67 protein-coding genes and 1 pseudogene (1 of these 68 cut by a window edge) are annotated in these 57,424 nt (G+C 40.1%); 17 read left to right on the forward strand and 51 right to left on the reverse strand.

The features are described 5' to 3' along the window. Nucleotides 1-29 precede the first annotated feature (29 nt). Together KIT27_04405 and uvrA are read right to left on the reverse strand one after the other, a co-directional pair. The gene (locus KIT27_04405) at nt 30-974 is read right to left on the reverse strand and encodes a hydrolase (GenBank protein MCW5588887.1); all 945 of its coding nucleotides are present in this window, start codon (nt 972-974) and stop codon (nt 30-32) included. A gap of 120 nt (nt 975-1,094) precedes the next feature. Beyond that, nucleotides 1,095-3,950, reverse strand: coding sequence for an excinuclease ABC subunit UvrA (gene uvrA / locus KIT27_04410; GenBank protein ID MCW5588888.1), 2,856 nt, complete (start codon nt 3,948-3,950; stop codon nt 1,095-1,097). 216 nt (nt 3,951-4,166) lie between these two features. Between uvrA and KIT27_04415 the strand changes: the two genes are divergently transcribed. The 6 genes and pseudogenes from KIT27_04415 (at nt 4,167) to KIT27_04440 (ending at nt 10,280) form a co-directional block, all read left to right on the forward strand. Beyond that, on the forward strand, nt 4,167-6,455 hold the full coding sequence (locus KIT27_04415) for a hypothetical protein (protein MCW5588889.1): 2,289 nt from the start codon (nt 4,167-4,169) through the stop codon (nt 6,453-6,455). Nucleotides 6,456-6,652: 197 nt separating this feature from the next. Further along, nucleotides 6,653-6,880 carry a ParD-like family protein gene (locus KIT27_04420; protein MCW5588890.1) on the forward strand — a complete coding sequence of 76 codons (228 nt, stop codon included), beginning with the start codon at nt 6,653-6,655 and terminating at the stop codon, nt 6,878-6,880. Further along, a pseudogene (locus tag KIT27_04425) lies at nt 6,873-7,296 on the forward strand (type II toxin-antitoxin system RelE/ParE family toxin). Before KIT27_04420 ends, KIT27_04425 begins: the two are co-directional and overlap by 8 nt. A 122-nt stretch (nt 7,297-7,418) precedes the next feature. Beyond that, nucleotides 7,419-8,786, forward strand: a complete 1,368-nt coding sequence (locus KIT27_04430) for an MFS transporter (GenBank protein ID MCW5588891.1) — start codon at nt 7,419-7,421, stop codon at nt 8,784-8,786. Nucleotides 8,787-8,816: 30 nt separating this feature from the next. Continuing rightward, on the forward strand, nt 8,817-9,278 hold the full coding sequence (gene ssb, locus KIT27_04435; GenBank protein ID MCW5588892.1) for a single-stranded DNA-binding protein: 462 nt from the start codon (nt 8,817-8,819) through the stop codon (nt 9,276-9,278). Between the two features lie 360 nt (nt 9,279-9,638). Next, the gene (locus KIT27_04440) at nt 9,639-10,280 is read left to right on the forward strand and encodes a hypothetical protein (GenBank protein MCW5588893.1); all 642 of its coding nucleotides are present in this window, start codon (nt 9,639-9,641) and stop codon (nt 10,278-10,280) included. A 273-nt stretch (nt 10,281-10,553) separates the two neighbouring features. On the opposite strand, the gene KIT27_04445 is transcribed toward KIT27_04440, so the two are convergent. From KIT27_04445 to KIT27_04455, 3 genes are all read right to left on the reverse strand, one after another. Beyond that, nucleotides 10,554-11,057, reverse strand: a complete 504-nt coding sequence (locus KIT27_04445; GenBank protein MCW5588894.1) for a GNAT family N-acetyltransferase — start codon at nt 11,055-11,057, stop codon at nt 10,554-10,556. Further along, the gene (locus tag KIT27_04450) at nt 11,057-11,335 is read right to left on the reverse strand and encodes a DUF1778 domain-containing protein (GenBank protein ID MCW5588895.1); all 279 of its coding nucleotides are present in this window, start codon (nt 11,333-11,335) and stop codon (nt 11,057-11,059) included. Before KIT27_04450 ends, KIT27_04445 begins: the two co-directional genes overlap by 1 nt. A gap of 358 nt (nt 11,336-11,693) precedes the next feature. After that, entirely contained in the window at nt 11,694-12,893 is a 1,200-nt protein-coding gene (locus KIT27_04455) for a hypothetical protein (protein MCW5588896.1), read from the reverse strand. A 295-nt stretch (nt 12,894-13,188) separates the two neighbouring features. Here KIT27_04455 and KIT27_04460 point away from each other — a divergent pair, with 295 nt between their 5' ends. The 4 genes from KIT27_04460 to KIT27_04475 all read left to right on the forward strand — a co-directional run bounded on the left by KIT27_04460 (nt 13,189) and on the right by KIT27_04475 (nt 21,912). Next, on the forward strand, nt 13,189-14,124 hold the full coding sequence (locus tag KIT27_04460; GenBank protein MCW5588897.1) for a LysR family transcriptional regulator: 936 nt from the start codon (nt 13,189-13,191) through the stop codon (nt 14,122-14,124). Between the two features lie 352 nt (nt 14,125-14,476). Continuing rightward, nucleotides 14,477-15,619 (forward strand): hypothetical protein, encoded by a 1,143-nt coding sequence (locus KIT27_04465; GenBank protein ID MCW5588898.1) that lies wholly within the window; start codon nt 14,477-14,479, stop codon nt 15,617-15,619. A 493-nt stretch (nt 15,620-16,112) separates the two neighbouring features. Continuing rightward, nucleotides 16,113-20,495 (forward strand): hypothetical protein, encoded by a 4,383-nt coding sequence (locus KIT27_04470; protein ID MCW5588899.1) that lies wholly within the window; start codon nt 16,113-16,115, stop codon nt 20,493-20,495. Nucleotides 20,496-20,766: 271 nt separating this feature from the next. Further along, nucleotides 20,767-21,912, forward strand: coding sequence for a hypothetical protein (locus tag KIT27_04475; GenBank protein MCW5588900.1), 1,146 nt, complete (start codon nt 20,767-20,769; stop codon nt 21,910-21,912). A 65-nt stretch (nt 21,913-21,977) separates the two neighbouring features. Here KIT27_04475 and KIT27_04480 read toward each other — a convergent pair whose 3' ends face one another. The 39 genes from KIT27_04480 to KIT27_04670 form a co-directional block, all read right to left on the reverse strand. Beyond that, nucleotides 21,978-22,664, reverse strand: coding sequence for a hypothetical protein (locus tag KIT27_04480; GenBank protein ID MCW5588901.1), 687 nt, complete (start codon nt 22,662-22,664; stop codon nt 21,978-21,980). 162 nt (nt 22,665-22,826) lie between these two features. Next, nucleotides 22,827-23,474 carry an outer membrane beta-barrel protein gene (locus KIT27_04485; GenBank protein MCW5588902.1) on the reverse strand — a complete coding sequence of 216 codons (648 nt, stop codon included), beginning with the start codon at nt 23,472-23,474 and terminating at the stop codon, nt 22,827-22,829. 180 nt (nt 23,475-23,654) lie between these two features. Next, a complete protein-coding gene (locus tag KIT27_04490; GenBank protein ID MCW5588903.1) occupies nt 23,655-24,374 on the reverse strand; it encodes a hypothetical protein in 720 nt (239 codons plus the stop codon). Between the two features lie 104 nt (nt 24,375-24,478). After that, nucleotides 24,479-24,697, reverse strand: coding sequence for a hypothetical protein (locus KIT27_04495; GenBank protein MCW5588904.1), 219 nt, complete (start codon nt 24,695-24,697; stop codon nt 24,479-24,481). A 193-nt stretch (nt 24,698-24,890) separates the two neighbouring features. After that, a complete protein-coding gene (gene rplQ / locus KIT27_04500) occupies nt 24,891-25,262 on the reverse strand; it encodes a 50S ribosomal protein L17 (protein MCW5588905.1) in 372 nt (123 codons plus the stop codon). Nucleotides 25,263-25,274: 12 nt separating this feature from the next. Next, nucleotides 25,275-26,276, reverse strand: coding sequence for a DNA-directed RNA polymerase subunit alpha (rpoA, locus tag KIT27_04505; GenBank protein ID MCW5588906.1), 1,002 nt, complete (start codon nt 26,274-26,276; stop codon nt 25,275-25,277). Nucleotides 26,277-26,295: 19 nt separating this feature from the next. Continuing rightward, nucleotides 26,296-26,916 (reverse strand): 30S ribosomal protein S4, encoded by a 621-nt coding sequence (gene rpsD / locus KIT27_04510; protein ID MCW5588907.1) that lies wholly within the window; start codon nt 26,914-26,916, stop codon nt 26,296-26,298. Nucleotides 26,917-26,930: 14 nt separating this feature from the next. Further along, nucleotides 26,931-27,332: a 30S ribosomal protein S11 gene (rpsK, locus tag KIT27_04515; GenBank protein MCW5588908.1), complete on the reverse strand. Its 402-nt coding sequence runs from the start codon at nt 27,330-27,332 to the stop codon at nt 26,931-26,933. A gap of 16 nt (nt 27,333-27,348) precedes the next feature. Next, nucleotides 27,349-27,705, reverse strand: a complete 357-nt coding sequence (rpsM, locus tag KIT27_04520; GenBank protein MCW5588909.1) for a 30S ribosomal protein S13 — start codon at nt 27,703-27,705, stop codon at nt 27,349-27,351. Nucleotides 27,706-27,880: 175 nt separating this feature from the next. Next, complete coding sequence (gene rpmJ / locus KIT27_04525; GenBank protein ID MCW5588910.1) at nt 27,881-27,994, reverse strand: 50S ribosomal protein L36; 114 nt, start codon at nt 27,992-27,994, stop codon at nt 27,881-27,883. 14 nt (nt 27,995-28,008) lie between these two features. Then, entirely contained in the window at nt 28,009-29,343 is a 1,335-nt protein-coding gene (secY, locus tag KIT27_04530) for a preprotein translocase subunit SecY (GenBank protein ID MCW5588911.1), read from the reverse strand. A 6-nt stretch (nt 29,344-29,349) separates the two neighbouring features. Further along, the gene (gene rplO / locus KIT27_04535) at nt 29,350-29,784 is read right to left on the reverse strand and encodes a 50S ribosomal protein L15 (GenBank protein ID MCW5588912.1); all 435 of its coding nucleotides are present in this window, start codon (nt 29,782-29,784) and stop codon (nt 29,350-29,352) included. Continuing rightward, nucleotides 29,784-29,978, reverse strand: coding sequence for a 50S ribosomal protein L30 (gene rpmD / locus KIT27_04540; GenBank protein ID MCW5588913.1), 195 nt, complete (start codon nt 29,976-29,978; stop codon nt 29,784-29,786). The genes rplO and rpmD overlap by 1 nt, the downstream gene beginning before the upstream one ends. After that, entirely contained in the window at nt 29,968-30,492 is a 525-nt protein-coding gene (gene rpsE / locus KIT27_04545; GenBank protein ID MCW5588914.1) for a 30S ribosomal protein S5, read from the reverse strand. Before rpsE ends, rpmD begins: the two co-directional genes overlap by 11 nt. Before the next feature lie 12 nt (nt 30,493-30,504). Continuing rightward, nucleotides 30,505-30,858: a 50S ribosomal protein L18 gene (gene rplR / locus KIT27_04550; protein ID MCW5588915.1), complete on the reverse strand. Its 354-nt coding sequence runs from the start codon at nt 30,856-30,858 to the stop codon at nt 30,505-30,507. A 15-nt stretch (nt 30,859-30,873) separates the two neighbouring features. Further along, complete coding sequence (rplF, locus tag KIT27_04555) at nt 30,874-31,410, reverse strand: 50S ribosomal protein L6 (GenBank protein MCW5588916.1); 537 nt, start codon at nt 31,408-31,410, stop codon at nt 30,874-30,876. An 11-nt stretch (nt 31,411-31,421) separates the two neighbouring features. Next, a complete protein-coding gene (gene rpsH, locus KIT27_04560) occupies nt 31,422-31,817 on the reverse strand; it encodes a 30S ribosomal protein S8 (protein ID MCW5588917.1) in 396 nt (131 codons plus the stop codon). Nucleotides 31,818-31,834: 17 nt separating this feature from the next. Then, nucleotides 31,835-32,164, reverse strand: a complete 330-nt coding sequence (gene rpsN / locus KIT27_04565; GenBank protein MCW5588918.1) for a 30S ribosomal protein S14 — start codon at nt 32,162-32,164, stop codon at nt 31,835-31,837. Nucleotides 32,165-32,176: 12 nt separating this feature from the next. Then, on the reverse strand, nt 32,177-32,731 hold the full coding sequence (gene rplE, locus KIT27_04570) for a 50S ribosomal protein L5 (protein ID MCW5588919.1): 555 nt from the start codon (nt 32,729-32,731) through the stop codon (nt 32,177-32,179). An 11-nt stretch (nt 32,732-32,742) separates the two neighbouring features. Next, on the reverse strand, nt 32,743-33,069 hold the full coding sequence (gene rplX / locus KIT27_04575; protein MCW5588920.1) for a 50S ribosomal protein L24: 327 nt from the start codon (nt 33,067-33,069) through the stop codon (nt 32,743-32,745). A gap of 17 nt (nt 33,070-33,086) precedes the next feature. Continuing rightward, a complete protein-coding gene (gene rplN, locus KIT27_04580; protein MCW5588921.1) occupies nt 33,087-33,455 on the reverse strand; it encodes a 50S ribosomal protein L14 in 369 nt (122 codons plus the stop codon). Between the two features lie 102 nt (nt 33,456-33,557). Then, nucleotides 33,558-33,815 carry a 30S ribosomal protein S17 gene (gene rpsQ / locus KIT27_04585; GenBank protein MCW5588922.1) on the reverse strand — a complete coding sequence of 86 codons (258 nt, stop codon included), beginning with the start codon at nt 33,813-33,815 and terminating at the stop codon, nt 33,558-33,560. A 2-nt stretch (nt 33,816-33,817) separates the two neighbouring features. Then, on the reverse strand, nt 33,818-34,015 hold the full coding sequence (gene rpmC, locus KIT27_04590; GenBank protein ID MCW5588923.1) for a 50S ribosomal protein L29: 198 nt from the start codon (nt 34,013-34,015) through the stop codon (nt 33,818-33,820). Nucleotides 34,016-34,017: 2 nt separating this feature from the next. Beyond that, nucleotides 34,018-34,431 carry a 50S ribosomal protein L16 gene (rplP, locus tag KIT27_04595; protein ID MCW5588924.1) on the reverse strand — a complete coding sequence of 138 codons (414 nt, stop codon included), beginning with the start codon at nt 34,429-34,431 and terminating at the stop codon, nt 34,018-34,020. A gap of 27 nt (nt 34,432-34,458) precedes the next feature. Further along, nucleotides 34,459-35,121: a 30S ribosomal protein S3 gene (gene rpsC, locus KIT27_04600; protein ID MCW5588925.1), complete on the reverse strand. Its 663-nt coding sequence runs from the start codon at nt 35,119-35,121 to the stop codon at nt 34,459-34,461. A 3-nt stretch (nt 35,122-35,124) separates the two neighbouring features. Next, a complete protein-coding gene (gene rplV, locus KIT27_04605) occupies nt 35,125-35,469 on the reverse strand; it encodes a 50S ribosomal protein L22 (GenBank protein MCW5588926.1) in 345 nt (114 codons plus the stop codon). A 20-nt stretch (nt 35,470-35,489) separates the two neighbouring features. Continuing rightward, complete coding sequence (gene rpsS, locus KIT27_04610) at nt 35,490-35,762, reverse strand: 30S ribosomal protein S19 (protein MCW5588927.1); 273 nt, start codon at nt 35,760-35,762, stop codon at nt 35,490-35,492. An 18-nt stretch (nt 35,763-35,780) separates the two neighbouring features. Beyond that, complete coding sequence (rplB, locus tag KIT27_04615) at nt 35,781-36,611, reverse strand: 50S ribosomal protein L2 (GenBank protein ID MCW5588928.1); 831 nt, start codon at nt 36,609-36,611, stop codon at nt 35,781-35,783. 18 nt (nt 36,612-36,629) lie between these two features. Then, nucleotides 36,630-36,926 carry a 50S ribosomal protein L23 gene (rplW, locus tag KIT27_04620; GenBank protein ID MCW5588929.1) on the reverse strand — a complete coding sequence of 99 codons (297 nt, stop codon included), beginning with the start codon at nt 36,924-36,926 and terminating at the stop codon, nt 36,630-36,632. Continuing rightward, nucleotides 36,923-37,546 carry a 50S ribosomal protein L4 gene (rplD, locus tag KIT27_04625; protein ID MCW5588930.1) on the reverse strand — a complete coding sequence of 208 codons (624 nt, stop codon included), beginning with the start codon at nt 37,544-37,546 and terminating at the stop codon, nt 36,923-36,925. The genes rplW and rplD overlap by 4 nt, the downstream gene beginning before the upstream one ends. Before the next feature lie 3 nt (nt 37,547-37,549). Continuing rightward, on the reverse strand, nt 37,550-38,206 hold the full coding sequence (gene rplC / locus KIT27_04630; protein ID MCW5588931.1) for a 50S ribosomal protein L3: 657 nt from the start codon (nt 38,204-38,206) through the stop codon (nt 37,550-37,552). Between the two features lie 50 nt (nt 38,207-38,256). Then, nucleotides 38,257-38,583, reverse strand: coding sequence for a 30S ribosomal protein S10 (gene rpsJ / locus KIT27_04635; protein MCW5588932.1), 327 nt, complete (start codon nt 38,581-38,583; stop codon nt 38,257-38,259). 62 nt (nt 38,584-38,645) lie between these two features. Beyond that, on the reverse strand, nt 38,646-39,824 hold the full coding sequence (gene tuf / locus KIT27_04640) for an elongation factor Tu (protein MCW5588933.1): 1,179 nt from the start codon (nt 39,822-39,824) through the stop codon (nt 38,646-38,648). 34 nt (nt 39,825-39,858) lie between these two features. Continuing rightward, entirely contained in the window at nt 39,859-41,958 is a 2,100-nt protein-coding gene (fusA, locus tag KIT27_04645; protein ID MCW5588934.1) for an elongation factor G, read from the reverse strand. Between the two features lie 13 nt (nt 41,959-41,971). Beyond that, nucleotides 41,972-42,508, reverse strand: coding sequence for a 30S ribosomal protein S7 (gene rpsG, locus KIT27_04650; protein ID MCW5588935.1), 537 nt, complete (start codon nt 42,506-42,508; stop codon nt 41,972-41,974). 11 nt (nt 42,509-42,519) lie between these two features. Next, nucleotides 42,520-42,894 carry a 30S ribosomal protein S12 gene (gene rpsL / locus KIT27_04655; GenBank protein ID MCW5588936.1) on the reverse strand — a complete coding sequence of 125 codons (375 nt, stop codon included), beginning with the start codon at nt 42,892-42,894 and terminating at the stop codon, nt 42,520-42,522. Nucleotides 42,895-43,112: 218 nt separating this feature from the next. Beyond that, the gene (locus KIT27_04660; GenBank protein MCW5588937.1) at nt 43,113-43,685 is read right to left on the reverse strand and encodes a UbiX family flavin prenyltransferase; all 573 of its coding nucleotides are present in this window, start codon (nt 43,683-43,685) and stop codon (nt 43,113-43,115) included. 222 nt (nt 43,686-43,907) lie between these two features. After that, entirely contained in the window at nt 43,908-44,339 is a 432-nt protein-coding gene (locus KIT27_04665; protein MCW5588938.1) for a hypothetical protein, read from the reverse strand. A gap of 124 nt (nt 44,340-44,463) precedes the next feature. Continuing rightward, nucleotides 44,464-44,871 (reverse strand): hypothetical protein, encoded by a 408-nt coding sequence (locus tag KIT27_04670; GenBank protein ID MCW5588939.1) that lies wholly within the window; start codon nt 44,869-44,871, stop codon nt 44,464-44,466. A gap of 128 nt (nt 44,872-44,999) precedes the next feature. On the opposite strand from KIT27_04670, the gene KIT27_04675 reads away from it, so the two are divergent. Continuing rightward, nucleotides 45,000-45,665: a hypothetical protein gene (locus KIT27_04675; protein ID MCW5588940.1), complete on the forward strand. Its 666-nt coding sequence runs from the start codon at nt 45,000-45,002 to the stop codon at nt 45,663-45,665. Between the two features lie 115 nt (nt 45,666-45,780). Here KIT27_04675 and KIT27_04680 read toward each other — a convergent pair whose 3' ends face one another. After that, complete coding sequence (locus KIT27_04680; GenBank protein ID MCW5588941.1) at nt 45,781-46,824, reverse strand: virulence RhuM family protein; 1,044 nt, start codon at nt 46,822-46,824, stop codon at nt 45,781-45,783. Nucleotides 46,825-47,053: 229 nt separating this feature from the next. Here KIT27_04680 and KIT27_04685 point away from each other — a divergent pair, with 229 nt between their 5' ends. Beyond that, nucleotides 47,054-47,680 (forward strand): hypothetical protein, encoded by a 627-nt coding sequence (locus KIT27_04685; GenBank protein ID MCW5588942.1) that lies wholly within the window; start codon nt 47,054-47,056, stop codon nt 47,678-47,680. Nucleotides 47,681-47,804: 124 nt separating this feature from the next. On the opposite strand, the gene KIT27_04690 is transcribed toward KIT27_04685, so the two are convergent. Then, nucleotides 47,805-48,647, reverse strand: a complete 843-nt coding sequence (locus KIT27_04690; GenBank protein ID MCW5588943.1) for a hypothetical protein — start codon at nt 48,645-48,647, stop codon at nt 47,805-47,807. Nucleotides 48,648-48,880: 233 nt separating this feature from the next. Continuing rightward, nucleotides 48,881-50,386: a histidine ammonia-lyase gene (gene hutH / locus KIT27_04695; GenBank protein MCW5588944.1), complete on the reverse strand. Its 1,506-nt coding sequence runs from the start codon at nt 50,384-50,386 to the stop codon at nt 48,881-48,883. Between the two features lie 202 nt (nt 50,387-50,588). Between hutH and KIT27_04700 the strand changes: the two genes are divergently transcribed. Next, nucleotides 50,589-50,840 carry a hypothetical protein gene (locus KIT27_04700; protein MCW5588945.1) on the forward strand — a complete coding sequence of 84 codons (252 nt, stop codon included), beginning with the start codon at nt 50,589-50,591 and terminating at the stop codon, nt 50,838-50,840. Between the two features lie 2 nt (nt 50,841-50,842). Beyond that, nucleotides 50,843-51,706: a DMT family transporter gene (locus tag KIT27_04705; GenBank protein ID MCW5588946.1), complete on the forward strand. Its 864-nt coding sequence runs from the start codon at nt 50,843-50,845 to the stop codon at nt 51,704-51,706. A gap of 4 nt (nt 51,707-51,710) precedes the next feature. On the opposite strand, the gene KIT27_04710 is transcribed toward KIT27_04705, so the two are convergent. Further along, entirely contained in the window at nt 51,711-52,724 is a 1,014-nt protein-coding gene (locus KIT27_04710; GenBank protein ID MCW5588947.1) for a hypothetical protein, read from the reverse strand. Between the two features lie 59 nt (nt 52,725-52,783). Further along, on the reverse strand, nt 52,784-54,316 hold the full coding sequence (locus tag KIT27_04715) for a cryptochrome/photolyase family protein (protein ID MCW5588948.1): 1,533 nt from the start codon (nt 54,314-54,316) through the stop codon (nt 52,784-52,786). Nucleotides 54,317-54,424: 108 nt separating this feature from the next. On the opposite strand from KIT27_04715, the gene KIT27_04720 reads away from it, so the two are divergent. From KIT27_04720 to KIT27_04730, 3 genes are all read left to right on the forward strand, one after another. Next, complete coding sequence (locus KIT27_04720) at nt 54,425-55,840, forward strand: M20 family metallopeptidase (GenBank protein MCW5588949.1); 1,416 nt, start codon at nt 54,425-54,427, stop codon at nt 55,838-55,840. A 458-nt stretch (nt 55,841-56,298) separates the two neighbouring features. Beyond that, nucleotides 56,299-56,613: a hypothetical protein gene (locus tag KIT27_04725; protein MCW5588950.1), complete on the forward strand. Its 315-nt coding sequence runs from the start codon at nt 56,299-56,301 to the stop codon at nt 56,611-56,613. Further along, nucleotides 56,603-56,779, forward strand: a complete 177-nt coding sequence (locus tag KIT27_04730; GenBank protein MCW5588951.1) for a hypothetical protein — start codon at nt 56,603-56,605, stop codon at nt 56,777-56,779. The genes KIT27_04725 and KIT27_04730 overlap by 11 nt, the downstream gene beginning before the upstream one ends. Before the next feature lie 164 nt (nt 56,780-56,943). On the opposite strand, the gene KIT27_04735 is transcribed toward KIT27_04730, so the two are convergent. After that, nucleotides 56,944-57,267 carry a hypothetical protein gene (locus KIT27_04735; protein ID MCW5588952.1) on the reverse strand — a complete coding sequence of 108 codons (324 nt, stop codon included), beginning with the start codon at nt 57,265-57,267 and terminating at the stop codon, nt 56,944-56,946. A gap of 62 nt (nt 57,268-57,329) precedes the next feature. Then, nucleotides 57,330-57,424 carry the 3' portion of a uroporphyrinogen decarboxylase gene (gene hemE / locus KIT27_04740; protein ID MCW5588953.1) on the reverse strand. Its footprint extends 946 nt past the window's final position, so 95 of the gene's 1,041 nt are visible here — the last part of the coding sequence; its start codon lies off the right edge, out of view — the gene reads right to left on this strand; its stop codon occupies nt 57,330-57,332.

Consider the following 57,424-nt stretch of genomic DNA (forward strand, 5'->3'; position numbering starts at 1 on the left):
GGCTCCTTTCCAGGCTACGGCTAAAATTTTTATAAAAATTGTTTGCAGTAATTCAAAATTTTTTGTCCCATCCAAAAACGGGAGTCTTTGGCGCAAAAACCGACGTGACCGCCGTCTTTGGTTAATATTAATTGTATGTGTTTTGGTAAGGTCTGTGGATTGGGTAATGCGGCTAGTGGAATTAACGGATCGTTTTGGGCATGAATTAATAGGGTGGGAATTTTAATCGCGTCTAAATAAAAAATTGAGCTGGATTGTTGATAGTAATCATGAACATCAGTAAATCCGTGTAAGGGTGCTGTCACCCAATCGTCGTATTGCCAAAAATTACTGGCTTTTTGAATGATTTCTAAGTCAATCGGGCTGTCAATAATACTGAATTTTTTGTATAAATTATTTTTTAATTCGCGCAATAAATGCCATTGATAAAATCGACTGCTGCCTTGATTCACATAATCAGCGGTTAACGCTAAATTATACGGCACGGAAATGGCGATGGCGGCTTGCAAAAAATTAGGTTGAATTTCGCCTAACCATTTTAATAATAAATTTCCACCTAAAGAAAAGCCTACGGCAAATTTTAATTGACTAGGAAAACGTTGTTGAATGTGATCGACCACGTATTGTAAATCGGGTGTATCACCGGCATGATAACAACGAGCTAACCGATTCGGTTGTCCGCTACAACCGCGAAAATGCATGACCACTCCACAGAGATTATTTGCGACTATTAATTCACATAAGCGGGTAATATAAGAGGATTGCGAAGAACCACATAATCCATGCAACATTAAAATTATCGGTTGTGAAGGATTTCCCACCCAATCTAAATCTAAAAAATCACCATCGGGTAATTCGAGGCGTTCGCGCTCGGCAGTGAGAGTAAATTTGTGTGCGGTTAATGCAGGCCATAAGGTTTGCAAATGTTTGCCACGTAACCACCAGGGTGTTTGAAATGGGATTATTGTTTCCATACCATGTAACCTTTTATTAAGTTTGCCGTAGCCTGGAACGGAGCTTAGCTGCGATCCAGGATCGAAGTTTTAAAAAACTCTGGTTCCTGGATCTTCGCTGCGCTCCGTTCCAGGCTACATTCAATCCAGGCTTGCTAATTCTGGTGATTTTTTGGGGGTTAATATTTTTTTTAAAAAATGAGCGGTATAGGAAGTTTTATGCCGCGCCACCTGTTCTGGTGTTCCCGTCACCATAATTTCTCCGCCTTTATTGCCGCCTTCTGGGCCTAAATCGATAATCCAATCGGCGGTTTTAATCACATCTAAATTATGTTCAATCACCACCACAGTATTGCCATTATCACGTAAATCATGCAACACTTTTAATAATTGTTCGACATCGTAAAAATGCAAACCGGTTGTGGGTTCGTCTAAAATATATAACGTATTTCCGGTATCGCGTCGCGATAATTCTTTGGCTAATTTTACCCGTTGCGCTTCACCCCCTGATAATGTGGTTGCTGATTGTCCTAAACGAATATAAGCCAGTCCCACATCGATTAATGTTTGGCATTTGCGTGCAATAGCAGGGATGGCATCAAAAAATTGCCGCGCTTCTTCTACGGTGAGTTGTAACACGTCGTGAATATTTTTTCCTTTATAGCGAATTTCTAAGGTTTCACGATTATAGCGTTTACCCTGACAAATATCGCAAGGCACATACATATCCGCCATAAAATGCATTTCAACTCGCAATACGCCATCGCCTTGACACGCTTCGCAACGCCCGCCTTTAACATTAAAACTAAATCGTCCGAGTTTATATCCGCGCGAGCGCGCTTCTTGTGTGCCGGCAAATAATTCACGAATTGGGGTAAACATTCCTGTATAGGTGGCCGCATTGGAGCGGGGTGTGCGACCAATGGGGCTTTGATCGATATCGACTACTTTATCTAAATGTTTCAATCCATTAATAGCATCGTAAGGGCCAATCTCTAACGTGCTGGCGCCATTTAATTCGGTGGCGACTAACGGATATAACGTATCGTTAATTAAACTCGATTTTCCTGAACCAGAAACGCCGGTAACACACACAAATAATCCGAGTGGAATGGTTAAATTAACCGATTTTAAATTATTGCAGCGTGCGCCGGTTAATTCTAATAATTTATTTTTATTGAACGGTGTGCGTTGTTTAGGAATTTGAATTTGGCGTTGCTGCGATAAATATTGTCCGGTTAATGATTTTTTATTTTTCATGATCATCGCAGGCGTGCCTTCGGCAACAATTTCTCCTCCGTGCACACCGGCACCTGGGCCAATATCAATCACATAATCTGCGGTTAAAATGGCATCTTCATCGTGCTCTACCACTAACACGGTATTACCAATATCACGCAAATGCGTTAATGTTTTTAATAAACGTTCATTATCGCGTTGATGCAATCCAATCGAAGGTTCATCGAGAATATACATCACGCCCACTAATCCTGAACCAATTTGGCTGGCTAAACGGATGCGTTGTGCTTCGCCCCCCGATAAAGTATCGGCGCTGCGATCGAGGGTTAAATAATCTAAACCGACATTGACTAAAAATTTTAAACGTTCATTGATTTCTTTAATAATGCGTTGAGCAATCTTACCGCGGTGGCCACTTAACGTTAAATTGAAAAAATAATCGTGGCATTGCCCCACGGGCAGCGCGCAAATCGCCGGTAAATTATAGCCTTCAATTAAAACATGACGCGCCGATTCGCGTAAGCGTGTGCCTTGGCAATCTTGACAAGCATGCGTCGTTAAATATTTTGCTAATTCTTCACGCACCATGTTAGATTCCGTTTCGCGATAACGGCGTTGCATATTGGGAATAACGCCTTCAAAGGTGTGTTTACGACGATAACTATCGCCACGATCATTTTCATATTTAAAATTAATAATTTCTTCGCCGCTACCGTATAAAATAATGTCTTGAATTTTTTTCGGTAATTTTATGTAGGGTTTTTCTAAATCGAATTTATAATGCGTTGCTAGGGATTGCAGCATTTGAAAATAATAGGGATTACGTTTATCCCAACCGCGCACAGCACCTTCTGCTAAACTGGCATTAGGTTCGCGCGCAATGCGTTTGGGATCGAATTCTTGTTGCACGCCTAAGCCATCGCAGGTGGCGCAAGCACCGACCGGATTATTAAACGAAAATAATCGTGGCTCTAATTCCGCTAACGAATAACCGCAATGGGGACAAGCAAATTTACTGGAAAAAATAATATCGGCTTGCTCATTTTCCATAAATCCTACTTTAGCGAGACCATCTGCTAAATTTAAAGCGGTTTCTAAGGATTCTGCCAAACGTAATTGTAAATCGTCGCGTACTTTGACGCGATCGACAATCACGTCAATATCGTGTTTGCGGCGTAAATCTAAATTTGGCACCTGATCTAATTCATAGAGTGTGCCATCAATGCGAGCGCGCACAAATCCTTGGCTGCGTAATTCATTCATGAGCTGAATATGTTCGCCTTTACGTCCTTGCACCACCGGTGCCAAAATCATAATTTTAGTGTCAAGTGGCAACGATAAAATGTGATCGACCATTTGACTGATGGTTTGCGCATTGAGAGCAATGCCATGTTGAGGGCAATGCGGTTGCCCGACGCGTGCGAATAATAAGCGTAAATAATCGTGAATTTCGGTGATGGTTCCAACGGTCGAACGAGGATTATGCGATGTCGATTTTTGTTCGATGGAAATGGCAGGTGACAAGCCTTCAATATAATCCACATCCGGTTTTTCCATCATCGATAAAAACTGCCGCGCATAGGCGGATAAGGATTCGACATAGCGGCGTTGCCCTTCAGCATAGAGCGTATCAAAAGCTAACGAGGATTTTCCCGAACCCGATAAGCCGGTGATAACAATGAGTTTATCGCGAGGAATGGTCAACTCAATATTTTTTAAATTGTGGGTGCGCGCGCCTTTAATGTGGATGTGATCCATGGCAATACTCAATTGGCTGTTAGGATGGGCGTATTATAACGAATTGGATATGTAAGGCATATAGCAGCAAGCGAAGATGTCGAAGAGTTATTGTGAAAAGGATAAACCACTCACCCTGGCGGGAATCGATGACTCTGTAATAAATCCTTAATATTTTTTCTTTATAATTGCTGGCTTATTTGAAAATAATAATAATATGAAGAGAGTTTTCGTAGCATGTTCTCAAGAATAAACACTGCCCTATCTACTGTTCGCAGTCAAATAAATAATTTTGTATCGTTTTTTTCTCCCTCTTCGGTGGAATCATCTGAATTTGACCCCATTGAAGTTTGGCAGCGATTTCAACGTGAAATTGAAGCACGTCTAAAAAATCAATTGCATTATTCTGACGATCAAATTGAATTTGCTTTAGACGTTTTCAGACATCATATTTTGACCTGGTATGAGAATGAAGGTAACTATAATCCACAACGCAAGCCACCTCGGGCTGTATTGAATAAAGCGCTTAGGGAATGTAACGTTTATTTTCGTAATATCAGTCCAGTGATGGCGGAATTTCATCAGGGTAAAATTGGGTTATATGAAATTAATATTTTTTTACAAAAAGGTTTAAAAACTCGTCACAAAAATATTTATCAAAAATACTATGAATTATTAGTATCCAAGATAGACGATATCCTGTTAACCACAGCGTTTGCTGCTGATATGGAAAAAATTAATAATCTTGCTGGCTTTAATCAGCTCGTTGAGTTTTATCAACAAACATTGAATTTATCCCCTAGCCAATTAAATACGTTATTAATGCCTTATCAACAACAGTATAAAAATTATTTTAGTGATATCAGTCCCATCCCAGAAGAGTATCAGCAAGGTAAAATGGGTTTATACAAAATTTATCTTTTAGGTTCACAAACCAAACACGTAGATATTTATCAAAACTATTACCAATTTATCTTAAATACAATCACTAATAGCCAATTAAAAAAGGCCTTTGCTGCTGATGTGAAAAAAAGCAATACGATTAGCGAGCTTGATCAGTTAGTGGAGTTTTATCGTCGGACGTTTAAATTATCCACTAGTCAATTAAATAAGTTATTACTTCCTTATCAAGATCATTCAAAATATGGTGAACGCGTTCAGGAAATGTTAGACGCGACGACTGAGGTTCACCCACAAAAAAATTCTGGAATTTCTTGGGGGAAATTGTTAGCCGGCGCTGCTGCTCTGCTATTACAATTTCGCGGTATTGCGGGGAGTAAAATTAGTTTGCGCGGGGAACACTCTGATAAGGATAATTATCAATTACAAAGCGATTGCTCACCCGACAAAATTCACATGGAATGCTATCTTAACAATTATTATATCGCAGGTGATAGACTTTTTCCCTTTTTTGGAGATAGTAGCATAGAATCCTATTTTAGCACTCAGCCTTATTTAATCTGCCGCATGACATTATCTCCTCCGCTGACCATTCCAAATGATAGCCGTTTTTTTAGTGATTTTTTTACTCCGCGTCGATTACCTGGCGACTTATCGTTTCTCGAAAAGCCACCCCTAGTACCATTTCCTGATGAAGTATCGGGTCTTGATATAACTCTTTTTGGTCCCTTACGGCGAGCTGGCACATTTGAGTTTAACTTGAATGGAAAAGCCATTTGTAAAACGGATGGTACAACAGTTGAAAATAATAATACCCAAATTATCAACATTGTGGGTGGTGAATTAATCGCTAATCAACATTATTTAGGCAATCAGCCGAATCAAGTATTCTCTCATATTAGGATTATTCCCGACAATTTTGCCGCTTTTGGGAGTGTTAGTGTTGATAATAACACGACACAGCGCCTGAGTGTTACAGCAGCCAGGGACTTAACCACAACCCCCGAATGCCCACAAAGTGTTAGTGTAAAAAACATTCAAGCCGCTTTGATGCTCAATGACCGCCAACTCACCGAAATTAATACGGACGTTACCATTAAGCAACCCTCTCTAACCTTAGCCCCAATTCAGGAGCAACAGTTTAATCCTAACACGGGTGTATTACAGTTTACGTTACCGATTACCACCAATAGTGCTAATATCAACGTTACCGTAGATAATCACACTATTTTTCGGGGTAATCCACGAGATTTTGATGGACGCTTTGCTTTATCTCGTGCGTCGAACGATACGACCTATCGCAATATTACGATAACACCTAATTGTGGGTCTGCGAAAAGTGTTCAAGTATTTGTGCCTGCTAAACCCAATGCGACGAACTCAACGTCTCCAACCAACACCACCTCTGATAATCCACCTGAAGCCGTGAATTCATCATCGAGTGATCCGAGATTAGTGATTGGACTGAGTGCTGGAGGTGGTGCTGCGGTGGTGGTGCTGGCTCTTGTGGCTTGTTGCCTGAAACGTAAAGGCAGTACCAACACAGCAACTGGCCAGGATCAGAATATGGAAGTTGAAATGGATAGTACGAATCATACACCTCGACCCACCACCTCAACGGGTTAAAATAAATTCTGTTAATGTTGCTCCGCCGGTAATGCGGCGATTCTTGCATTAACTATTTCTTGAACTGCTTCACGAAACTCATTGGCAACAACGTCACCGCTCGCTGATGAAATATCTGGGCTAGATTCAAGTTGCAATATTGAAACCCTTTCACCATACTACAAATGTCGCAACGAGAAACTTTTGTAGGTGATGAAATGGGTATTCCAATACGAATTAGTAAAACCATTTATGACGACGCTAAAAAGATAGCACATGCGGAATGCCGTTCTATTCCCAATCAAATCGAGTTTTGGGCGAAAATAGGAAAATGCGCACTGGATAATCCAGACTTACCAACGGAATTTATAAAAGATCTTTTAATCTCAAAAAACACTGATCGTTCACTCGCTGAACCTTTTGATTTTGAGGAAAAAAGTGACTAACATAACGATAAAACAAATGCCCGCCTTTAAAAAAAGCTTATAAAAAGCTCCATCCACAGGAAAAAATAAGCGTTAATGAAGCCATCCATGAGATTATCAAGAACCCAAACGTAGGCGAAGAAAAAAAAGGTGATTTAGCTGGTGTGTATGTTTATAAGTTTAAAATCCATCACCAAGAAACTCTACTGGCTTGTGAGTGGGATCCTAAGGAACGGTTACTATTGGCATTAGGCGTTCACGAAAACTTTTATCGTGATCTAAGAGCCTGTTCAAAGTCTCCAAGCTTGAGTCAGAAAGTGTCGATTTTTGAGCACCGGAGCGCAGTTTACACGTCAGTAAATGAGCACCGGAGCACAGAAAATCGGCAGTTTATGACCAAGATTGGAGACTTTGAACAGGCTCTAAAGAAGCGGTAACAACCTCATTCGCTATAACGACCTCATTCCTAGGAGTTATACCCATTCTAATCAGTTTCATGCCTTGGCAGCATCTGTTAGAATGGCGACCTCTGTTGAATTCACCAGGAAAATAAATATCAATGAATCCGCAAGAACGTAAAGCCACGTTCAGTTTAGCCAGTATTTTCGCGCTGCGCATGTTAGGATTATTCCTCATTTTGCCCGTGTTTTCCATCTATGTAAAAACGCATTTGCCTGGCACTACTTTGTTTTTAGTCGGCATTGCCTTAGGTGTTTATGGGTTAACGCAAGCGTTATTGCAAATTCCCTTCGGCGCGTTATCCGATCGCTTCGGGCGTAAACCCATTATTGCATTCGGTTTAGTGTTGTTCGCCAGCGGTAGTATCGTTGCGGCATTAGCGCATTCCATTCACGGGATCATCATTGGCCGCGCCTTGCAAGGTGCCGGCGCGATTGGTTCTACGACTTTAGCGTTGGTGGCCGATTTAACCAGCGAAGAAAATCGCACTAAAGCCATGGCAACGGTGGGCATGACCATTGGTTTAGCATTTTCCCTCGCCTTTATTGCGGGTCCTATTTTAAACGCATGGATTGGCGTGCCAGGTATTTTTTGGTTAACCGCTATTTTTTCTCTATTGGGCATTTTAGTCTTATTTTTACAAGTCCCAAATCCAAAAAAATCAGTCTTTCATCGCGATACTGAGGCGATGCCCTCGCAAATCTTAACTACTTTAAAAAATCCTGAATTATTACGTTTAAATTTAGGCATTTTTTCGTTACATGCCAGTTTAACGGCACTGTTTTTAGTTGTCCCCGTTACCCTGCAACACATTGCTAATATTCATGCCCATGATCAATGGATTATTTATTTACCCGTATTAATCCTCGCGTTTTTTACCATGCTACCGTTTATCATTATCGCGGAAAAAAAACGAAAAATTAAACCCATTTTTACCAGTGCCATTTTAGTCTTATTGTTTGCGCAAGCAGGATTATTGAGCTTGCAAACTTCTGCGCTTGGCACTGCACTGTGTTTATTTGTTTATTTCACTGGGTTTACATTGCTCGAAGCGCTATTACCCTCTTTAATTTCTAAAATTGCTCCCAGCACTCATAAAGGTACGGCAATGGGAATTTATTCCAGTTCACAATTTTTGGGTATTTTTATCGGTGGCGTTTGTGGAGGCTTTTTATATAGTCATTTTCAACAAAACGGCGTGTTTGCGTTTGGTAGTTTATTGTGTTTGCTGTGGTGGTTGTTTGCCATCAGCATGCAAAAACCGCCTCACTATGGCACCCATTTAATTAATGTCGGCCCCATAAATCCCGCACAAGCACAGGAATTAACGCGTGCTTTTTTAGCGTTGCCGGGTGTTGCAGAAGCCGTGGTTTTGGTTGAAGATGGCATTGCTTATTTGAAAGTCGATAATCAAATTGTCGATAAAAATGCATTGCATCGGTTTGCAGTCAATGAACACAACGTTTAGTATTATTGGATCTTAATAGGAGACACTCACATGGCTAGAGGTATTAATAAAGTTATTTTAATTGGTAATTTAGGCAACGATCCCGAAGTGCGTTACATGCCCAACGGCAGCCCTGTTGCCACCGTGAGCATTGCAACGTCCGATGCCTGGAAAGATAAAAATGGCGAATTGCAAGAACGCACCGAATGGCATCGCGTGGTTTTTTTCAATCGTCTTGCAGAAATTGTGAAAGAATATTTGCATAAAGGTTCTAAACTGTATATCGAAGGCAGTCTGCGCACACGCAAATGGCAAGATAAAAATGGCGTCGATCGCTATACCACAGAAATTATTGGTAGCGAAATGCAAATGTTGGATTCGCGCGGAGCAGGTAGTAATAAGCAACAACAAAATAATTTCAGTGCTCCACCTACGCAAGAGGATTATTCGCAAATGCCAGAAGCCTCTTCCAGCGCCCCAGTCACCGGCTTTGATGACGATATTCCGTTTTAAAAACTCCTGAACACTTCAGTAACGTAAACAGCACATCAAAGAGCACAAGTAGGTTGGGTTGAGCAATCGCGAAACCCAACTTGCTGAATAGGTTAATTGGTGGATTTTGCTTCTCTTAATCCAATCAACTGCTTACTACTATACCGCTCGCCAATGAAGATGCGGGGAGTCGGAGATTAAGTCGCAGGCGTTAGGTAATAAGTGCGTTCGCTAAGCTTTCGCAAAAAAAAGAGGAAAAATAGGTGCTTATTAGGATAACTCACTTCGACAATCAGTGAAAATTTCTAACCCTAGATTTTGGCTTCAGCCGCATCTTAAAGTGCGTTGGGTATATACCCAACGCACTTCAAGATGCGCCCCTTGATCATACCAATAATGGGTATTATAATACCAATTATGGGAACAATAGACTCTAACCTTTCAAATGTCCTATTCTCTAAAGTACGGCAACGCGTATTGGCCTTACTTTATGGTCAGCCTGATCGTAGTTTTCATACCAATGAAATTATCCGGTTAACCTTCTCAGGAACTGGGGCCGTTCAGAGAGAGCTTGAGAAATTAGCTGCTGCTGGAATAATAACGACGCACGCTATTGGTAATCAAAAGCATTATACAGCTAATTGTTCGTCACCCTTGTTTGCAGAATTACGTGGTATTGTATTAAAAACATTTGGATTAGCTGATGTGTTACGACAAGCCCTGATCCCTATTGCTTCACAGATACAAATCGCTTTTATCTATGGTTCTATTGCCAAACAACAAGACACTGCTACCAGTGATGTGGATTTGATGTTGATAGGTAATAACCTAACTTACGCCGATTTATTTAAACTACTTGAAGAAATACAAATAAAATTAGGTCGCTCCATACACCCAACTTTTTATTCAGAAACCGAATGGACACGAAAATATCGAGCAAATAATAATTTTTTAATACAAATCACAAAGCAACCAAAAATTTTTCTAATAGGAAATGAGGATGAGCTTGCCAGACTTAGATAACTTAGTAAAAGCTGGGCAACTAAAAATAGAGCCCATGAATCAGTTAGAATTTTCCGGTTTATTACGTTCAGGAGAAGCACGATTACACGATGCTACCAACTATAATTTGCTTAGAAAGACTCTAATTTATTGTTTTTTATATAGAATAAAATAAATTTTTTATGAGGTGGGGTAGCTCAATGTGGGTTTTCGTGCTCTGATCCTGGATCCGTAGCGCAGCGAAGTTCCAGGCTAAGGCTGCGCTGTCGTAGTATGATGAAAAATTAAATGAGTTTAACTTAAAATAGATCGTATTGTTGCCAACGTTATCATGAGTGTCATGGGTTGGATGGGAGATTCTACAAACCCGCGAGAAAGATAAAATTGCCGAGCAGGAGCGGATAATGCATGAACTAAAATAGCAAAAACACCGGTATTACTGGCGACGGTTACTGTACGAATTAACGCATCGCGTAATAATGCGCTACCTAATCCCATATTATGAAATTGTTGATCAATCGCTAATCTTCCTAATAATAAGATAGGCAATGGATCAGGCATATTGCGTTGTAGAGCTTTCGGTGCAACTTCTCTGCATAAAGCACCCGTTGATAAACTATAATAACCAACGACCTTTTTTCCCTGACATAATACAAAGCAGCGTGATGCACCAGTCATGTGATTCTTTAACGCACGCTTTTTCAACCATTCGTCGAGTGATGGTTCGCCACACCTAAATTCGTCTACGATATGTTCAAAAGTAATTGGGATGGGCGCTAATAAATCAAGCTCGCACATTATTTCTTTTTATCCCAAGGCGCCTGAGTGTTGAGTAAGCGTTTTAATTTATCGGTAGCAGGAAGAGGTTGATCAAGCAATGCCTGCAGTTTTGCGAATTGTTCTGCATTTACCATAAAAAAAGCTTGGTCGAGTAAAACATCTTCGGCGCGCTGACAGGCAGCATCTAACATAAACTCAGAACGACTACGTCCTTCTCGTTCTGCGGCTTGATCAATTAAATCACGTTGATACACTTTGGCTCGAATGTTAATAGGAACAGAATTTTTATTTAACATAATGAGTGCCCTCAATGACTTGTACTCGTGTAGATTGGGTTGAACAATTAGAAAACCAACCTTGTTCTCTGAAAACTAATGTATACAATAATTATACACGTATGTATATCAATGTTCAACACGGTTTTGCAGAAATTAAAAAAAACCTGGGTTGCCAAAGACAACCCAGTAATTCACTTACGGGTAACATAAACAGTCGCACAACGCCGAAGTCTTTCCCAAGGATAATGCTGTTCCCTAGCATGACACTAAGGTTACTCCCCCTACAGAATTTTCCGTAGTGTTGCGTCACCAAAATCCCTAGTAACGTTATGCTCAATTAAATTATCGGATGCGTTTTCAAAAACTTTAGGGGTAATTAAATGGGTTTCGGGCCTGTGTATATGACACTATTACTGTCAGAAGACGGCGAGTTTATCAGCAGCATACCGCAGGCTACAAGGCACGCTAATACCAATATCCCTTTGATCGCACGCTGAATTGTTGGAGAATTAGCCCCAGCCTCAAGCGCTGTCGTTAAACATCTCCCCGCTGTTTGCGCACAGCTTTCCGTCTGTGTTTTTTTATTTTGATTTTTACGCTTTTTCCGAGTACTTGAACTCTGTGGTGGTTGTAATGAGTTAGAGTTTGAATCTGCTGTTGGCGATGACTTTGATGGAGTCCCATACTGTACTAAATTAATTACTTGGTTAAAAGCTGTGGCGTGAACAAAACTTGGCGTTCCCACTTTATTTGCTGCATTTTTTGAGAAAAAACCTTGTGAAGTGTTTGTTGTACGCCGAGTAGAAACACTACCGCTAGAATTGTTGTGGTCATAAGCTGACGTACTACTGGATGCTAACCTGCATGGTGCTTGATTGCTTGCCTGCGCCATCTCTGATCTATTTACCGTACTAGCCCTAATTCCCACATGACCTGCATAAGTATTAGGATCGGGTTGATAAGTTTCCTTCTTAAGCAAAGCTTCGCGCTTTTCTTGTAGTTTTTTCAAATACTGTTGTGCTTCATCACTCAATTCGTCTAACGTAATCGTTCGGCCGATCAAATGTATAAGCGGTTGACCATCATCTTCTTCATTTCTCACTTGCATACTAGCAAAGGGATGGAAATATTGCTTAAGCGTTACATACTCAATCAAATTGTTTGCATAGTTTTCACAGGCCTGTTCTGAATTATTGGGATTTTGATTTTTAACAATAGTCCATAACTGTTGAATAGCATTAATGCGGTAACAATGTGATTGTATATCGGGTTCGATCCCCAAAAGCCATGTTTGGCATTTTTCTTGTAAGGTATCGAAACGTTGGATCCAATTTTCCACATCATTATCATGGGGTAATGGGCTCTTTTCAGCTACGACTAAATCATGCGGCGCGGCTTGCAATAATGCATCGTAAGCTTGTTTTATAGCTTGGCTATCTTTTTCACGTTTTTGTTGTGTTGCTGCGAATTGTTGTATTTCTGCTCGTGATTTATTAATAACCTCTTGATCGTGTAATGATAATGGTAGTTCTTGTTTTTGAAGTGGTCTGCTGTATAGATGATTTTCGCTGTACATAATATTTTCGTCTCGTTATTATAATTTTAGGTCAATTAGCTTACAAAATAGCATATTTTGTACCCAATCACAACCAGCTTTAATAGGAATGTAAGATAAATTAGGCTTAATCGAGCGCAGAGTAGTCTGGATCGGAGCAAAGCTGCGATGCAGGATCGACGTTTTTAAATTTCTCGGATCCTGGATCTCCGCTACACTGTGATCCAGACTTGCTCTAATGCAAATAAGTGATAATAATATTTTGCTTGGACCATCATAAACCTCATAAACCGTTTTTTTCCTCAAAGGAACCTAAATGAACTTATACCGAATTAATTTAAATTTACTAATCGCACTCGATATATTATTAGCTGAAAAAAATGTAACTGTTGCAGCAAAAAAATTATTTATTACCCAAGCCGCTATGAGCAATAACTTACAACAACTGCGTGAACTTTTTAAAAATGAATTACTCCGGCGGGAAAAAAATCAAATGGTGTTAACTCAATATGCCAAAGAGTTACAACCCAAGTTACATCAAGTTTTACAAGAATTACATAATTTAATTGCGAATGGCCAAACTTTTTCACCAGAAAATTCGACACGGATATTTAAAATTAGTATTTCAGATTATATGGCGACACTCTTATCACCAAAATTATTAGCTCATTTAAAAGATATCGCGCCCAACATTCATTTAAAATTATCGACTGCGTATTATTTAGGCCACGCGGAGCCATTTGAACAAGGCGAATACGATATGGGTTTAGGAAAATTAATTACGGCATCTAATCAGGTTGAGGAAGAGTTATTATTCCATGATTCTGTCGTATTCGTGGTACATCCTAAACATCCATTAGCCCAAAAACGCCACGTAAGCCTGGAAGATTATTTAGCCTATCAACATATCGCGGTGACTGCAGATGATCCGCGGATTACTACCATCATTGAACAAGAACTCGCGAAATACTGTCATCAACGCAATATTAAAATGAGCATGCCGTATATTGGTCCTCTATTTAAAATTATTGCTAATGATCCCTTGTTAATTGGCACCGTCATTAAAAGTGTGGCGTGTGAATATCGCAAATACTATGACATTGTTATTAAGGAATTGCCATTTGATTTAGCCCCCATCGGATTCCATTTGGTGTGGCATAAACGCAGCAACGATGATTTAGGACATCAATGGCTACGAGAACAGTTTCGTTTAATCACTGCCGATTTAAGCCAAATTATTTGTGCTAAATAAAACGATATTTGTTCTGGCTTAAAAAGACTGCTGTCACCTAACCTTCGTTGATATACTCAAAACAATTGGATTTTAGGCGAGGCGTCGAGTTAAAGATGCGAAGGAGTGTATACTGAATACATGACTGAGCAGCTTTAGCTCGACAACAAAGCCTAAAATTCAAGTGTGAAGAGTATAGCTCGAGCAATCATCAGGGTTTAACGATTTTTGCGGAGGATTATTCTGGCATAAATGAAGAAACGAGCGCTATTTCCCCGCTGATTAGAGCATCACTCGATTTTATTTTTTAAAGTATCGCCTTTTCAAGCATGATCGGTATACAATAAAAGTCTTAGATCAGGATGATTACCCCATGAATAATGCCAAGCAAGCCGCCATTTTAAGTATTCTATTTGTATTTTTAACAGGAATGGGTTTAGCACTCCCCTGGGTAGCTTTACCGTATTTAAGTTATTTTTTTAACGTGCCCTTTTATTTTTTGCCTTTGGCTGTGAGCGCTAACTTTTTAGGGTTTATCGTCTCGTTAATCTATTGGCCGCGAGCATGGCAAGGTTGCACGATTAAAACACCTCTGCGCAATGCCATTCTTCTCGCTATCGTAGGTGCCAGTATAGCGATGTTTGCCCATCATTATAGTGTCTTTCTGCTTGGCAATGTAATCTTAGGCGCGAGTTTAGGAAGTGTGGTGACCTTTAACAGTACGTTTATTATTCAGCAAACTATCTTCCGCTTTATCAATCATTTTTCCTTACTAGCCGTATTATTTTCTTTATTTTTAGGCACCGTATTATCCGGTTATATTTTTATTTATCTCGATTGGCGTCCCCTCTTTGCTGGTTTTATTTTATTAGCATTTTTCTATTTGTTAATTATTTTTTATCTAAAACCAGAGGTTACTCTTAATAGCGTTATCCCAAACTCGGGAAATTTATTACCAACTCAATTAGTATGGCAATATGGTTTAATTGATGGATTACTGCATGGTTATGTGCTCGCCTATCTTATCGCCATGCCGGAGTGGTACGTAAAACAATTGCAACTACCGTATCAAATCTATGCTTGGCTCGCATTCTTTCCATTAGCAAGTTATTATCTTGGCACCCGGCTCATGCAGTTCCTTCGTCAACGCTTTTCACCTTATCCCTTATTATTTACCATCGTATTAATTGCATTTTTCACGACGTTATTATTATCGGCATTCGCCTTATTAAAAGATCCCACAGTAAGTTCTATCACCCTGATTATGTCACTTTTTGCGTTGGCAGCCGGTATGATGAGTTCGCTATTTTATTATCTTGCTCTCCTTAAATTATCCAAAGCAGCCACTATTATTACGATGTCACGAATGAGTTTTGCCGCAGGCCTACTGTTAATTACCACCCACCTGAGTTTAAATTCTTACTGGGAATTAACGTTATATACCAGCATTACTTCTATTATTCTCTTGTTATTATTTTATGGCTGCAAATCATCTCCGCCCGCCCCTAAAAATTGACATCGTGCGCAATCTTGGCTACACTTTAAATATATTGAAAATAAAAAATCCGACTTAAAACAACAGGATAACAATAATAATGCCCTCGCATCCTTCCAGTACGCTACAAACAATTTATTATGATGATTTTTGGTATGAAGTATCGGAATTATTTAACCCATCTAACGACATTCCTCCAGAGCAACTTTATAAACGATTTGCTGAATTAATTCAAAATATTCATCCTGCGTTGGCCATTCGTCATTTTCCAGTTACGTTCGATCTCGTCAATTTGCGACATTATTTACAGACATTCCAGCAAGTGGAATCTGTGCCCATACTTAATTTACTCGATACCCTGGGTTTAAGCTCACGTGCGTTAGTCACCTATGCATTTTTGATCCGCCCAACCACCGAAAAAACGGAATTCCCCTATCGCCCGCGAACTGAGCTTGAGTGGGAATGTTTTGCGGAATTATATCCGCATCATCTCACCACATTATTGTTTGATGCCGTGGTCAATGGTAACAACGAAGAATTTAATTTAGCCACTCGCTTGGATTTTTTTAATCCTTTTGCCTATCTGCGGAATGTTCATCCCTATTTTACAGAAATTGATAATTCGGAAACCTTATCTACGGCTGAAAAAATTGCAAGAAAAGATCATCTATTAGTATTGCAAGATCGATATATTCAGAAAAACAATCAAGCGTGCTTGATAATTCGTCCCAATAATGAGCATTTTACACTACCCGATCCCAGTACCCTATTAAAAGTTGTAGCAGAAATTGAAATCGAAATTCCTAAGGCATACGAAAATCATGATCAAAAAGTAATTAAATTATTTTTTCAATTATTAGCTTGGTTACATAATCAAAATTTAAATGAGTTATCGAATATTTTAGCAGCTAATCATGCAATTATCACAGATAATGAGCAGTTAGTACAAACCGTATTTCGATTGACATATTTTTGTACCCATATTAAAAATATATTGCAACAGCTAGAGTCATGCAAAAATAACCCAGCTCAAGAACACGAAGCAAAACGACTCGAAGAAATCCTCACTCAATTTATGAAGGCGGCAAAAAATTCCGAGTTTATTGAGCAGGCTAACTTCTGCGCTAGAGCTGTAGCAGAACTACTCACTCAATTAGAATATCTACTTAATATTTCATTCCATCAAATCGCACTTAGTCAAGCTGAGCATCTTGTTTTATTGGGATTTTGCCAGCAGTATAATATTGATGAAATATTGGAAACTCATGTGGAAAAAATGCAATTATACGCAAACTCAGGGATCTCTGCGTCTTCAACTTACCTAGTCGACCCCTATCGTTTAAATTTATCGTCTTCTTATATTGCTGCATTATCCAAAAAAATGTTGCATCACTATCATCAAGCATTACGTTATCGATTTGCCACGATTTATGATGCTTTGCAAAGCTTACCTAATCAAATAACCTATGAACAGCAAACATTGAAATTAATTACCATACTTATCGGTGAACTAAATGCTATCCAGCTTAATTTACAGCCTTATGAAATAGTAGCTTTACTCACTGGATTTAGCCAGGCAAAACAATGGTGGGAAGCAGGAGCTGTTATTGAGGATGAACTCCCTGAGAATGAAATAGAAGCTATTTTAAAATCTTTAAAAGATCTTTCTTCAGCAGACGTTGCGAAGTACATTAATAGCCTAGATCAATCAAAAATTAGCGCTAAGCAATGGTATAACATTTTAAAAGCTGCTCCTGATAATGCATTATATTTAAAAAGTATTCCACCAGAAAAACGTTTAAAAATGGTAAAGCCTTCGGTTAATGAAAATTTAAGACAGTTTTTTTTAGAAAATATTATTGCTGAAAAATTTGGTGAGCTAGTATATCCTACTATCGCAGAAATTCATGAACAAAGCCCATATCATCATCAACTCTATAATTTTTTAACAACCTATCATGACTTGACTGAAAATGAATTAGCGTTGCTAGATCGACTGCTCAATACTCCAGACGGATTGTATATAATTCGCGAAATTCTATCGACGCTGGATGTTAGTGATATTAATCCTCAGCGATTATTATTGCGCAACACATCAGGGGAAAGCATTTACAGCGCCTTTGCTCAAGATCCTATTCTCAGCGAAGAATTTTGGGGAATTAAAACCTCACGTGATGAAAAATCATTCATTTTAGCCGAATTTGAATTAAGCGATTTGCAGGAATTAAAAGTATTTATTAGCTCAGGCGATAATAATATCCTATCAGTTGAAACAATGGAAAAAATTATTGCTATTGAGGAAACGGATTCAAAATGGCGTTATGAGGCATGTTTTAATTTCGATGAAACCAAAAGAATAGCAACATTATTGAGAAATTCGCATAAAACCCTATTAGCAAACAAGCTCAAATGGCCTAGAGAAAATAACGATAATTTCCATTTAAGTAAAAATGCTGGGTTATCTGTCTGTATAAAAGCACTCAATCAAAGCAGCAATAACAATGAAATCATTAAAGAGTGGCGTTCCCAAACTGAAAAATTATTAGCCACGGGAAGTGTTAGCTTTTGGTTGGGATTTCTGGCTGCTGATAATCTTCATACGCATCTTTTAATAGAGTTATTGTGTTATTTCAATGAAAATGAAGTTGAACTCTATAGCTATGATAATTTCTCATCATTACTTCGAGAAATTTTACAAAAAAATTATAATCCCCCATTGTATACGTTAATTGAAACATTTTTAAAACAACGATTAAAAATTCAATTAGAAGACTTTTCGCAAGATGATGTGTATTCTGCAGAAAGCCCAACTTATCTAGCTACAATTTCTTTATTGCGATCATGCAAGGAAGTAACCTATTCAATTTCACAACACCTTACAGATGATCCTTATTTAGGATCAAGAAATGCTAAGTTCTATGCGCGCATAGGTCTTGCGATTGAAAACGAAAAACAAATAATCACTAATCATGAAATTATATCTAATACTATTCTTAAGCGAGAAAATCCGACCGGTTTATTACATGTATGCGCAAAAAAAATATCTAACTTCTTTAATATCATCTCAGATGATCGCACGCCACCTCTTAATCTAAGTGACTATGCGCTGATGCTTTTAAAATCCTTTCGTTACCAATCTTTAGATAACCTCTTTAAGACTATTGATGACCTAAAGTCCGACAAGAGCTTTTCGGATAACCTGCAAGAATTTTATGAAATTTGTGTTAAACATTACTATTCCGCTAGCTCACCCTCTCGGACTAGGGATGTTTTAGGAAATATCTGTTTAGCTTATTTTAAAGATAAAACTCTAAGTAATCTTATAAATTGGCAGGTTAGAGAAGTTGAAGAAGATGATGGTATTGCTATATTCGGCATTATTAAAGAGCTATTAAATTTTTATTTTGAAGAAGGTGTGAAAATAAATTGTATTACTATAATTTTAAAAAGCGCAAATTTATCTATTAATTCTATAAAAAATTTAATCAATCAAATTAATGATGAGGTTGAATTTATTAGCTTAAAAAATAAGGTTTTGGACTTCTTATTAACTCAAAAAATATTTAATTATCAATATAAAACAATAGCGGAAATATCTAGTGCAAACTCTATTATTTTACAAAACAGACCCGAACTGCAGGCTGGATTTATTAATAATGTTGCTATTAATTGTCTAAAGGACTGTTCAGGAAGCAAGTATCATGAGTTATTTCAACCATTTTATTGGTTCTTTCATCGTGACAGCGTCGCAGAAAATGCTACAAAACTTCAAGCAACCGCTATTCTTAACTTGGAATACGTAAAATCGATGATAGAAAATGAATACCCAATGAATGCTCTCCGAAAAACTTTGTCGAGTTTTTCAAGCTTTGCTGAGTCAAATGAAAATAATCCGGCTATTCATAATTATTTTAAAGCCATGATTCGTGAACTACTAGAGCCAGTCTATTTAACTTCACTCATCAGGAGTTTTGCTGATTTTAAGGGTGTCTTGGGTTATCTTCACGGGTGGAGTGACCATGTTGAAAATCATAAGATGAAGTTTCAAGAATTATACAGCAGAGGATTTGAAAAATTAAAAATTCAATCAATTTCAAATTTGAAATCAGCTGTTTTTATCATACAATCTTATGAGACTAATAAGGAAATAGGTTTGAAACACATCCATGCGCTACTTGAACCAACCGCCTTAATGTTTTTAATTCGTGCTCAACACAATACAGCAGCTAACCAAGCTATTACCCCTATAGCAACCTCGACATCTAACTTCTTCACACATGAGCAGCATGCTATTGATCTCAATCAATTAAGAAGTTTAATGCGTTTTCTTCTCACCAGTTCTCTTAGTAATCAACTCATCAAAAATACTATTTTATCTTTAGCTAACTTTCTTAATTATGCAGAAGCTGCTAAATATGAGTTATTTTCTTGGGTAGATTTTGAAGAATTTGAATCTTTCTCTGTAAGCGAAAATCAATGTAATAGGCTTATAGAATTTTATCAAAAAATAACTCCTCAACTCCTTATTTTTTGCATGGATTTATATTGTCAAACTTATCGCGTTAATCCTTATAAAGTCCTCAATAGCCAATGCAATGCCTTTAAAAAATATTCGCCCGCTCAGTTAGGCAATTTTCTATATCAATATTTCACTGATCCAGTTCACCGCATGCGCACTAAAGCGATAGTTGATCATATTCATTCTTATGGCAATCATTTTATTCTGAGATTACTGAGAGAGATGGAAGATCATTATCGAAATGCTGTTATCAAAACACTATTTGAAATTCCTGAATTCAGAAATATTTTTAGACTTCGTTATTATAAGCATTGCAAAGGTGTTTATGGAAATGCATTTTTTGCAGACAAAGGAAAACAACTTTTTATAAAGAGATGATGTATTTGAGGCCTTAAAAATTGAGAGTGAGGTTGATAACGATAATCCATCAGCAATGCTGTTAAAGGAATTGCATTTTAATTTGCCGAAATATCGACCGTAAGTCGTCACCATTAGCTTAAATCTTACCATGCAACATAACGATAGAATCGAGGCTAATATCAGGCTAATATCATAAGTTGAAAGCGCGATAGACTAATTCCAATTTTTAGTTGGCGCTATCCATTAATATGAGTATAATCGTGCCTAAAATTAACGAGGAATAGTAACCATGCGTAAATTACTCACTCTGGCTTTTTTGTGTTTATCAACTTGTTCTGTGTTTGCCGCGCCCTTGGATAACCAATATATTTCAGTGATTGATGCGGGTAGCAGCGGATCAAGAATTCACGTGTTTCAAATCGATGGAGTAACGAATGGTATTCCTAAGTTAACGGAACTGGTTTCGATTAAAAATAAAATTCCCTTGGCCAGTGCGGCAAACGACCCCACGCAAGCGGTTGCACCAATCCAAGCATTATTAACCGATGCCAGCACTAAAATTGGCACGCAAATCAATCACGTTCCTTTGTATATTTTAGCCACGGCGGGTATGCGCGAAATTCCCGATCAACAACAAGCTGCGATTTATGCGGCACTCACTTCCGCCTTAAAAAATAACAACACTTGGCAATTGCGTGATGCGAAAACCATTACCGGCAAGTGGGAAGGCATTTACGATTGGATCAGTGTGAATGATTTAACTCAACAGTTGGGGCAACCAACGACCACCGGAATTTTAGATATGGGTGGTGCCTCGACCGAAATCACTTATAACGATCCGCAAGATGCCGCAAATTCTGATGATTTTCAATTGGTCCAATTTGGCAATCAAGCCTATCGTTTATTTTCACATAGCTTTTTAGGATTAGGCCAAGACATGGCGTTTGCTTCGAGTGGAATTTCCAATAACTCGAGTTGTTACCCTATCGATTTCACCTTAAAAAATGGTAGTAAAGGACAATTTAATTTTAGCGGCTGCCAAAAAGCCATTGACGACACCTTGGTGAGCAATCAAGTCACTCCGGTTATTCCAAGTCATTTAAACCAAAATGCGTTTATTGGCTTCTCGGGTTTTTATTATACGAGTGATTTCTTTAAAACCACCTCGTCTTTTTCACCCCAACAATTAGAAACGGCAGTAACCTCGGTCTGTAAAACGCCTTGGTCACAACTAGTTAAAGATTATCCGAACGTTGCTCCGCAATATTTAGAAGTCTATTGTTTTGCCGGCACGTATTATACTTCTCTGCTAGAACACGGCTATGGCTTTCCTGCTAACTCACACCAAGTCACCATTGCTAATCAAATCAATAATACCGGTTTAGATTGGACATTGGGTGCTGCAATTTATTTAACCCAAAATCCCTTAGGTTGAAGGTGGCTCAATATAAAAAAGGCTAGAAGATCTCTAGCCTTTTTTATTTTTAACTGTAATTTTAACTAAACGTTAACCCGCACACCAAATTGATAGGAATTGATAATGGGAATGCTAGTGAATAATTCCTCTGATCTTATGGTAGTAGAACTAAAACTATTACCAGCTAAGTGGCTCCAGTCTGCGATAGCTGAAACGTTGCGGGTGATGTGATAAGCGAGTGTTGCACCTAAAACGGGCACAGCTTCCCAGTTAGTGACATGACCTCTGGGTGTGGGAAAACCAAATGGAAGTGGTTGCAGAGAGCTTTCTTCAGCATGGATGCGAATATAGCCCATACCAGCATGCGCATAGGCGCTAAAGCGTGGGGTAAATCGATAACCCACAAAGGCATTGGCATCAAATCCAGAAAATGTAGTAGTTAACGAACCATCCGTATCAAGTCCTTGCGCTGATTCGTACGTCATTTTTCCATAATAACCCCAACCAGCATCAAATCCTAAAAGGATATTTTCTGCAATACTCCGTTGATAACCAAAGGCAAAATGAGCACCTGTCCGATTTTTTTCTTCTTTGTTGGTTGCGACCACATTCTCATAAAGTCGTATTATACCCGGTGTTTGTGAGGTTGGATTATAGGTTAACGCCCCTTCTGCAAACCAGGGTGATGAAGTTGCATAACCCAATCCGCCTGCCATCGCTAAGCCTGCACTGCAAGATAAGAATGCAGCAACTAATGATTGTTTGAACATTTTACTTTTCCCCCAAGTAATCAATCACATTAGAAACGAGGTACGTTACCTAAGTTAATATTCAATTGCAAGTAAATTTATTTAGTGATAACACTCGTCATAAATAAAAAAAGGAGCTAGGGTTGCTAGCTCCTTTTTTTGAGTATGGAATAAAATTAACGATTAAACGTTAACTTTGATACCTACTTGGAAAGAATCTAAAGCTGGGATGTTAGTTGCTAATTGGTTAACACCAGCGTTAGTTAAGTCATCGCCTGCAAAGTGCGAGTAGTCAAATAATGCAGAAACATTATTTGAGAAACGGTATGCAAGTGATGCGCCGAACACAGGAACGTTTTCCCAAGTTGTTCTGTTGGTCGATACGTTAGTATTGGTTGCTTCGGATTTGATACGAATGTATCCAAAACCACCATGAACATATGCAGTTGTATTGTTGGTTAAACGGTAACCGACAAATGCACTGCCATCAAAACCTGAGAAAGTGGTTTTTAAATGGTCAGCATTGGTGTTGTTCACATAGTCAACATTACCATACCAGCCATAACGACCGTGAACACCAGCAACCACTGCGCGAGTTAAGTTAGCTTCGTAACCAACACCGAAAGCTGCACCAGCACCTTTTAACGTATTCGTTGTAGAAGCTGTTCCAAGACCTGCAGTTGCAGCAACAACCGATGGAACTTGGTTAGCTGGAGTAAAGGCAAATGCGCCATCCACAAACCAAGGTGAATTTTGGTAACCCATGCCGCCAGCAAAAGCAACGCCAACGCCACAGGATAATAATGCAGCTACTAAAGTTTTTTTGATCATTCCTATTTCCCCCTAAGTAGATCAATTGATAGACAGATTTGAATTAAAAGAATAGTAATTCAATATCTGATTGCCAACGAATTCTACCTTTATTTCAATAAGATCGCCAACTTTTTTTAAAAAAAATTTAAAAATTTTGCAAAAAGATTAACAACGTAGGCATAAAAATTAATATTTTTATTAAATTAAGCTTAATACCGAGGTTACTTCAAGTGCTTTATCATAATACACATGACTTTCAGGATGTTGTTGTGCGTATTCGGCAATTACTTTATCGCGTTGTAATAATAATTCTGCAATGTAGGGATTGAATAATTGCACCATGGCTGTCAGCCATTGACTGGTAATCGCCCAAGGAGCCGATTCATGCTCGACCTTAAATTGATCCAACATCGAGATTAATACTTCGGCAGAATACCAAACTCCTGGTACAACCCAATGATTTACCGTAAACAAAGCAATAGGTCTACCCTGCTCATTCATGGAAATGGCTATTAAATGCGTTAAATTTTCTTTTTTACCCAAAGACTCATGATAGTGATCATTGGCGATAATAAAATCTGTCCCATAGGGGATGGCCTTTGGCATAAAAAATAAATGAAAATGCCCATGCTCTTGAACGCGTTCATCATCGTTGGATGGATGGGCGTGATAATAATATTGCGTGAAATGAGCAGGATCTCTGACATCGCCCTTGGGTTGATGTTGCCAATAAGGTAACTGATCCGTAGTCGATAATAAGGGAAAAACCACATTGGAATTCCCCAGAGTTTGATAACACCCCTCTATCGTCTTGGCGGCTTGTTGTTGTTGCGGGGTTAATGAAACACGATTTTCTTCAGCTTCTACTGCCGAGTAACCCTTGGCTTGGCACATTTCCCCAGCTTGCTCATTTAGCATAGGCAAAACTCCTGAACGATAGTGAAGATTTTTCCAGCGAGGTACCCTTAAAATAAAACAGACGGGAAGTCCCGTCTGTTTTATTTTAACATGAATAAAAAATACTAATCTGCGGCATCTTGGTGAGAATCGTCACCGGCGCACGTGGCCGCGCACGTAGCAGCACATGTGGTTGCCGCACAACCGCCACAGTTATCGTTTAAAACAGTAGCAAAGCTATGAGCAGGTAAGGCCACGGAATTCGCGTTGGCAACGTTAACTCCCAAAGCAATTGAAGAAACTAAAAGAGCGGCAGCGCCAGTTAATACAACTTTTTTAGACATTGCAATGACTCCATTTTGTTAAAACCGTTATTAGTATACGCTTAAAACCAAGGTATATAGCAATGAATTTATTGTTCTCTTAAACAAATATTTTGATTGACGGTCAATAAGACTTTTGCTATTAAGTGAGGCACCGAATTAAGATATGAAAATGTTCGACTTAAAAAAAAAGCCGGTATTAACCGGCTTTTTTTTATGCTTCTGCTGACTCGCGGTCAACTAATTCTACATAGGCCATTGGTGCGCTATCGCCTAAACGATATCCACATTTTAGAATACGAACATAACCACCTGGGCGTTGTTGATAACGTGGCCCTAGGGTTGTAAATAATTTATCAACGGCATTTTTATCGCGAATACGCGAAAATAGTAAACGACGATTTGCAACGCTATCGGCTTTAGCTTTAGTGATCAGAGGTTCAATCACTCGACGCAATTCTTTAGCTTTTGGCAAGGTAGTACGAATGATTTCGTGTTCCACCAACGAAGCCGACATATTGCGAAACATCGCTTCGCGATGCGAGGTGGTACGATTTAATTTACGTCCTGAGTTACGATGGCGCATGATATTACCCTTTTAAATATTTTCATCTGCTTTTTCACGAAGATTTGCCGGTGGCCAATTTTCTAATTGAGCACCTAATGACAAGCCTTTTGAAGCAAGAACATCTTTGATTTCAGTTAATGATTTTTTACCTAAATTTGGCGTTTTTAGCAATTCAACTTCAGAGCGTTGCACTAAATCGCCGATATAATAAATATTTTCTGCTTTCAAACAATTAGCTGAACGCACTGTTAATTCTAAATCGTCGACTGGTCGTAACAAGATTGGGTCTATTTCTTGTTCTTTTGATTCGGCGGTTTGTTCAACATTGCTTTCGAGTTCGACAAAATAAGCCAATTGCTGTTGCAGAATTGTGGCTGAACGACGAATAGCTTCTTCCGGATCAATCGTGCCATTGGTTTCTAAGTCGATAATTAATTTATCTAAATCGGTACGTTTTTCCACACGAGCACTTTCAACGGAGTAAGCGACGCGACGGACCGGACTGAAGCTGGCGTCTAGTTGTAGTCGTCCGATGCTTTGTGATTCCATTTCTTCGTCACTGCGGGCATTCGCTGGCTGGTAGCCACGACCACGACTCACGTGTAGCGTCATATTTAATGAGCCTAAGTCTGTTAAATGTGCGATGACTAAATCTGGGTTGATAATTTCAACATTACCATCCACTTCGATATCGCCTGCTGTAACCACACAAGCGCCTTTTTTATTTAAACGGAGGTTGACCTCATCGCGCCCATTTAGTTTTATGGCGACGTTTTTTAAATTCAAGAGGATATCAATAACATCTTCTTGAACGCCTTCAATCGTGCTGTATTCATGCAACACACCTTGAATAGTGACTTCAGTGATGGCACAACCTGGCATGGAAGAAAGTAAAATGCGACGCAGGGCATTACCGAGAGTGTGTCCAAAGCCTCTTTCTAACGGTTCAAGAACCACTCGTGAATGACAAGCACCCACTTCCTGGACATGAATGTTGCGAGGTATTAAAAATTCAGTAGCGGAATTGTGCATGTACTTTAATCTCCACGCATTATTTAGAATACAATTCAACAACGAGATTTTCATTGATCTCGCTTGGTAATTCACTACGCTCTGGATCACGTTTAAATGTGCCACGCATAGCCCCTTCGTTTAGCTCAAGCCAATCGGATTGAGTACGATCTTTTGCTAATTCTAGTGCTGCTTGAATTCGTAATTGCTTTTTAGCGCGTTCTCGAACTTCAACCACATCACCAGGTTTCACTTGATACGATGGAATATTGACAACATCTCCATTCACTAAAATAGATTTATGTCCAACTAATTGACGTGCTTCAGCACGTGTTGAAGCTAAGCCCATCCGATACACAACATTGTCTAAGCGACGTTCCAAAAGCACTAGTAGATTATTACCAGTAGAGCCCTTTAAGCGTGCGGCTTCTTTATAATAATTCTGAAATTGTCTTTCCAGAATTCCATACAGGCGACGGATCATTTGTTTTTGACGCAGCTGTAAACCGTAGTCGGATAAGCGGCCACGACGAGCACCATGTTGTCCTGGCGCAGTATCAGCTTTACATTTTGACGATAAAGGACGAACACCACTTTTTAGAGAGAGATCGGTACCTTCACGCCGAGATAATTTACATTTTGGACCAATATAACGAGCCATTAATAGTATTCTCCCTAGACGCGACGTTTTTTCGGAGCACGGCATCCGTTATGCGGAATACCGGTCACATCGGTAATTGAATTAATTTTTAATCCGCAGCCACTCAACGAGCGCACAGCAGACTCACGACCTGGACCAGGGCCTTTTATGCGCACATCGACAGATTTCATACCGTAATTTTCGACGACACTATTAGCGACTTTATCGGCGGCTACCTGAGCTGCAAATGGCGTGCTTTTACGTGATCCTTTAAAACCACAACTGGCGGCACTCGACCATTCCAATGCATTGCCTTGGCGATCAGTGATCGTGACAAGGGTATTATTAAAGGAGGCATGAATATGGGCTATACCATCCATTACATGTTTTTTGACTTTTTTACGGACCGCTTTGGCCGCAGCAGACGTTGCAGACATAATTTTTTCCTAAGCGTTAATTCTTAATCGGTTTACGTTTACCTTTGCGGGTACGCGCATTCGTGCGAGTGCGTTGTCCCCGTAGAGGTAGTCCTCGGCGATGTCGAACACCACGATAACAGCCCAAGTCCATTAAACGTTTAATGTTCATGGAAATTTCACGGCGTAAATCACCTTCCACCGTAAATTTAGCAACTTGTTCACGTAGTTTTTCGATTTCATCTTCCGATAATGTGCTAATTTTAGCGGAAATAGCGATACCAGCAGCGCTACATATTTGGCGTGCGCGTGTACGACCAATACCATAAATCGACGTTAATGCTACTTCAGCATGTTTATGAACTGGTATATTAATGCCAGCTATCCGGGCCATTTTCAAACTCCCAAAAGTTCACATGTTAATACAAACAGAAAACGCGGTAAGATACCCTAACCTAGCTTGAGAATCAAGCAATGTTATTATTTTCTGCTGAGCTTAAATCTTTTAAGGGCTGAACAAAATGGACTTTCATCAAGAATTGAGTCATTTTGAACAGTCACTCATGGACTTAGCCTTGCCTTTGTTTATGTTTTGGATCTTTGCAGATCACTCGTACTACGCCATTGCGACGGATCACTTTGCAATAACGACATATTTTTTTTACCGATGCTCTAACCTTCATCTTAGTTACCTTATTTAACGGAACATGCCGCTGGGACCTGCCCCGCGCAAGTTGGATTTTTTCATTAAGGATTCATATTGATAAGACATCATTAACGCGCGCATTTGCGCCATGAAATCCATCAACACCACCACGATAATCAGCAAGGAGGTACCTCCGAAGAAGAAGGGTACATGCCAAGCAACGATCATAAACTCAGGCATCAGTGCGACCAATGCTAAATAAAGAGCACCTACTAATGTTAATCGGGACATGACTTTATCGATATAGTTGGCTGTTTGTTCTCCAGGACGAATACCCGGAATGAACGCGCCAGATTTTTTTAAATTTTCTGCTGTTTCTTTAGGATTAAAAACCAATGCCGTGTAGAAAAAAGCAAAAAAGATGATCATGATGCCGTAACAAATCATATACAGGGGTTGAGTTGGTGATAACCATAACGCAACGCTCGCTAACCATTCAAACCCTTTGATATTACCTAAAAAAGAAGCCAACGTACCTGGTAACAAGATTAAACTTGAAGCAAAAATAGGAGGTATAACACCAGACATATTGATTTTAAATGGCAAATGACTGGACTGTGCGGCATACATTTTTCGGCCTTGTTGTCTCTTCGCATAATTCACGGTAATGCGTCGTTGACCACTTTCCATGAATACGACGAACCCTGTCACCACGACTATCAGTGCAGCGATTAGTAATAAGGCAATAACCGATAATTGACCTTCACGAACTTGCTGCAGAGTTCGTGCAATGGCAGCAGGCAAGCCAGAAACAATTCCCGCTGTAATAATTAATGAAATACCATTTCCAATTCCACGCTCTGTCATTTGCTCACCAAGCCACATCAAGAACATAGTACCGGTTACTAAGGTGATGGTTGCTGTAAAGTAAAAGGTTAAGCCTGGATCAATGGCAATACCTTCACTTGCTAACCACTTTGCGATACCAAGCGCTTGAAAAAATGCTAAAAACAAGGTTCCGTATCGTGTATATTGATTGATTTTACGACGACCAGACTCACCCTCTTTACGCAATTGATCGAGCTTGGGAGATACTGCTGTCAATAGCTGAATAATAATCGATGCTGAAATATACGGCATCACACTTAGCGCAAATACAGTCAGTTTACTCAGTGCGCCACCAGAAAACATATTAAACATACCGAGAATAGTATTGGTTTGGTGACTGAATAATGCTTGCAAGCGTTTTGGATCAAGCCCTGGAACGGGCACATGCGCACCTATGCGAAAAATGATTAGCCCAAGCAGAACATACCATAAGCGTCTTCTTACTTCGGCAAAACCAGTACTCGCAGTATTCGCAGGGAAAGATCCACTTTTGGTCATAATTGATTAATCCTCGACCTTTCCACCAGCAGCTTCAATTGCTTGGCGAGCGCCTTTAGTGACTCGTAGGCCTTTTATGGTAATAGCCCGATTGATCGAACCGGATAAAATCACCTTAGCGTCTTTGATATTACGATTAATCACATTCTCTAACATTAAGCTATGCAAATCGATCACTTCTGCTGTCATGCTTTGCAATGCATCGAGAGTTATTTCGTCACGTACTAAAGCACCACGAGAATTAAAACCGAATTTTGGCAAACGACGCTGCATAGGCATTTGTCCACCTTCAAAACCGACTTTATGGTACCCACCGGCACGCGCATGTTGACCTTTATGTCCACGACCACAGGTTTTGCCTTTAGTACAACCAATACCACGTCCAACACGTCGCGCATTACGTTTTGCGCCAATTGCTGGTTGAATTGTATTGAGGTTCATCATTCTACTTCCTCAACTTTTAGTAAATATGAAACTTTATTTACCATACCCATAATTTCAGGGGTTGCTGGTAACTCCACCGTTTGATGTAAGCGCTTTAAACCTAATCCTTGTGCGGTCGCTTTGTGGGAATGTACCCGACCGCTGAGGCTTTTGATTAATGTCACTCGCAATGTTACTAGCTTATTGCTCATCGCGCACTGCTCCTAATAATTCTTTCACGGTTTTGCCGCGCTTTTCAGCTAAATATTCTGGGGACGCCATTTCACGCAAGCCTTTGATAGTTGCATAAACCACGTTTACAGGATTGCTGGAACCAATCACTTTTGCTAGGACGTTATGGATCCCTACTACTTCGAATACTGCACGCATGGAACCACCAGCGATAATACCAGTACCTTCTGCTGCCGGTTTCATGAAGACTGTTGTTGAACTGTGGCGAGCTAAGACATCGTAATATAAAGTGTCGCCATTTATGTCAACATAGAACATATTGCGACGTGCACTTTCGAGCGCCTTACCGATCGCTAACGGTACTTCGCGTGATTTACCGCGCCCAACACCAATACGGCCTTTACCATCACCCACGACAGTCACCGCAGAAAAACTGAAAATACGACCACCTTTGACAACTTTGGCATTACGGTTAACCGCAACCAGCTTTTCCAACATTCCGTCACTTTTAGTGGATTGATCGAAACCTGACATAATTATTAACCCTTAAAACTCTAGTCCGCCTTCACGAGCAGCATCTGCTAATGCTTTCACGCGACCATGATATTTAAACCCTGAACGATCAAAGGCGACTTGTTTGATACCTTTCGCAATTGCGCGTTCTGCCACTGCCTTACCCACGACTCCTGCAAGACCGACTTTGTTTTCAGCCTTAGCATCACGAAGCCCTTGTTCAGCGCTGCTTGCAGTTACTAATACTTGCGAGCCATCTACTGAAAATACTTGGGCGTAAATGTGTTGCGGGGTGCGATGAACACATAAACGTAATTTTTGATCTTCGCGCATTTTGCAACGTGCTTTGCGTGCGCGGCGTAATCTTGAAACTTTTTTGTTTAACATATTTACTACCTCGAATTATTTCTTCTTGGTTTCTTTAATAATGACTTTCTCATCGGCATAGCGAACACCTTTACCTTTGTAGGGTTCCGGTGGGCGAATGCTGCGAATATTAGCAGCCACTTGGCCAACTAAGCGTTTATCAGCACCCTTTACGAGTATTTCAGTTTGACTGGGGGTTTCAATTGTAATGCCCTCAGGAACGGGGAACACCACTGGATGTGAAAATCCCAGTGAAAGATTTAATACTTTACCCTGAGCTGCAGCACGATAACCCACCCCAACAAGAACTAACTTACGCTCAAAGCCTTTGCTTACACCATTCACCATATTATTAATAATGGCACGTGTGGTTCCTGCTTGAGCATTTGCTTCAATTGATTCATTAAGGGCTTTGATCGTTAAAACATTACCCTCTTTTTCGATAGTCACTAAGTGATGTAAGGAATAGTGTAAGTTACCTTTACTACCCTTTACAGAAACCGCATTCGCTTGTGATGTAACTTCAACACCACTTGGAATGTTAATCGGATTATTTGCGACGCGTGATCCCATTTTTTATTCCTCTATTCCACTATACACAAGAGTTCGCCACCCTGTCCTAAAGAACGTGCCTCACGATCCGTCATCACTCCTTTTGAAGTTGACATAATCGCAGTACCTAAGCCGTTTAATACTTTAGGAATGTCATTTTTACCTTTGTAAATTCTTAAGCCGGGACGACTCACACGCTTAAGTTTTACAATCACAGGGCGACCTTGAAAATAACGGAGTTCTAAGGTTAACACCGGCTTACCATCTTGTTCTTCTTGCTGAACGGTATCGATATAACCTTCTTGTTTTAAGACGTTCGCAATGGCGACTTTTAATTTTGAAAGCGGCATTGTTACAGAACGCATTTTTGCGCTTTGCGCGTTACGAATTCTTGTTAACATGTCAGCGATCGGATCTTGCATACTCATAATAAAATTTCTCCAGACTACCAGCTTGATTTAACCAAACCAGGAATATCACCACGCATTGCTGCTTGGCGCAAACAAATGCGGCACAATCCATACGCACGATAAACGCTGCGTCCGCGGCTGCAAATATTGCAACGACGAGTGACGCGAGTGCGGCTTGCATTACGCGGCAACTTATTTAATTTCAAGTAGTTTTCAAATACGCGAGATTCATTTTGATTCTGAGAATTAAGATCGGCTAAGATTGCCTCACGGATCTTAGATTTAATATCTGCTGTTTTTTTTGCGTACTTGCGAACTAAATCGACTTTTTGTTGTTCGCGTTCTCTTACTGATGTTTTTGCCATGCGTATCTCCGCCTATTCGCTAACCACAGTTTCTTTAAATGGAAAATTAAACGCTTTTAATAGCGCTAATGCTTCTTTATCAGATTTCGCTGAGGTGGTTATAGTAATGTCCATCCCGCGAATTTGATCAATTTTATCGTAATCGATTTCTGGGAACACGATTTGTTCTTGGATCCCTAAACTATAATTTCCACGCCCATCGAACGATTTGATGGAAAATCCACGAAAATCGCGGATCCGTGGGATCGCAATACTGATCAGGCGATCTAAAAATTCATACATGCGCGCATGTCGCAGTGTCACTTTACACCCAATTGGCCATTCTTCACGAATTTTAAATCCTGCAATCGATTTGCGGGCATTTGTGACAATGGGTTTTTGTCCTGCAATTTTTTCCATGTCTTCCATGGCATTTTTCACAATTTTTTTATCGCCTACGGCTTCACCCAATCCCATATTTAAGGTGATTTTAGTAATTTTGGGTACTTGCATCACACTCGCGTAGTTAAATTGTTTTTTCAATTCAGCTACAATATTTTTCCTGTATAAATCGTCTAGTCTAGCCATTTTGCTCACCATTATTCGACAATGTCTTCTCCAGTGCTTTTGAAATATCGCACTTTTGTCCCGTTTTCTAATGTTTTAAATCCAACTCGATCAGCTTTATTGGTTTTTGGATTAACCAAAGCGACATTAGATACATCTAATGCTGCGGGTTGTTCTTTGATACCACCTTCTTGTTCACGATTGGGGTTAGCACGAACATGCTTTTTCACCATATTCACACCATCAACAACAACTTTAGTTTCGTCATTTTTTGCCAACACTTTCAGAACGCGTCCACGAGCGCCTTTGCTTTTTCCGGTTAGCACGATAACTTCATCGCCTGTTTTGATCTTTCTCATTGCTACTTACTCCAGGCCTACAGCACTTCAGGTGCTAGTGAAATAATTTTCATGAATAATTCACTGCGTAATTCTCTGGTGACTGGTCCAAAGATACGAGTACCAATAGGCTGATTTTGATTATTCAATAATACGACTGAATTACTATCAAATCGGATCAATGAACCATCAGAACGTCTCACGCCACTCCGGGTTCTTACGACTACCGCATTTAACACGTCACCTTTCTTAACGCGACCACGTGGTATCGCTTCTTTTACGCTGACTTTAATAATATCGCCAATATGCGCGTAGCGACGATGGGAACCACCGAGCACTTTGATACACTTGACTCGACGTGCGCCACTGTTATCAGCCACATCAAGCAGTGATTCTGACTGTATCATTGTTTATCTCCGTTATATGCTCTTTGTGTAAAGACAAAGGGGGCAAATTATACCATTTTTTCAAACGCTAGCAATATGTTACTAGCATTAATTTAAATTACTTTACGCTTCAAGTACTTCGACTAATGTCCAAGACTTTTGTTTGGAAAGTGGAACGCATTCTTTGATAAGAACTTGGTTACCTGACTTACCAACATTATTTTCATCGTGTGCTTTAATTTTTGAAACACGACGAATATATTTTCCGTATTTAGCATGCTTTACACGACGATCAACTAACACAGTAATGGTTTTATCCATTTTGTCGCTGATCACGGTACCCACTAACGTGCGGCCTTCAGTTTGTTTTGTAGCAGTCATTGTTATTTCCCACTTGCTTGTTTTTCGCGGATCACGGTTTTCACGCGAGCGATGTTACGACGAACTTCTGTCAGCGTATGGGTTTGTTTCAAATTTCCAACCGCTTTACTCATGCGTAAATTAAATAATTCACGAGTCAACGCCAACGATTCTTCATTCAACTCTTTTTCAGTTTTTTCTCTTAATTCTGCGATATTCATGATTACATCACCGTCCGTTCTGAAAATGTCGTTTTTACAGGTAATTTAGCAGCCGCGAGTTCGAAAGCACGCTCAGCGATATCGCGAGGCACACCTTCAAGTTCAAACATGACGGTACCTGGCTGAATTAATGCTACCCAATATTCCACACTACCCTTACCTTTACCTTGACGAACTTCTAAAGGCTTTTTGGTAATTGGTTTATCTGGGAAAATACGTATCCAGAGTTTTCCACCCCGTTTAATATGACGAGTGATAGCTCTTCTCGCGGCTTCGATTTGACGCGCGGTGATCCGTGAGCGCTCTACGGATTTTAAACCAAACTCACCAAAACTGACTTTGCTACCACGAGCAGCTAAACCACGGTTTTTTCCTTTGTGACATTTTCTGTATTTTGTTCGTTTCGGTTGCAACATTTTTTAATGCCTCATTCCAATCTATGATTACGCCTCAGCGCTTTCGGTTTTTGGATTTTCGCGATCTAAAACTTCGCCTTTAAAAATCCACACTTTTACACCAATAATTCCATAAGTCGTTAATGCTTCGGCAGTATCATAATCGATATCAGCGCGAAATGTATGCAAGGGCACACGGCCTTCACGATACCATTCATTACGAGCAATTTCAGCGCCACCTAAACGGCCACTGACATTCACTTTAATGCCTTTTGCACCTAGACGCATCGCATTAGTCACCGCCCGTTTCATCGCACGACGAAACATAACGCGACGTTCTAATTGCTGAGCAATGCTTTGAGCAACAAGCTTGGCATCTAACTCTGGCTTGCGAACTTCTTGAATATTAATATGAACTGGCACGCCCATAATTTGACTGGCTTTGGCTTTTAATGTTTCTACATCACGTCCACTTTTTCCGATAATGACCCCAGGACGTGCAGTAAAAATCGTAATTACTGCATTTTTGGCTGGGCGTTCAATTTGAATACGGCTTACTGCAGCTTGATCTAATTTTTTAAATAAATATTTACGCACTTTTAGATCGGCATATAAATTTTTCGCAAAATCTTGGTGGCCAGCATACCATTTCGCTGTCCAATCTTTTACGATACCTAAGCGCATTCCTGTTGGATGAACTTTTTGACCCATTGCTTATGACCTCGCCTTTTCATCGGATACTTTCACAGTAATGTGTGAAGTCCGTTTTAAAATTCTTGCACCACGACCTTTTGCACGCGCATGCCAACGTTTCATGGTTGGACCTTCATCAACATAAATTTTTGAAACACGCAATTCGTCAATATCTGCCCCTTCGTTATTTTCAGCATTGGCAATAGCAGATTCCAATACCTTTTTAACCAAACGCGCCGCACGTTTACGATTGAACTTGAGCTCATCTAAAGCTTTGTCAACCGGCTTGTTGCGAACCAAATCAGCGACTAATCGCGCTTTTTGGGCGGATATTCTCGCGTATTTTAATACTGCAGCAACTTCCATTCTCTAAAACCTCTAGTTAATTATTTTGCTTTACGATCGCCTGAATGCCCTTTAAATGTGCGCGTTAACGCAAATTCGCCTAATTTATGGCCTACCATATTTTCAGTGATAAAAATTGGCACGAACGTTTTACCATTATGAATAGCAATCGTTAATCCCACCATAGGAGGAATAATCATTGAACGACGCGACCAAGTTTTGATTGGCTTTTTACTGTTTGTAGCAAGAGTTTCCTCTACTTTACCCAATAAATGGTGATCAACAAATGGGCCTTTTTTGACTGAACGTGGCACAGCTATTTCCTCTTAATGTTAACTACGATCCCGTCTGCGGATAATCATTTTGGATGTCCGCTTAGTATGACGAGTTTTATAACCTTTAGTGGGTCTTCCCCATGGCGTCACTGGATGACGACCACCAGAAGTACGACCTTCACCACCACCATGCGGGTGATCGACTGGGTTCATCGCCACACCGCGAACAGTAGGACGACGACCACGCCAGCGAACTTTACCTGCTTTACCTAAAGAACGTAAATTATGTTCGCCATTACCGACTTCTCCGATCGTCGCGCGGCAATCCACAGAAACTCTGCGCATTTCACCCGAGCGTAAACGTAAGGTCGCGTATAAACCTTCGCGCGCAACTAATTGTACAAATGCGCCTGCACTGCGAGCCAGCTGAGCACCCTTTTGAACTTTCAGTTCGACACAATGCACAACAGAACCCACTGGGATGTTGCGTAAGGGTAGGCAATTACCCACTTTGATGGGGGCTTCAACACCGGATAGCACGGTTTGGCCTACTTCTAAATCTTTGGGCGCAATCATATAACGGCGTTCGCCATCTGCGTATAGCAGTAGCGCAAGATTGGCACTACGGTTAGGATCGTATTCTAAGCGCTCGACTTTCGCAGGAATGCCGTCTTTATCGTAGCGTTTAAAATCAATGAGGCGATAAAAGCGTTTATGACCACCCCCACGATGACGCACGGTAATACAACCTTGGTTATTACGACCATTGGTGCGTTTTTTCTTAGTGATTAAACCGCGGTGTGGTTTACCTTTGTGTAGATCACCATGAACAATATCGACAACAAAGCGACGGCCCGGTGATGTTGGTTTACGTTTTACAACTGCCATAACGGTTTCCTATCCCACTTACTCTGCACGAGCAAAATCAATATCATAACCTTCTTTCAATGACACATAAGCCTTTTTCCAGCCGCTGCGCACACCTTGAGTTTTGCCATGACGTTTTTGTTCACTTTTTACATTCAATACTTTTACGGAAGAAACTTCGACTTTGAAAAGCATTGCAATTGCAGCCCCAATTTGCGGTTTAGTTGCGTCTTTGCGCACTCTAAAAACAAATTGGCGATCTTTTTCGGCCTGATTATTGGATTTCTCAGAGCTGACTGGCGCAATAATAATATTCATTAATTTTTCTTGGTTCATCCCAGTAACTCCTCTAATTGCTTAAGCGCTTTTACTGTGATTAGCACATGCTCATGAGCAACGAGCGCCACTGGATCCACTCCTTGCACATCTAATAAACCTAGATTAGGAATATTTCGTGTTGCCAGAAATACGTTTTCACTGATTTCGTCGTGAATAATTAATACTTTTTTATTTTCTAATCCCAATTCTTTTAGCGTAGTGACGGCCAATTTAGTTTTAGGCTCAGTAAAATCAAATTGCTCGACAATTAATAAACGCTCTTGGCGAATTAATTCGGAAACAATCGAACGCATTGCGCCACGATACATTTTTTTATTCACTTTTTGTGAATGATCTTGTGGACGCGCTGCGAATGTGACCCCACCTGTGCGCCAAATCGGGCTACGGCTAGAGCCTGCACGCGCACGACCGGTACCTTTTTGCTTCCAAGGTTTAATACCGCCACCGCTAACGTCTGAACGATTTTTCTGTGCACGCGTGCCTTGACGGGCACCGGCTAAATAGGCGGTCACAACTTGATGAACTAAAGGCTCATTAAACTCACGCGCAAAGGCTGCTTCAGACACAGTGACTTTGCCAGCGTTAGTTTGGCCTACTGCAATTAAATTTAATTCCATGGTTTATTTCTCCTCCCCGCTAGGCTTTTTCACAGCTGGTACTACGAGGACATTACTACCAGGGGCTCCAGGAACAGCACCTTTGATTAAGAGTAAATTACGATCTTTATCGACGCGGACAATCACTTGGCTTTGAACGGTGCAAGTTTCATGACCTAAACGACCTGCCATTTTTTTACCTTTGAACACGCGACCAGGCGTCTGGTTTTGACCAGTAGAACCTGGGGCACGGTGCGATACAGAGTTACCGTGTGTCGCATCTTGGGTGCGGAAATTGTGGCGTTTAATAACACCTGCATAACCTTTACCTTTAGAGATGCCTTGCACATCGACAAACTGTCCTTGTGCAAAAATATCAACTGTCATTGCGCTACCTAATTCAACACCGGATAATTTAGCGGCATCCACACGAAATTCCCACAAACCTGTTCCAGCTTCCACATTTGCTTTGGCAAAATGGCCTGCTAGCGGTTTGGCAACACGTGATGCTTTTTTATGTCCAGACGTTACTTGAATTGCGCTGTAACCATCATTTTCTTCAGTTTTAATTTGGGTAACGCGATTAGGATCTACTTCAATTACCGTAACTGGTATTGAAGTTCCATCTTCAGTAAAGACTCGCGTCATTCCACATTTTCGACCAACTAACCCAATAGTCATTGTAAAACCTCTATTGCAGCTTACCTGCAGTCAGCATTTTTTATTCAAAATTAATCTTCAGAACCCACGCTAATTTGCACGTCCACACCAGCCGCTAAATCTAGCTTCATTAATGCATCAACTGTTTTATCAGTTGGTCGCAGAATATCGACTAAGCGTGTATGTGTTCTAATTTCGTATTGATCACGCGCATCTTTATCGATATGCGGTGAAATTAGCACGGTAACTTTTTCAATTTTTGTGGGTAATGGAATCGGGCCACGAATTGCAGCACCAGTACGTTTTGCTGTTTCAACGATTTCACGCGTCGAAACATCGATCAATCGGTGATCGAATGATTTCAGACGAATTCTGATCCGCTGATTTTTATTTTCCATTGCCTTTACCTCTAAAAATTTAACTTGTGGGCAAGCACACACTTGCCCACCCTTTACTTATCTTATTCGATAACTTTCGCTACCACACCCGCACCGACAGTACGTCCACCTTCACGAATAGCAAAGTTTAAGCCTTGCTCCATCGCAATCGGGTTGATTAATTCAACCACCATCTTGATGTTATCGCCAGGCATCACCATCTCTACGCCTTCCGGTAATTCCACCATTCCCGTCACGTCCGTCGTACGGAAATAAAACTGTGGACGGTAGCCTTTGAAAAACGGGGTGTGACGTCCACCTTCTTCTTTCGTTAAAATATACACTTCCGCTTCAAACTTCGTATGTGGAGTAATCGAACCGGGTTTCGCTAACACTTGTCCGCGTTCAATTTCATCGCGCTTCGTGCCGCGTAATAATACGCCCACGTTGTCGCCCGCACGACCTTCGTCGAGCAATTTACGGAACATTTCAACGCCGGTACACGTCGTCTTCGTGGTGAGCTTTTGAATACCCACAATCTCAACTTCATCACCCACTTTGATAATGCCGCGCTCGATCCGACCCGTCACCACTGTGCCGCGTCCTGAAATCGAAAATACGTCTTCAATCGGTAATAAGAAAGGCTGATCAATCGCACGCTCTGGCTCAGGAATGTAATTGTCCATCGCTTCCACCAGCTTCTTAATCGCCGGTACTCCAATCTCGCTTTGATCGTCTTCCAACGCCTTCAAGGCTGAACCCACAATAATTGGCGTATCATCGCCAGGGAAGTCATAGCTGCTCAATAAATCACGTACTTCCATTTCAACCAGTTCTAAGAGCTCTTTATCGTCAACCATGTCCGCTTTGTTCATGAATACCAATATATACGGTACCCCAACTTGGCGAGCCAATAAAATGTGTTCGCGGGTTTGTGGCATTGGGCCATCCGCCGCACTCACCACTAATATCGCTCCATCCATTTGCGCCGCTCCTGTGATCATGTTCTTCACATAATCCGCGTGTCCTGGGCAATCCACGTGCGCGTAGTGACGCTTCGGTGATTCGTATTCCACGTGCGATGTCGCAATCGTAATTCCGCGCGCTCTTTCTTCCGGCGCATTATCAATTTGATCGTAACTTCTGAATTCACCAAAGGTCTTGGTTAATGCTGCCGTTAATGTCGTCTTACCATGGTCAACGTGACCAATCGTGCCCACGTTAACGTGCGGTTTCGTTCTTTCAAATTTTCCCTTGGACATGGTTCTCTCGCCTCTTTTCAGTTAATCAAATAATCTATTTTTTGGTGATAATAGCTTCTGCAATATTGGCAGGAGCTTCCGCATATTTAGCAAATTCCATGGTGTAATTGGCACGACCTTGCGTTAATGAGCGCAAGTCTGTCGCATAACCAAACATTTCTGCTAAAGGTACTTCGGCACGGATCACTTTACCTGCTGGTTGATCATCCATACCTTGAACGATACCACGACGACGATTGAGATCGCCCATAACATCGCCCATGTAATCTTCTGGGGTTACGACTTCAACATTCATAATAGGTTCGAGCAATACGGGATTTGCTTTTTTAGCGCCTTCTTTAAAGCCCATAGAACCCGCGATTTTAAATGCCATTTCACTGGAGTCCACGTCGTGGTATGAACCATCGAATATGGTAACTTTAACGTCAACCACTGGATAACCAGCAATAACACCGTTTTCGATTTGTTCTTTCACGCCCTTGTCTACAGCGGGAATATATTCTTTAGGAACCACGCCCCCAACAATGGCATTAACAAATTCATAGCCTTCACCGGGTGCTTTCGGTTCAATACGCAACCAGACGTGACCATATTGTCCACGACCACCAGACTGACGCACAAACTTACCTTCTTGCTCAACCATTTTACGAATGGTTTCGCGATAAGCGACTTGAGGTTTACCGATGTTCGCTTCAACGTTAAATTCACGTTTCATACGGTCGACGATAATTTCTAAATGTAATTCGCCCATACCCGCAATAATGGTTTGACCGGACTCTTCATCGGTGCGAACACGGAATGAAGGATCTTCTTGAGCAAGTTTACCCAGAGCAATACCCATTTTTTCTTGGTCAGATTTAGTTTTAGGTTCTACTGCAATGTGGATCACAGGCTCAGGGAATTCCATGCGTTCTAGTGTGATAATGTTATTTAAATCACATAAAGTATCGCCAGTCGTAACATTTTTTAAGCCCACTGCAGCAGCGATATCACCGGCGCGGACTTCTTTAATTTCTTGACGACTATTCGCATGCATTTGTAATAAACGACCAATGCGCTCCTTCTTACCTTTCACTGGATTGTAAACAGTGTCTCCAGCGGTCACTACACCTGAGTAAACGCGGAAGAACGTTAATGTTCCCACAAAGGGATCGGTAGCGATTTTGAATGCTAGTGCAGCAAATGGTTCTTGATCAGATGAATGACGTTCTGCTTCAGTTTGTTGAGCATCGTCTAACACACCTTTGATGGCAGTCACATCAGTTGGTGCTGGCATATATTCCACCACAGCATCCAGTAATGTTTGCACCCCTTTGTTTTTGAAAGCAGAACCGCAAACGACAGGAATAACTTCTCCCGCGAGAGTACGCGCACGAATACCTTTTTTGATTTCGTCTTGCGTAAGAGCGCCGCCTTCTAAATATTTTTCCATGTATTGTTCGTTGGATTCAGCTGCTGCTTCGACTAATTGTTCATGAAGAAGCTGGCATTCATCGGCAATATCAGCAGGAATGTCAATAAATTCAAATTTCGCACCTTTGGATGCGTCATCCCAGATAATGCCTTGCATTTTAACCAGATCAACAATCCCACGGAAATTTTCTTCTTTACCAATTGGAAAGTGTAGTGGAACTGGATTAGCACCCAAGCGGGTTTTGATCTGATTGACGACTCGCATGAAATCAGCGCCGGTGCGATCCATTTTATTAATGAAGGCCATCCGCGGAACATGGTATTTATTCGCTTGACGCCACACGGTTTCTGATTGTGGCTCAACACCACCCACGGCACAGAACACAGCAACAGCGCCATCGAGTACGCGCAATGAACGCTCTACTTCGATGGTAAAATCAACGTGCCCTGGGGTATCGATGATGTTAATACGATAGGGTTTATCAAATTGGTTTTCCATTCCTTGCCAAAAGCAGGTTGTCGCAGCAGAGGTAATGGTGATACCGCGCTCTTGTTCCTGAACCATCCAGTCCATTGTAGCAGCGCCATCGTGAACTTCACCAATTTTGTGAGACACACCGGTATAAAACAGAATACGTTCTGTTGTCGTGGTTTTACCGGCATCAATGTGTGCCATAATTCCGATGTTGCGATAATATTGAATTTCTGTTTGACGAGCCACGGTAATTTACCCCTTACCAACGATAATGTGCAAATGCTTGGTTTGCTTTTGCCATGCGATGTGTATCTTCGCGTTTTTTAACAGCTTGACCGCGACCTTCTAAGGCATCTAACATCTCACCCGCTAAACGCTTCACCGATCCTTTTTCGCTACGCGCACGTGCCATTTGAATTAACCAGCGCATGGCTAATGCCATAGCACGATCGGCACGAACTTCTACTGGGATTTGATAAGTAGCACCACCGACACGACGTGAACGAACTTCAACCGTAGGTCTCACGTTATCTAATACTTGATCGAACAAGTCTAATACTGCGCCAGCATTACCACCGGAGACGCGACTTCCTTCGCCATCACCTTCACTTTCATCGTTTTTGGCTTTGAATTTGCCTTTACTGGCTAAAATATCGAATGCGCCATAAACCATTTTTTCTGCAATGGATTTTTTACCATTCACCATGACGCAATTAATGAATTTCGATACGACCTCACTTTTATATTTTGGGTCTGGTAAAATTTTACGTTTGGGAGCTGCTTTTCTTCTCGACATGGTTTAACGCCTTATTCCTTCGGTTTCTTTTCACCGTATTTCGAACGTCCTTGACGACGTCCACTAACACCTGCAGTATCTAAACTACCGCGAACTATGTGATAACGCACACCAGGTAAGTCTTTTACCCGACCGCCGCGAATCAACACCACAGAGTGCTCTTGTAGGTTATGACCTTCACCGCCGATATACGCGGTTACTTCATCGCCACTGGTGACGCGCACACGCGCCACTTTCCGTAATGCCGAGTTTGGCTTTTTAGGAGTGGTGGTATAAACCCTGGTGCAAACGCCACGACGTTGCGGACATTTGCGTAATGCAGGAACTTTGCTTTTGCGTCGTGCTTGACGACGTGGTTTTCGTATTAACTGATTAACCGTTGCCATAATGCTTTACTCTATTTTCTCTACGCGTAAAGTAAACAAAACCCACCTCTAAACATGAGGAGGGCGGATTTTATAAAGGTCCAGACTCAGCGTCAAGTCCGGCTGTAAGAGAAATTACTATTAGCAGTACTTCTCGCTCTTTGCCTAGAATTCGCCATTTCTGCTAGGCTGGTCGCGCAATATACTCGAATCATAAACAAGATGCAAGAATTTAATGATTATTTTTTCCAACGTTTTACGTTACCTATATCAATATCGAATAAATCCAAGCAACGTCCCACGGTATGATCAACCAGTTCGTCTAATGATTGTGGCTTGATATAAAAGGCGGGCACGACGGGAGCAATAATCCCTCCCATTTCAGTGACGGTAGCCATCGCGCGAATGTGTTGTAAAGTGAGTGGGGTTTCACGAAGTAACAGCACTAACCGTCTTCGTTCTTTTAAAGTTACGTCTGCCGCACGGGCAATGAGATTATCTCCCGTACCAGCAGCAATTTCACACAATAAACGAGCTGAACAAGGGGCGATGATCATGCCATCGTGACGAAACGATCCGCTGGCAATTGTGGCAGCCAGATCGTTAATGCGATAACTCACATCCGCTAATGCTTTCACATCATGAGCTTTATAAGACGTTTCGTAAGCCAACGTAATTTCTGCATTCCGCGACATAATCACATGACTTTCAATGCCCAGCTCTCGCAGGATTTGAAGCAGGCGAATACCGTAGATAACGCCACTGGCGCCACTCATGCCAATTACTAGTTTTTTTGCAGTCGATGTTTCCATGTGCGGATTATGGAGAAATTAGGTGATAAATGCTAGGAGGTATTAATAATTCTACTCTGCTTGGCGTATTTCATTGATTTTTTTGCTCAGCTACTTATTTAAGCCCTAGTGTTCAAAAGCAACGAGCTACGTTTCCACAAAGTAAATTGTTAACACGCCCTAGTTATTCTAGAGCTTGTTCATAGGACAGCGGTTTCTCACAAGTGCGAAACCCTTGTAGCATTACCAATCGCTGAGCGTTTTACGATAATTATTACTGACTCGTGCTCTCAGTAATTTCAGTAATAGCTCACGATCCTTTTTTCGCAGTAATCGGCAGGGAAATTCAATATTTATTTTCCGCTGTTCTTTTTGTAACGAAATCAGTAAGGTATTATTATTTTTACGTACTTGTCGAATTTCTTGATAGGCACAACTTCGCCATTTTCCAGTTAGATTTTCTTGTAGTATCAAGTGATCATCGTAAATATCCACAATTAAAATTCGAGCTAATTTTAGACTGCTAAAAATGACATATAACCCTATAAAAAAACTTATCCATACCCATATTACATGAAATATGAATTTAATGGCTATCAAACTAAAACCTAATAACAGACGTTGATAAACCAAGCGAGGATTTAAATAAAATTGTTTACGACACGTGCTAAGCATGCTTTACACCCCGTTCTTTTGCTTTGTCAAAAAGATGCCCTTTACCTGACGAGTAAAGGGCATTTGCTATTACAATATTTTCACTCAGCAAAAAACAGTGGCGAAAGTAGAATATCTACTGACGTTAATTCTGCGGATCGGCAACATCATCCTGATGAGTAATGACATGACAATAATAATTGAGAATGCGACAAAAAATGGTGTAATTCGTTTCAGAACTTTCACCTGAAATAATTCGATACATGCTTTTAGGGCTAATGTCCAATACCGTAGAAACTTCTTCCATCGAAACCCCTTCATCGAGTATGGCTTGCAAAAAATATTGTCCATTGGTTTTGCGAAAGGTATATGGGGCATAAGGTTCTCTAATCGTTGCAAATTGTCTTGCACGTTCTTGCAGTTTAGTAGACAATACCCTATCGATAGATGGCGAGTGGTTAGACACTGAAAAACGCCATTTCGGAAATCCAAAACTAAAATCACTCTTTTCTTGTGCTGCTCTATTCAAATAAGTTCTTACCGCCGAATCCATACCCTGTACCTCAACAAAATTTCGCTTATTATATGCAAAAAATTACCTATTTCGCAATGTGATTTTGCCACTTTTTTATGTAAGCTATCTCTTACACAGCGTCACACATCAACATATATAGTCCAACCATGGATGACTTTGAAACACAACGTCGCTCTCGGGCGAAGCGTCTTGAATTGCTACGAAAAATGGCAAATTTATCTCGTCGTGCCGTAGAAGAAAAATACGGTATTGATGCCGGCACACTACAAAATTGGGAAGATGCGCGTTATGGCGGTCTCACCGAAAAAGGTGCGCATCGCATGATTAAAATTTTGAAAACCGAAGGTGTGAATTGCGCATTCGAATGGTTAATGCATGGCATGGGGCAAGGCCCTCATGTGCAAGATCCGGGTTTTATCGAACAATCCACTCGCAGAAAAGCACCCGCTAATAAAGAAGAAGAATTGATCCGTGAGGAATTATTGCTTTTCCATCGCCACACCCAAAACCCTATTGATTATCAAATCGAAGATGATGCGATGTTACCCATGTATCATCACGGCGATTATGTCGCCGGCCAACGGTATTTTCGCGATGAAATTAAAGCCTTAATCGGCCAAACCTGTATCGTGCAAACCGCTGATGGTTTAGTCAGCGTGCGTCATCTACAATTCGATCATGGCGACATGACCTTTAATCTGACGTCGCTTAATCCCAACACCAAATTACAAGAACCCACGTTATATCATGTGGAATTGGTGAGTGCGGCGCCGATCTTATGGTGGAGACGGTTGCCGGTGAAAAGTGTTTAGATGTGGTAGCCTGTATCACAGCTTTGCTGCGATCGAGGACTGAATTAAAATTTTACTGGATATAAAAATAATTTCTCGTTCTGCATTTTGTTTATTCCATATTTTTCATACTAAGTCATTTTTTAACGATTTCTTTCGTCTTGTTTAATGCAGCCTTTAACTGATGATCAAAATCAGACTCAAACAACTTATCCTGTATCACGCGATACTTATCAAATTCATTTTCAGCATGCGTTTTTGCAATTTCAGCGCTGATGCTTCCTGAGTGTTGTAAAATTTCACGATCATTTAATTCCAACAGTTTGTCTAAATGCTTTGCCCAATCTTCCATCTTCATGGGTATTTTTCTTTTAGCACGATCTTCGGCAAGGTCAAGGTACGCATTCACGATGCGGCCGAGTGATTCGAGTTCATCTTGTGATAAATAATTTTTAGCAACGGAAACATCTGGCTTAAGAATTTTGCCAAGTGGGGCCGCTTCCCAACTGGTCAACCCCATATGTGGTTTAGTGCTATCAGCTCGACCCTTTATAAGTTCTGCCGCCGTGTGGCCATGAATAGCGTAATGAAGTTTGTTTTGAACTTTGGCAAAAAAAGTTCGTGTTGTTGGAGCGTCTTTATTGTAATCAACGCTTGTAGTGTAAATGTCTGTAATTTTTTGGTAGAAGCGTCTTTCGCTTAAGCGGATTTCGCGGATTTCGCTGAGTAAGCGTTCAAAATAATCTTCGTCTAAGAAATTTCCATTCTCTAAACGCTTTCGATCTAATACATAACCCTTTATTGCAAACTCGCGTAATACTTGAGTCGCCCATTGGCGAAATTGGGTTGCGCGAACAGAATTAACTCGATAGCCGACCGATATGATGGCATCAAGATTATAAAACTTGGTATTGTAGTTTTTGCCATCTGCGGCAGTTATTAGGAATTTCCTAATAACTGAATTTTGATCTAATTCTTTGTTATTAAATATGTTTTTTAGATGTTCATTTATGGTTGGGATGCTGACGTCAAACAACTCTGCCATTAATTTCTGAGTCAACCATATAGTTTCATCTTCATATCGAACCTCAATACCGTTTTCACCAGATTGCGCAGTGAAAATTAAAAATTCCGTTGTACTATTGCGAATAATCAAATTTTTTGGTGTTTTCTTTGACATAAGATTTTTTCAACCTTCATTTAGTAAATGTAGCCTGGATTGCAGCGCAGCGGAGATCCAGGCTACGTTTGCTGCTCAAGCATATTTTACGTAAGTAAACTAGTGAATGATACGTTGAGTTTATTGCCTCATTGGATCGGTTTTTATTGATTTTTCCTGTAGTACTCGTATATTATACAGACGAAAATATCCAAAAATTATTAATAATACCGTATGAGAGGTAATAATCATGCCAAATAATACAGCAATAGCATTAACAACTTTAAAAAGCAATTTAGTAGCCGTATTAAGTAAATATTACAAACACAGCCCTGTAAAATCTGTAAAATATTACCATGACAACGAGCCCACGTATTACGCTGACGTTTCTTATAGAAATATATACTTAACTTATGATAAAAGACTAAAAATAGAGAAGACGATTAAAAGCATTAATGAAGTAAATATAGATTCTGCGCCAGATATAAATACAGTTTTGAACAATTGGATTACGTCATTAAACGCTCTAATCCTCGATAATATGAATCTTGAGACTGGCTATAGGGGTAGAGATAAAAGTAGTGCTCCTCGTGAGCATGTAAGTTATCGTCAAAACAGGTTAAAAAATCAAGGATTCTTTAAAGCGTGGTGGAATAAAACTTTTTTCCAATCTCGTGTTAATACCTTAGCGGAAACCTGTTTAGATTTAATAGATGACTATAAAAAGGATAATAATATAGCATCAGAAAAAGAAACATCAGATGTAAGCTCAACCAGTGCAAGTGCGCCATCCTCATCTCCAGGAATAAATGCTTCATCAATTAATGCGGATGGGGAGCAAACGCCTGGTTCTACAAGCCCTCGAGCAACCAAATAAAATAGTTAATCATAAATTTTAAAAAAACCAATAACATTTGAAAATGTGAAAAAATAAATCGTCATCCCGCGGCTTGACCACGGGATGACGTAGATCGGAAAAAATGAAGTAAATGTAGGTTACGTCAATCTAGGTTGCTTGCTTTTCGATAAACTTCGTAGACTTTTTTTAGTGCTGGGGCAAAATTATCGGGGCGAGATAGCCATTCTTCTTCTAGAGAGAAAAAATCGAAAAATCCTAAGTGAATTAAACTGGCTAGGCGATTTTGATAGTCATTGAATAATTCTAAGGTGCGAGCAGATGTTGGATCGTTGGTATATTCATTAATTAAATTTAATACCACTGTTGTCGACCCTTTTTGAATGGACGTGCCATTAATTAAAATAGTGTCGTTGGGTGCTGCTAAATTTACATTGGCAAGTGAATCATGAATGAATCCTTCTGATAGTTGTTGCCACGGATCAAGATGGGTTTTAGCATAAGCATGAGAATGATAATGCTCTGGCGCTTGTTCGGTAATTTTAGTTAATAAAAAATTAATATAATGAGCAATGTGAGGATGACAGTACTGTTGTAACTTAATTAACTGATTAAAAATTGATGGTTCGATATGATTTAATAATTCTTTTTGTAAGAATTTTTGATATAAAAAACAAATGGCGATAATTTGCCTGGCATGATTAATGAATTCATCCGCAAACCAATAGTCTAAAGGGAAGATTTTAAATAACTGACTGTCAGCAATGGAAGTAATGAGATTAAATACGCCAAACTGAGTTTCTGCATGAAATAAAACATAAATAAATCGATCGATAAGATCGTGAGTTAAGCCATGTGGTTCTTGACGTAAACGTTCATATTCATTGGCATAGACCACTAAAACAACAAATGCGCCTTTTAATACACTAAAATCGGCTACATTCTCGTTTGATTTTAATGAATGACTATGAATATTTTTTTCCATCATAATGTCCTTGTGATGCATTTATTCCGTTTAAACTCTTCAGCGTTGAATGTGACGGCTAGGCTACTGCCCTAACCCTATCCTAACTTTTTATCTTAAGACAAATCTATACTCAAAACAATTGGATTTTAGGCGAGGCGTCGAGTTAAAGATGCGAAGGAGTGTATACTGAATACATGACTGAGCAGCTTTAGCTCGACAACAAAGCCTAAAATTCAAGTGTGAAGAGTATATACTCAATACAATTTTTGCACGGCTAACTGATTTAATATTATTTTTGCTGTGGCAATATCCGCGGCAACATAGCGATCTTGATCATAAAACGGCACCACTTGACGTAAGGCTTGATGCGCAGTTTGTAATAATTTAGAGGTTTTTAGTGGTTGATGAAAATCAATGCCTTGCGCGGCCGCTAGAAATTCAATCGCTAAAATTGTTTCGCAGTGTTCTATCATCGTTAATAAACGCAAACCGGCGTTAGTGGCCATGCTCACATGATCTTCTTGGTTGGCTGAGGTTGGTAAACTATCCACACTGCGCGGATGCGCTAAAGCTTTATTTTCGCTGGCGAGTGCAGTCGCCGTGTAATGTGCGATCATTAAACCTGAATTTAATCCACTTTCTTTAACTAAAAATGCCGGGAGCTGACTGAATCGATCATCCATTAATAATGCAATACGACGTTCACTGAGTGAACCTATTTCTGCAATCGCTAAGGCTAAATTGTCCGCGGCAAAGGCAATGGGTTCGGCGTGAAAATTCCCACCAGAAATAATAGTATTGTCTTCACTAAACACTAAAGGATTATCCGTTACCGCATTTATTTCATTTTCTAATATTGTTGCGATAAAGGTTAATTGATCGCACACGGCTCCCATCACTTGCGATTGGCAACGTAAAGAATAGGGGTCTTGAACGTGTTGACAATTTTGATGCGATTGCAAAATTTCACTGCCGTTTAAATAATCGCGATATAATTTTGCTACTTTTATTTGTCCCGGTTGACGACGTAATTGTGCGATGCGTTCATCAAAGGGTTTAAGACTACCGCGCGCGGCATCAAGTGATAAACTTCCCGTTAATATGGCTAATTCTAATAAATGGATTGCCTGGTAATAAGCAAATAATACAATTGCCGTAGACACTTGTGTGCCGTTAATTAAAGCTAATCCTTCTTTAGCTTTAAATTGATAGGGTTGATGGATTCCTGCAATCGTTAAACCTTCTTGCGCTGATAAAATTTTTCCTGAATAAGAAACTTCACCCACACCTAATAACACACACCCTAAATGCGCCAATGGTGCTAAATCGCCTGAAGCACCTAATGAACCTTGGCTCGGAATGCGTGGATAAACTTTCGCGTTATAAAGCTTAATTAATGCTTGCACTAATTCCACACTCACACCAGAAAACCCTTGTGCCAGTGCATTAATTTTCATTAATAAAATGGCACTGACAATTTCATCTTGCAAAAAATTGCCAACGCCTGCTGCGTGCGATAATAAAATTCGTTTTTGTAATTCTACAATTTCGGCGGGTAAAATAGATTTATTGGCTAGCGCACCAAATCCCGTATTTATGCCATAAACGGTTTGATTGTCATTAAGAATGTTAAGAACGATGTGTTGGTTGCGTTTAATCTGTTGCAGCGTATTTTGATCTAAGGTAATTATTTGAGGATTTTTCATGGCTTGCTGAAAAAATGCCAGATCCAAATTGCCTACCGCCAATGATGTTGCCATGAAAATACTCACCTTTTTAAAGTCATCTGTATGCGTTGGGTATAGACGTAGACGTAATACGGTTACGCTTGATAATCCGTATCATACCACCTGAAAATAACGACACAATAGCCGATAGGATAACCCGATCAGAGACTCGCTTAATCTATAGTATTCGTTATATACTCTATCCACTGTTATTACTATGTTTAAGGAGAAATTGATGAGCGACCAACCATCCGAGAATAATCCGAACGAACCTAAACCAAAAGCTCCCGTGAGCAAACTTCCCTCTCTCGAAGAAGTCACGTCCATGGCCGGAAAATTATTTAACGATATTAAACACAGTGTTGTGGAAATCATGAGTGAATATAAAGAAAAACGTAAAAATTTGTATGAAGAAGAAGCCAAAAAACCAACGACTAACAGCAATCCCAAATCACCAGAAAAACCGTTGGATGATCAACCAAAATAATTATGATGTCGCGTCGTTTCATTGCCTATTGCTCATTAATTTTTATTACGATGATATGGGGACTCACCTTCCCCATCATCAATTTGGCAACCCCGCACATTAGTGCTTCATTGTTTGTGTGTTTACGTTTTTTATTAGCCACACTTTTTGCCTTACCATTATTCTTAAATAAAAAACCGCCTCTCTCACCAACGTTGTTATTCCAAGCCCTCATTCTCGGTATGCTTACCATGCTCGCCTATTATTCGCAAACGCTGGGTTTGCGCACCATTGATCCGGCGGTGAGTGCTTTTATTACCAGCATTAATGTGATTTTAGTGCCGCTCATCGCCCCATTATTTGGCTATCGCAAACCCTCTCTTGGCACTTTTTATTGTGGAGTATTGTGTTTAGTTGGCGTTTATTTTTTAACAGGGGCTTCCATCAACCATTTTTCCTTCGGCATGGTGTGGACAGTATTGTGTGCCGTGTTTTATTCCGTGTATTTATTATCTTTACAACGCATCAGCGCTTCCACCACTCAACCTGAGGTATTGGCTTTTTTACAATTATTATTCACCGGCATCATGGCAGGGTTTTTATTACCATTTCATCCCCTTTTTATCACGTTAAATCACGCCGTCATTATTGCTTTATTGTTTTGTAGTTTTTTTGCCTCGACAGTGGTATTTGTTTTACAAACCCGCTACCAACGTTATATCCCACCGCAACAAGTTGCTTTGATGTTTGCATTAGAGCCAATATTTGCCAGTATTGCGAGTTATTGGTTAGCTCATGAATATTTTAATTGGCATTTTTACGTAGGATCGATTTTAATTTTTTTCAGTATTATCGCGACAGAAATAAAGCCTACTAAAACTGCTTGATCTCTCAGCCATCAAAACATTTCATCTGTTCTAGCATCAATTTTAGATGCGATAAAAACCGCCAATTATTGCCCCCATGACGGCCAGAATATTCATTTAGGGAATATCTAATATTGTGTGCCGCTAATTTTGCAGCCAGTTGACGATGACCTAATTGCAAACCATATTCATCTTCGCTAGGTGCTGTTAAATGCAGCCAAGCTAATTTTTTTAAATTATCAACCTGATGATCCACTAAACGAACAGGGTCCCACTGCAAATATCGTTGCCAAATTTCATCAATAATTTTTCCGGTATGAAGATCAAAAAACAAATCGCCATAAAGTGGCGGATTCTGTAAATTAGGCGCATAACAGGGGGCCATACCTAAAACTAAAAGCGTATGAAATGCTTTGGCGCCGGCTAAACTCGAATGAGGTAAGGCAAAAAACCAATTTAAAAAATTTTCAACACCATTGTGTTTTTCCAGCATTTGGATAGTATCATTCACTCCTTGCAACAATGAAAATTCATAAAATGAATCCCCCGCAGAACTGCAAATATAGCGAAACCGATCGGGTCGCAGCATGCCCATCATCAATGCGCCAAATCCACCGGAAGAATGTCCTAACACTCCACGATAATCTTCACTCGCGTAAGTATGAAATTCCTGATCGATCAAATTCACTAATTCGTCAGCAATATAATCCATGTAATTTCCCAAGGCGGGGGAATTAATGTATTGGCTACAGCCGAGCTTTGATCCGCCATCGGGAAAAATCACGATCACTGCGGGCAGAGTTCCTGCTGTTATTTCGCGATCAAGTTGCTGCGGTAGTGATAAATCGAATACGGAATCTGACCCGATGTATTTCTCTCCACGCGAACCAAATGCCGCTAAAATAAAAATCACGGGATAGGGAGTTTTGCGATTCGCTTGGTATTGCGGCGGCAAATACACTGGAAATTCCCGCACATGCGCATCGCCCATAGGAAAGTTTTGAATTGCTGTGGAAGTAAAATTAAGCCATTTTAGCATAATATCAATAACCTGTTTTAATCATTTATCCTAGAAACCATTTAACCAATACTCTTACATTAAAGCAAATGATCGGCAAAGAATTTTTCACTGTCGGTTTGAATTGCCAATTTTTTACTAGGCGTCATTTTATCGTAAGTTTTATAAACCATTCCCATGCGGGGATTTTTTGCAAATTTATCGCGATGAGTGTCAATAAAATTCCAATACAAATAATTGAATGGACAGGCTGATTCACCATTTTTTTCATTCACATTATATTGGCAATTATGGCAATAGTTCGACATTTTATTAATATAATTAGCACTAGCAATGTAGGGTTTACTGGCTAATACGCCGCCATCGGCAAATAAAATCATTCCATAAACATTCGGCAATTCTACCCATTCATAGGCATCTGCGTAAACGAGCAAATACCATTCACTCACTGCCATGGGATTAAGTCCGGTTAAAATAGCAAAGTTACCAATCACCATTAATCGTTGAATATGATGAGCGTAGGCATTTTTTTTCGTTTCTGTAAGGCATTGTTTTAAACAATTAAGTGAAGTTTGCATATTCCAAAAAAATTGAGGTAATTTTCTCTTAGCATTTAAAAAATTTTCGTTAGAATATTGTGGCATTTTCAGCCAGTAAATACCTCGAACAAATTCGCGCCAGCCAATAATTTGGCGAATAAACCCTTCCACAGAATTTAAAGGTGCTAAATTATTTTTATAGGCATTTTCAGCCGCTCTTACACACTCTAAAGGTTCTAGTAAACCACAATTTAAATAAAAACTTAAATGGGAGTGAAACATCCACGGCTCATTTTCGATCATAGCATCTTGGTACGATCCAAAATGCGCTAAACTGTAGTGAATAAAATGATGTAACGCCGCTAAAGCATCTACGCGTGTCACGGCAAAATAAAATGGTTCCAGATCGCCAAAATGATCCGCAAAACGTTTTTGCACTAATTCCACAACTTGCTGGGTCACCTCATCTATTGGCGCTCGAAAAGGTGATGGTGGTTTTAGATTGGTTGAAGGCGAGAGTCGATTACTTTCATCAAAATTCCATTGTCCTCCGATGGGTTGATTGTTCTCCATCAAAATATCGTATTCTGCCCGAACCTTGCGATAAAAATGTTCCAAACGGAAATAATCGCGACCTTTTGCCCATTGGGCAAATTGGTGATGAGAAACTAGAAATCGTTTATCCTCGCGAATTTCCAGCGATATTGAAAATTTTTTGGCTAAAGTGTGAAATAGTGCTAATACTCGATATTCACCAGGATGAGTCACCACCACTTTTCTGGGATGAAATAATTGAACTGCTTTGGCAATTTCACCTGCAAACGATCCGGAATTATCAGGATCATCAAGTTTAATATATCGCGTGCGAATACCTTGTGCTTGTAGAACTAACTCAAAATGACGCATCGCTGAAAATAAAAAAGCAATTTTTTTCTTGTGGTGTTTTACATATTGAGTTTCTTCATCCACCTCACACATTAAGATTATATCATTCGCTTTATTGAGATCGTCCAGAGAAGACATCGTTAAACTCAGTTGATCACCTAAGATAATTCTTAATGTATCAATATTCACTGTTAACCATCCGCAATTACTTTAGGACAGATTCTATTGAGTGCTATAGTAAATCGCAACCAATTGTGGTAAAAATAACAGCTTTCTCACCAACTTTGAATAATCATTATGAATCATCAACAATTAGTCAGTGATATTAATCACACGTGGGATACCGAAATTATTCCACAATTAATCGAATTCATTCGTATTCCCAATAAATCACCACACTTCGATGCCGATTGGGAAGCGCATGGTTTTATGGATCAAGCCGTTAACTTGGTGGCAGAATGGTGTAAAGTCCAACCCATCGCTGGATTGAGTTTAGAAGTCATCCGTTTACCATCGCGCACGCCATTAATTTATATGGAAATTCCAGGCCAACTCGATGAAACCGTTTTATTATACGGCCATTTAGACAAACAACCCGAAATGTCGGGGTGGGATGACGATTTAGGTCCCTGGCATCCCGTGTTACGCGATAATAAGTTATATGGTCGCGGCGGCGCGGATGATGGCTATGCCGCATTTGCGTCGTTAACCGCAATTGCCAGCTTACAAAAGCAAGGAATTCCTCACGCCCGTTGCGTGATTTTAATTGAAGCGTGTGAAGAATCGGGTAGTTATGATTTGCCTCATTATTTAACGTCCTTGGCTTCCAAAATCGGGCAACCCAATTTAGTGATTTGCTTAGACTCGGGCTGCGCCAACTACAATCAATTGTGGAGTACCACGTCTTTGCGCGGCGTCATCGCCGGAGAATTGCGAATTGAAGTCAACTCAGCGGGCGTGCACTCGGGCGCTTATAGCGGAATTCTTCCCGATCCATCACGAATTTTTCGGCAATTACTCGATCGCATCGAAGACAGCAGCACTGGGGAAATTTTAATTCCAGAATGTCATGCTAAAATTCCTGAACAACGCTTGCAACAAGCCCAATTAGCGGCTGATATTTTAAGCCCAAAACGCATTGAGGATTATCCTTTATTAGATGGTGTTGAGCCGGTCACGCGTGATGTTAAAGAATTAATTTTAAATTCTACCTGGCGCCCTACCTTATGCGTGATTGGCGCCGATGGTTTACCCAGTATTAATAATGCGGGAAATGTCTTGCGTCCTAAACTCGCCGTGAAATTATCGTTTCGTATCCCGCCTACCGTTAATCCTGACATCGCCAGTGAAGCGATTAAAAAAACCCTAGAAACCGATCCACCGTATTGCGCTAAAGTTCATTACATACCCGATCAAACCAGTTGCGGTTGGCACGCACCGCTTTTAGCGCCTTGGTTAGAAAAAGCCAGCGCAGATGCTTCAAATTTATTTTTTGGCAAGCCTGCGGCTTATCTTGGAGAAGGTGGCTCGATTCCTTTTATGGGCATGCTCGGCGACATGTTTCCACAAGCACAATTTTTAATTACCGGTGTGCTCGGCCCCAAATCCAACGCTCACGGCCCCAATGAATTTTTACACATTCCTATGGGAAAAAATCTAACCGCTTGTGTTGCTTATGTGATTGCTAAACATTTTGCTGAATTTAGCAAGTAAGTGGAGTAAATCTTAAGAGTCTGTTTAAAATGATTAGGCAAAATCCTGATCTGATTGTTCAGAATCTCTAAGAGCCTGTTCAAAATCTCCAAGCTTAAGTCAGATAGTGTCGATTTTTGTGCACCAGTGCGCAGTTTACACGTCAGTAAATGAGCACCGAAGCACAGAAAATCGGCAGTTTATGACCAAGATTGGAGATTTTGAACAGGATCTAATACCAATTACCTGAAGGGATAACACCACCATCATGCTTCAGAACAATGCTTTTCAATATGTCCATTTGTGGCGATATAAAGTATTTATGTTATAATTAAATTATCCATTAGAACTAATTAAGAATCGGCATGACTATCAGGTACAAAAATACATTTAGAATCAAATTACTAGAAATTATTCGGACAATAGACTCCCCCGTGATACTACGCTCTGACTTAAACAATTGCGGTGAACCCCGCCAAGTGAGTAGGGCATTAAAATCACTAGTTGAAGACGGTGATTTAATCAAATTTGGTTACGGAGTCTATATTAAAGCTGAAAAAACACCTTACAGTGATCAAACTGTTATGTCTGTTTCGATGGCAGAAGCATGTGCAGAAGCTTTGAAACGACTGAATATACGCTGGCAGCTAGGCCAGTCTATTGAAGATTATAATAAAGGAAAAACCCAGCAAGTCCCAACAAAATTTATCATACGATTAAAAGATCGTTTTCGTGGACAGTTAGGAACAAGTAATCGGAAAATAGTGTTTGAGAGAGGAATTAATGCCAGATAATAAAAAAGAATTAGCTCAACAAATTAGGTTTGTCGCTAACGATCTGGGTTTGGAAGACTTTGTTGTTGAAAAAGATTTATATGTTACCCAAGCAATTTCCATTGTCAGTGATGTTTCAAATGAGATTTTGAGTAATCTCAAGAAAATCGATTTTTCCTGTGCTTAAACCGCAATATTTTAGCAATCTCGTCAAAATACAGAAATTTATTTTTAATAAACCTATCAAATAAGTTTTATTCCTTATTTTCAAAGGAAAAGAATAACAAAGCAAGCTTAATTAAATATGTCAAGACTGGATTTCATTTCACCAAAATCCAGTCTTGATGAACCTTATTTCTTCTTACTGGCAGCCGCTTTTTTAGCAGTAGACTTACTTTTTTGTAATTTTTTAGTATAGTCTTTTTCGAATTGTTCTTCACAGTGATGTAAATATTGATCTCGCGCGTGAGTGAATTTTTCTAATTCATCCAAGGCATCGTTGAATCCAGTTTCATAGGCCGTTTCCGCGGTAATGAATAATTGATAATTGGATTTTTCTTTTAGCTCAGCTAATTGTTTTTTAGCATTTGCCGTAACTTCCCGCAACTGTTGGCGTAGTTTAGTATTTTCCTCACGTAATTTTGCAACGGCTTCCGTAGATTTGACTTTTGCCATGAGATGATCCTCTTGATTAAATTAAATAAAATTTAGAAAAACTGGCGTAGTATAGCATCAAATCATCCCTGATGAACGGCTTCAATTAACGCAGCGACATGCTCTGGATCGACATCGGGAAAAACACCATGCCCTAAATTAAAAACATGTCCAGTAG

This window comes from Legionellales bacterium, assembly GCA_026125385.1.
Lineage (GTDB): Bacteria > Pseudomonadota > Gammaproteobacteria > JAHCLG01 > JAHCLG01 > JAHCLG01.

Excerpts from the sequence above, each read along its gene's own strand:
- rplF (MCW5588916.1), bottom strand. The coding sequence starts at position 31,410 with ATGGGATCACGCGTCGCAAATAATCCGATTAACATTCCAAGTGGTGTT.
- ssb (MCW5588892.1), top strand. The coding sequence starts at position 8,817 with ATGGCTAGAGGTATTAATAAAGTTATTTTAATTGGTAATTTAGGCAAC.
- KIT27_04460 (MCW5588897.1), top strand. The coding sequence starts at position 13,189 with ATGAACTTATACCGAATTAATTTAAATTTACTAATCGCACTCGATATA.
- rpsN (MCW5588918.1), bottom strand. The coding sequence starts at position 32,164 with ATGGCAAAAACATCAGTAAGAGAACGCGAACAACAAAAAGTCGATTTA.
- KIT27_04665 (MCW5588938.1), bottom strand. The coding sequence starts at position 44,339 with ATGCTTAGCACGTGTCGTAAACAATTTTATTTAAATCCTCGCTTGGTT.
- KIT27_04720 (MCW5588949.1), top strand. The coding sequence starts at position 54,425 with ATGAATCATCAACAATTAGTCAGTGATATTAATCACACGTGGGATACC.
- KIT27_04680 (MCW5588941.1), bottom strand. The coding sequence starts at position 46,824 with ATGTCAAAGAAAACACCAAAAAATTTGATTATTCGCAATAGTACAACG.
- KIT27_04735 (MCW5588952.1), bottom strand. The coding sequence starts at position 57,267 with ATGGCAAAAGTCAAATCTACGGAAGCCGTTGCAAAATTACGTGAGGAA.
- KIT27_04485 (MCW5588902.1), bottom strand. The coding sequence starts at position 23,474 with ATGATCAAAAAAACTTTAGTAGCTGCATTATTATCCTGTGGCGTTGGC.
- rplB (MCW5588928.1), bottom strand. The coding sequence starts at position 36,611 with ATGGCAGTTGTAAAACGTAAACCAACATCACCGGGCCGTCGCTTTGTT.
- KIT27_04490 (MCW5588903.1), bottom strand. The coding sequence starts at position 24,374 with ATGCTAAATGAGCAAGCTGGGGAAATGTGCCAAGCCAAGGGTTACTCG.
- rpsL (MCW5588936.1), bottom strand. The coding sequence starts at position 42,894 with ATGGCAACGGTTAATCAGTTAATACGAAAACCACGTCGTCAAGCACGA.
- KIT27_04455 (MCW5588896.1), bottom strand. The coding sequence starts at position 12,893 with ATGTACAGCGAAAATCATCTATACAGCAGACCACTTCAAAAACAAGAA.
- rpmC (MCW5588923.1), bottom strand. The coding sequence starts at position 34,015 with ATGAATATCGCAGAATTAAGAGAAAAAACTGAAAAAGAGTTGAATGAA.
- rpmD (MCW5588913.1), bottom strand. The coding sequence starts at position 29,978 with ATGAGCAATAAGCTAGTAACATTGCGAGTGACATTAATCAAAAGCCTC.
- KIT27_04420 (MCW5588890.1), top strand. The coding sequence starts at position 6,653 with ATGGGTATTCCAATACGAATTAGTAAAACCATTTATGACGACGCTAAA.
- rpsH (MCW5588917.1), bottom strand. The coding sequence starts at position 31,817 with ATGAGTATGCAAGATCCGATCGCTGACATGTTAACAAGAATTCGTAAC.
- rpsG (MCW5588935.1), bottom strand. The coding sequence starts at position 42,508 with ATGTCGAGAAGAAAAGCAGCTCCCAAACGTAAAATTTTACCAGACCCA.
- KIT27_04675 (MCW5588940.1), top strand. The coding sequence starts at position 45,000 with ATGGATGACTTTGAAACACAACGTCGCTCTCGGGCGAAGCGTCTTGAA.
- rpsQ (MCW5588922.1), bottom strand. The coding sequence starts at position 33,815 with ATGACTGCTACAAAACAAACTGAAGGCCGCACGTTAGTGGGTACCGTG.
- rplR (MCW5588915.1), bottom strand. The coding sequence starts at position 30,858 with ATGTTAAACAAAAAAGTTTCAAGATTACGCCGCGCACGCAAAGCACGT.
- KIT27_04480 (MCW5588901.1), bottom strand. The coding sequence starts at position 22,664 with ATGTTCAAACAATCATTAGTTGCTGCATTCTTATCTTGCAGTGCAGGC.
- tuf (MCW5588933.1), bottom strand. The coding sequence starts at position 39,824 with ATGTCCAAGGGAAAATTTGAAAGAACGAAACCGCACGTTAACGTGGGC.
- KIT27_04660 (MCW5588937.1), bottom strand. The coding sequence starts at position 43,685 with ATGGAAACATCGACTGCAAAAAAACTAGTAATTGGCATGAGTGGCGCC.
- rplW (MCW5588929.1), bottom strand. The coding sequence starts at position 36,926 with ATGAACCAAGAAAAATTAATGAATATTATTATTGCGCCAGTCAGCTCT.
- KIT27_04465 (MCW5588898.1), top strand. The coding sequence starts at position 14,477 with ATGAATAATGCCAAGCAAGCCGCCATTTTAAGTATTCTATTTGTATTT.
- rplQ (MCW5588905.1), bottom strand. The coding sequence starts at position 25,262 with ATGCGCCATCGTAACTCAGGACGTAAATTAAATCGTACCACCTCGCAT.
- rplC (MCW5588931.1), bottom strand. The coding sequence starts at position 38,206 with ATGACTATTGGGTTAGTTGGTCGAAAATGTGGAATGACGCGAGTCTTT.
- rpoA (MCW5588906.1), bottom strand. The coding sequence starts at position 26,276 with ATGCACAATTCCGCTACTGAATTTTTAATACCTCGCAACATTCATGTC.
- rpmJ (MCW5588910.1), bottom strand. The coding sequence starts at position 27,994 with ATGAAGGTTAGAGCATCGGTAAAAAAAATATGTCGTTATTGCAAAGTG.
- KIT27_04685 (MCW5588942.1), top strand. The coding sequence starts at position 47,054 with ATGCCAAATAATACAGCAATAGCATTAACAACTTTAAAAAGCAATTTA.
- rpsD (MCW5588907.1), bottom strand. The coding sequence starts at position 26,916 with ATGGCTCGTTATATTGGTCCAAAATGTAAATTATCTCGGCGTGAAGGT.
- KIT27_04690 (MCW5588943.1), bottom strand. The coding sequence starts at position 48,647 with ATGATGGAAAAAAATATTCATAGTCATTCATTAAAATCAAACGAGAAT.
- KIT27_04415 (MCW5588889.1), top strand. The coding sequence starts at position 4,167 with ATGTTCTCAAGAATAAACACTGCCCTATCTACTGTTCGCAGTCAAATA.
- KIT27_04700 (MCW5588945.1), top strand. The coding sequence starts at position 50,589 with ATGAGCGACCAACCATCCGAGAATAATCCGAACGAACCTAAACCAAAA.
- KIT27_04495 (MCW5588904.1), bottom strand. The coding sequence starts at position 24,697 with ATGTCTAAAAAAGTTGTATTAACTGGCGCTGCCGCTCTTTTAGTTTCT.
- rplV (MCW5588926.1), bottom strand. The coding sequence starts at position 35,469 with ATGGAAGTTGCTGCAGTATTAAAATACGCGAGAATATCCGCCCAAAAA.
- rplP (MCW5588924.1), bottom strand. The coding sequence starts at position 34,431 with ATGTTGCAACCGAAACGAACAAAATACAGAAAATGTCACAAAGGAAAA.
- KIT27_04710 (MCW5588947.1), bottom strand. The coding sequence starts at position 52,724 with ATGCTAAAATGGCTTAATTTTACTTCCACAGCAATTCAAAACTTTCCT.
- KIT27_04705 (MCW5588946.1), top strand. The coding sequence starts at position 50,843 with ATGATGTCGCGTCGTTTCATTGCCTATTGCTCATTAATTTTTATTACG.
- secY (MCW5588911.1), bottom strand. The coding sequence starts at position 29,343 with ATGACCAAAAGTGGATCTTTCCCTGCGAATACTGCGAGTACTGGTTTT.
- rplX (MCW5588920.1), bottom strand. The coding sequence starts at position 33,069 with ATGAGAAAGATCAAAACAGGCGATGAAGTTATCGTGCTAACCGGAAAA.
- rplD (MCW5588930.1), bottom strand. The coding sequence starts at position 37,546 with ATGGAATTAAATTTAATTGCAGTAGGCCAAACTAACGCTGGCAAAGTC.
- rplE (MCW5588919.1), bottom strand. The coding sequence starts at position 32,731 with ATGGCTAGACTAGACGATTTATACAGGAAAAATATTGTAGCTGAATTG.
- hutH (MCW5588944.1), bottom strand. The coding sequence starts at position 50,386 with ATGGCAACATCATTGGCGGTAGGCAATTTGGATCTGGCATTTTTTCAG.
- rpsE (MCW5588914.1), bottom strand. The coding sequence starts at position 30,492 with ATGTCAGGTTTCGATCAATCCACTAAAAGTGACGGAATGTTGGAAAAG.
- KIT27_04475 (MCW5588900.1), top strand. The coding sequence starts at position 20,767 with ATGCGTAAATTACTCACTCTGGCTTTTTTGTGTTTATCAACTTGTTCT.
- KIT27_04450 (MCW5588895.1), bottom strand. The coding sequence starts at position 11,335 with ATGTTAAATAAAAATTCTGTTCCTATTAACATTCGAGCCAAAGTGTAT.
- KIT27_04445 (MCW5588894.1), bottom strand. The coding sequence starts at position 11,057 with ATGTGCGAGCTTGATTTATTAGCGCCCATCCCAATTACTTTTGAACAT.
- rpsJ (MCW5588932.1), bottom strand. The coding sequence starts at position 38,583 with ATGGAAAATAAAAATCAGCGGATCAGAATTCGTCTGAAATCATTCGAT.
- rplN (MCW5588921.1), bottom strand. The coding sequence starts at position 33,455 with ATGATACAGTCAGAATCACTGCTTGATGTGGCTGATAACAGTGGCGCA.
- rpsM (MCW5588909.1), bottom strand. The coding sequence starts at position 27,705 with ATGGCCCGGATAGCTGGCATTAATATACCAGTTCATAAACATGCTGAA.
- KIT27_04430 (MCW5588891.1), top strand. The coding sequence starts at position 7,419 with ATGAATCCGCAAGAACGTAAAGCCACGTTCAGTTTAGCCAGTATTTTC.
- KIT27_04405 (MCW5588887.1), bottom strand. The coding sequence starts at position 974 with ATGGAAACAATAATCCCATTTCAAACACCCTGGTGGTTACGTGGCAAA.
- KIT27_04730 (MCW5588951.1), top strand. The coding sequence starts at position 56,603 with ATGCCAGATAATAAAAAAGAATTAGCTCAACAAATTAGGTTTGTCGCT.
- KIT27_04670 (MCW5588939.1), bottom strand. The coding sequence starts at position 44,871 with ATGGATTCGGCGGTAAGAACTTATTTGAATAGAGCAGCACAAGAAAAG.
- rpsK (MCW5588908.1), bottom strand. The coding sequence starts at position 27,332 with ATGTCTGCAACGTCTGCTGCGGCCAAAGCGGTCCGTAAAAAAGTCAAA.
- uvrA (MCW5588888.1), bottom strand. The coding sequence starts at position 3,950 with ATGGATCACATCCACATTAAAGGCGCGCGCACCCACAATTTAAAAAAT.
- rpsC (MCW5588925.1), bottom strand. The coding sequence starts at position 35,121 with ATGGGTCAAAAAGTTCATCCAACAGGAATGCGCTTAGGTATCGTAAAA.
- rplO (MCW5588912.1), bottom strand. The coding sequence starts at position 29,784 with ATGAACCTCAATACAATTCAACCAGCAATTGGCGCAAAACGTAATGCG.